Annotated in this window: 51 protein-coding genes and 3 riboswitches (2 of these 54 running past the window's edge); of the genes, 38 read left to right on the top strand and 13 right to left on the bottom strand. The window is 35.2% G+C overall.

The annotated features are described in order from the left end of the window. A protein-coding gene (locus DEX24_RS02720; RefSeq protein WP_109304859.1) for an NAD(P)-dependent oxidoreductase crosses the window boundary here: on the top strand, positions 1 to 190 show its end. It extends 428 nt beyond the left edge of the window; only the last 190 of its 618 coding nucleotides appear in the window; the start codon falls outside the window, past its left edge; its stop codon occupies positions 188 to 190. 20 nt (positions 191 to 210) lie between these two features. Continuing rightward, positions 211 to 870 carry an ankyrin repeat domain-containing protein gene (locus DEX24_RS02715; protein WP_109304858.1) on the top strand — a complete coding sequence of 220 codons (660 nt, stop codon included), beginning with the start codon at positions 211 to 213 and terminating at the stop codon, positions 868 to 870. Positions 871 to 1,321: 451 nt separating this feature from the next. Here DEX24_RS02715 and DEX24_RS02710 read toward each other — a convergent pair whose 3' ends face one another. Further along, positions 1,322 to 2,455 (bottom strand): FAD-dependent monooxygenase, encoded by a 1,134-nt coding sequence (locus tag DEX24_RS02710; RefSeq protein WP_170112815.1) that lies wholly within the window; start codon positions 2,453 to 2,455, stop codon positions 1,322 to 1,324. Positions 2,456 to 2,556: 101 nt separating this feature from the next. Here DEX24_RS02710 and DEX24_RS02705 point away from each other — a divergent pair, with 101 nt between their 5' ends. The 3 genes from DEX24_RS02705 to DEX24_RS02695 all read left to right on the top strand — a co-directional run bounded on the left by DEX24_RS02705 (position 2,557) and on the right by DEX24_RS02695 (position 5,864). Continuing rightward, positions 2,557 to 3,840, top strand: coding sequence for a hypothetical protein (locus tag DEX24_RS02705; RefSeq protein WP_109304856.1), 1,284 nt, complete (start codon positions 2,557 to 2,559; stop codon positions 3,838 to 3,840). A 444-nt stretch (positions 3,841 to 4,284) separates the two neighbouring features. After that, the gene (locus DEX24_RS02700) at positions 4,285 to 4,575 is read left to right on the top strand and encodes a DUF6509 family protein (protein ID WP_109304855.1); all 291 of its coding nucleotides are present in this window, start codon (positions 4,285 to 4,287) and stop codon (positions 4,573 to 4,575) included. Positions 4,576 to 4,715: 140 nt separating this feature from the next. Beyond that, the gene (locus DEX24_RS02695) at positions 4,716 to 5,864 is read left to right on the top strand and encodes a VanZ family protein (protein WP_109304854.1); all 1,149 of its coding nucleotides are present in this window, start codon (positions 4,716 to 4,718) and stop codon (positions 5,862 to 5,864) included. A 275-nt stretch (positions 5,865 to 6,139) separates the two neighbouring features. On the opposite strand, the gene DEX24_RS02690 is transcribed toward DEX24_RS02695, so the two are convergent. Then, positions 6,140 to 7,240: a helix-turn-helix transcriptional regulator gene (locus tag DEX24_RS02690; protein WP_109304853.1), complete on the bottom strand. Its 1,101-nt coding sequence runs from the start codon at positions 7,238 to 7,240 to the stop codon at positions 6,140 to 6,142. Between the two features lie 157 nt (positions 7,241 to 7,397). Here DEX24_RS02690 and DEX24_RS02685 point away from each other — a divergent pair, with 157 nt between their 5' ends. After that, complete coding sequence (locus tag DEX24_RS02685) at positions 7,398 to 8,141, top strand: SDR family NAD(P)-dependent oxidoreductase (protein ID WP_109304852.1); 744 nt, start codon at positions 7,398 to 7,400, stop codon at positions 8,139 to 8,141. 527 nt (positions 8,142 to 8,668) lie between these two features. Here the strand turns inward: DEX24_RS02685 and DEX24_RS02680 are convergent. Continuing rightward, the gene (locus DEX24_RS02680; RefSeq protein WP_109304851.1) at positions 8,669 to 9,154 is read right to left on the bottom strand and encodes a hypothetical protein; all 486 of its coding nucleotides are present in this window, start codon (positions 9,152 to 9,154) and stop codon (positions 8,669 to 8,671) included. Positions 9,155 to 9,374: 220 nt separating this feature from the next. Here DEX24_RS02680 and DEX24_RS02675 point away from each other — a divergent pair, with 220 nt between their 5' ends. From DEX24_RS02675 to DEX24_RS02655, 5 genes are all read left to right on the top strand, one after another. Further along, positions 9,375 to 10,517, top strand: coding sequence for a betaine/proline/choline family ABC transporter ATP-binding protein (locus DEX24_RS02675; RefSeq protein ID WP_109304888.1), 1,143 nt, complete (start codon positions 9,375 to 9,377; stop codon positions 10,515 to 10,517). A 33-nt stretch (positions 10,518 to 10,550) separates the two neighbouring features. Beyond that, positions 10,551 to 11,210, top strand: a complete 660-nt coding sequence (locus DEX24_RS02670) for an ABC transporter permease (RefSeq protein WP_109304850.1) — start codon at positions 10,551 to 10,553, stop codon at positions 11,208 to 11,210. Positions 11,211 to 11,223: 13 nt separating this feature from the next. Next, the gene (locus DEX24_RS02665; RefSeq protein WP_186819588.1) at positions 11,224 to 12,144 is read left to right on the top strand and encodes an osmoprotectant ABC transporter substrate-binding protein; all 921 of its coding nucleotides are present in this window, start codon (positions 11,224 to 11,226) and stop codon (positions 12,142 to 12,144) included. Positions 12,145 to 12,146: 2 nt separating this feature from the next. Then, positions 12,147 to 12,842 (top strand): ABC transporter permease, encoded by a 696-nt coding sequence (locus tag DEX24_RS02660; RefSeq protein WP_109304849.1) that lies wholly within the window; start codon positions 12,147 to 12,149, stop codon positions 12,840 to 12,842. A gap of 182 nt (positions 12,843 to 13,024) precedes the next feature. Then, positions 13,025 to 13,717, top strand: a complete 693-nt coding sequence (locus tag DEX24_RS02655; protein ID WP_109304848.1) for a dihydrolipoamide acetyltransferase family protein — start codon at positions 13,025 to 13,027, stop codon at positions 13,715 to 13,717. 87 nt (positions 13,718 to 13,804) lie between these two features. Here the strand turns inward: DEX24_RS02655 and DEX24_RS02650 are convergent, their stop codons facing one another. Further along, positions 13,805 to 14,992, bottom strand: a complete 1,188-nt coding sequence (locus DEX24_RS02650; RefSeq protein WP_109304847.1) for a class I SAM-dependent rRNA methyltransferase — start codon at positions 14,990 to 14,992, stop codon at positions 13,805 to 13,807. A gap of 259 nt (positions 14,993 to 15,251) precedes the next feature. On the opposite strand from DEX24_RS02650, the gene DEX24_RS02645 reads away from it, so the two are divergent. Further along, the gene (locus tag DEX24_RS02645) at positions 15,252 to 16,163 is read left to right on the top strand and encodes a C40 family peptidase (protein WP_246131352.1); all 912 of its coding nucleotides are present in this window, start codon (positions 15,252 to 15,254) and stop codon (positions 16,161 to 16,163) included. 59 nt (positions 16,164 to 16,222) lie between these two features. Here the strand turns inward: DEX24_RS02645 and DEX24_RS02640 are convergent, their stop codons facing one another. Continuing rightward, the gene (locus tag DEX24_RS02640; RefSeq protein WP_109304846.1) at positions 16,223 to 16,549 is read right to left on the bottom strand and encodes a heme oxygenase; all 327 of its coding nucleotides are present in this window, start codon (positions 16,547 to 16,549) and stop codon (positions 16,223 to 16,225) included. Between the two features lie 455 nt (positions 16,550 to 17,004). On the opposite strand from DEX24_RS02640, the gene DEX24_RS02635 reads away from it, so the two are divergent. The 6 genes from DEX24_RS02635 to DEX24_RS02610 all read left to right on the top strand — a co-directional run bounded on the left by DEX24_RS02635 (position 17,005) and on the right by DEX24_RS02610 (position 22,841). Then, the gene (locus DEX24_RS02635; protein ID WP_109304845.1) at positions 17,005 to 18,561 is read left to right on the top strand and encodes a sensor domain-containing diguanylate cyclase; all 1,557 of its coding nucleotides are present in this window, start codon (positions 17,005 to 17,007) and stop codon (positions 18,559 to 18,561) included. Positions 18,562 to 18,697: 136 nt separating this feature from the next. Further along, the gene (locus DEX24_RS02630) at positions 18,698 to 19,138 is read left to right on the top strand and encodes a helix-turn-helix transcriptional regulator (protein WP_109304844.1); all 441 of its coding nucleotides are present in this window, start codon (positions 18,698 to 18,700) and stop codon (positions 19,136 to 19,138) included. Between the two features lie 104 nt (positions 19,139 to 19,242). After that, positions 19,243 to 20,100 carry a hypothetical protein gene (locus tag DEX24_RS02625; RefSeq protein ID WP_109304843.1) on the top strand — a complete coding sequence of 286 codons (858 nt, stop codon included), beginning with the start codon at positions 19,243 to 19,245 and terminating at the stop codon, positions 20,098 to 20,100. 128 nt (positions 20,101 to 20,228) lie between these two features. Further along, the gene (locus DEX24_RS02620) at positions 20,229 to 20,714 is read left to right on the top strand and encodes a PCYCGC motif-containing (lipo)protein (RefSeq protein WP_109304885.1); all 486 of its coding nucleotides are present in this window, start codon (positions 20,229 to 20,231) and stop codon (positions 20,712 to 20,714) included. 146 nt (positions 20,715 to 20,860) lie between these two features. Beyond that, on the top strand, positions 20,861 to 21,556 hold the full coding sequence (locus DEX24_RS02615; RefSeq protein WP_109304842.1) for an ABC transporter ATP-binding protein: 696 nt from the start codon (positions 20,861 to 20,863) through the stop codon (positions 21,554 to 21,556). Beyond that, positions 21,546 to 22,841: an ABC transporter permease gene (locus DEX24_RS02610; RefSeq protein WP_109304841.1), complete on the top strand. Its 1,296-nt coding sequence runs from the start codon at positions 21,546 to 21,548 to the stop codon at positions 22,839 to 22,841. Before DEX24_RS02615 ends, DEX24_RS02610 begins: the two co-directional genes overlap by 11 nt. A gap of 135 nt (positions 22,842 to 22,976) precedes the next feature. On the opposite strand, the gene DEX24_RS02605 is transcribed toward DEX24_RS02610, so the two are convergent. Then, positions 22,977 to 24,470, bottom strand: coding sequence for a catalase (locus DEX24_RS02605; RefSeq protein WP_109304840.1), 1,494 nt, complete (start codon positions 24,468 to 24,470; stop codon positions 22,977 to 22,979). 500 nt (positions 24,471 to 24,970) lie between these two features. On the opposite strand from DEX24_RS02605, the gene DEX24_RS02600 reads away from it, so the two are divergent. After that, positions 24,971 to 26,065: a nitric oxide synthase oxygenase gene (locus DEX24_RS02600; protein ID WP_109304839.1), complete on the top strand. Its 1,095-nt coding sequence runs from the start codon at positions 24,971 to 24,973 to the stop codon at positions 26,063 to 26,065. Between the two features lie 325 nt (positions 26,066 to 26,390). Here DEX24_RS02600 and DEX24_RS02595 read toward each other — a convergent pair whose 3' ends face one another. Both DEX24_RS02595 and DEX24_RS02590 read right to left on the bottom strand, forming a co-directional pair. Then, positions 26,391 to 27,011: a LysE/ArgO family amino acid transporter gene (locus DEX24_RS02595; RefSeq protein WP_109304838.1), complete on the bottom strand. Its 621-nt coding sequence runs from the start codon at positions 27,009 to 27,011 to the stop codon at positions 26,391 to 26,393. A 33-nt stretch (positions 27,012 to 27,044) separates the two neighbouring features. Continuing rightward, entirely contained in the window at positions 27,045 to 28,256 is a 1,212-nt protein-coding gene (locus DEX24_RS02590; RefSeq protein WP_109304837.1) for a CynX/NimT family MFS transporter, read from the bottom strand. Between the two features lie 187 nt (positions 28,257 to 28,443). Beyond that, positions 28,444 to 28,624: riboswitch (Lysine riboswitch) on the top strand. A gap of 134 nt (positions 28,625 to 28,758) precedes the next feature. On the opposite strand from DEX24_RS02590, the gene DEX24_RS02585 reads away from it, so the two are divergent. From DEX24_RS02585 to DEX24_RS02560, 6 genes are all read left to right on the top strand, one after another. After that, positions 28,759 to 30,222 carry an amino acid permease gene (locus DEX24_RS02585; RefSeq protein ID WP_109304836.1) on the top strand — a complete coding sequence of 488 codons (1,464 nt, stop codon included), beginning with the start codon at positions 28,759 to 28,761 and terminating at the stop codon, positions 30,220 to 30,222. Positions 30,223 to 30,538: 316 nt separating this feature from the next. Next, positions 30,539 to 30,640, top strand: a riboswitch (purine riboswitch). A 115-nt stretch (positions 30,641 to 30,755) separates the two neighbouring features. After that, a complete protein-coding gene (locus DEX24_RS02580) occupies positions 30,756 to 31,352 on the top strand; it encodes a xanthine phosphoribosyltransferase (protein ID WP_373863544.1) in 597 nt (198 codons plus the stop codon). 15 nt (positions 31,353 to 31,367) lie between these two features. Then, a complete protein-coding gene (locus tag DEX24_RS02575) occupies positions 31,368 to 32,714 on the top strand; it encodes a nucleobase:cation symporter-2 family protein (RefSeq protein ID WP_109304834.1) in 1,347 nt (448 codons plus the stop codon). 118 nt (positions 32,715 to 32,832) lie between these two features. Further along, positions 32,833 to 33,690: a helix-turn-helix domain-containing protein gene (locus DEX24_RS02570; protein WP_109304833.1), complete on the top strand. Its 858-nt coding sequence runs from the start codon at positions 32,833 to 32,835 to the stop codon at positions 33,688 to 33,690. 306 nt (positions 33,691 to 33,996) lie between these two features. Continuing rightward, positions 33,997 to 34,971 (top strand): bile acid:sodium symporter family protein, encoded by a 975-nt coding sequence (locus DEX24_RS02565; RefSeq protein ID WP_109304832.1) that lies wholly within the window; start codon positions 33,997 to 33,999, stop codon positions 34,969 to 34,971. A gap of 168 nt (positions 34,972 to 35,139) precedes the next feature. Continuing rightward, positions 35,140 to 35,583 (top strand): PaaI family thioesterase, encoded by a 444-nt coding sequence (locus DEX24_RS02560; RefSeq protein ID WP_109304831.1) that lies wholly within the window; start codon positions 35,140 to 35,142, stop codon positions 35,581 to 35,583. A 76-nt stretch (positions 35,584 to 35,659) separates the two neighbouring features. On the opposite strand, the gene DEX24_RS17655 is transcribed toward DEX24_RS02560, so the two are convergent. Both DEX24_RS17655 and DEX24_RS02550 read right to left on the bottom strand, forming a co-directional pair. Next, on the bottom strand, positions 35,660 to 35,911 hold the full coding sequence (locus DEX24_RS17655; RefSeq protein WP_281288152.1) for a transposase: 252 nt from the start codon (positions 35,909 to 35,911) through the stop codon (positions 35,660 to 35,662). Between the two features lie 226 nt (positions 35,912 to 36,137). Then, positions 36,138 to 36,698: an SLOG family protein gene (locus DEX24_RS02550; protein ID WP_109304830.1), complete on the bottom strand. Its 561-nt coding sequence runs from the start codon at positions 36,696 to 36,698 to the stop codon at positions 36,138 to 36,140. A 444-nt stretch (positions 36,699 to 37,142) separates the two neighbouring features. On the opposite strand from DEX24_RS02550, the gene DEX24_RS02545 reads away from it, so the two are divergent. The 9 genes from DEX24_RS02545 (at position 37,143) to DEX24_RS02505 (ending at position 47,409) form a co-directional block, all read left to right on the top strand. Next, the gene (locus tag DEX24_RS02545) at positions 37,143 to 38,192 is read left to right on the top strand and encodes a 2,3-butanediol dehydrogenase (protein ID WP_109304829.1); all 1,050 of its coding nucleotides are present in this window, start codon (positions 37,143 to 37,145) and stop codon (positions 38,190 to 38,192) included. Between the two features lie 125 nt (positions 38,193 to 38,317). Next, on the top strand, positions 38,318 to 39,928 hold the full coding sequence (locus tag DEX24_RS02540) for a helix-turn-helix domain-containing protein (RefSeq protein WP_109304828.1): 1,611 nt from the start codon (positions 38,318 to 38,320) through the stop codon (positions 39,926 to 39,928). Between the two features lie 270 nt (positions 39,929 to 40,198). After that, on the top strand, positions 40,199 to 41,251 hold the full coding sequence (locus DEX24_RS02535; RefSeq protein ID WP_109304827.1) for a FecCD family ABC transporter permease: 1,053 nt from the start codon (positions 40,199 to 40,201) through the stop codon (positions 41,249 to 41,251). Beyond that, positions 41,251 to 42,282, top strand: a complete 1,032-nt coding sequence (locus tag DEX24_RS02530) for a FecCD family ABC transporter permease (RefSeq protein ID WP_109304826.1) — start codon at positions 41,251 to 41,253, stop codon at positions 42,280 to 42,282. Before DEX24_RS02535 ends, DEX24_RS02530 begins: the two co-directional genes overlap by 1 nt. A gap of 22 nt (positions 42,283 to 42,304) precedes the next feature. Continuing rightward, positions 42,305 to 44,020, top strand: coding sequence for an ABC transporter ATP-binding protein (locus tag DEX24_RS02525; protein ID WP_109304825.1), 1,716 nt, complete (start codon positions 42,305 to 42,307; stop codon positions 44,018 to 44,020). 12 nt (positions 44,021 to 44,032) lie between these two features. After that, positions 44,033 to 44,848, top strand: coding sequence for an ABC transporter ATP-binding protein (locus DEX24_RS02520; RefSeq protein ID WP_186819587.1), 816 nt, complete (start codon positions 44,033 to 44,035; stop codon positions 44,846 to 44,848). A gap of 151 nt (positions 44,849 to 44,999) precedes the next feature. Next, the gene (locus DEX24_RS02515; RefSeq protein WP_246131351.1) at positions 45,000 to 45,947 is read left to right on the top strand and encodes an ABC transporter substrate-binding protein; all 948 of its coding nucleotides are present in this window, start codon (positions 45,000 to 45,002) and stop codon (positions 45,945 to 45,947) included. A 12-nt stretch (positions 45,948 to 45,959) separates the two neighbouring features. Then, positions 45,960 to 47,006, top strand: coding sequence for an NAD(P)/FAD-dependent oxidoreductase (locus tag DEX24_RS02510; RefSeq protein WP_109304823.1), 1,047 nt, complete (start codon positions 45,960 to 45,962; stop codon positions 47,004 to 47,006). A gap of 133 nt (positions 47,007 to 47,139) precedes the next feature. Then, the gene (locus DEX24_RS02505) at positions 47,140 to 47,409 is read left to right on the top strand and encodes a hypothetical protein (RefSeq protein ID WP_109304822.1); all 270 of its coding nucleotides are present in this window, start codon (positions 47,140 to 47,142) and stop codon (positions 47,407 to 47,409) included. A 17-nt stretch (positions 47,410 to 47,426) separates the two neighbouring features. Here DEX24_RS02505 and mgtA read toward each other — a convergent pair whose 3' ends face one another. The 3 genes from mgtA to DEX24_RS02490 all read right to left on the bottom strand — a co-directional run bounded on the left by mgtA (position 47,427) and on the right by DEX24_RS02490 (position 53,158). After that, positions 47,427 to 50,090, bottom strand: coding sequence for a magnesium-translocating P-type ATPase (mgtA, locus tag DEX24_RS02500; RefSeq protein WP_211310108.1), 2,664 nt, complete (start codon positions 50,088 to 50,090; stop codon positions 47,427 to 47,429). A 301-nt stretch (positions 50,091 to 50,391) separates the two neighbouring features. Further along, positions 50,392 to 50,564, bottom strand: a riboswitch (M-box (ykoK) riboswitch). A 294-nt stretch (positions 50,565 to 50,858) separates the two neighbouring features. Further along, a complete protein-coding gene (locus DEX24_RS02495; protein WP_109304821.1) occupies positions 50,859 to 52,211 on the bottom strand; it encodes an MFS transporter in 1,353 nt (450 codons plus the stop codon). Between the two features lie 149 nt (positions 52,212 to 52,360). Continuing rightward, the gene (locus DEX24_RS02490; RefSeq protein ID WP_109304820.1) at positions 52,361 to 53,158 is read right to left on the bottom strand and encodes an IclR family transcriptional regulator; all 798 of its coding nucleotides are present in this window, start codon (positions 53,156 to 53,158) and stop codon (positions 52,361 to 52,363) included. A 123-nt stretch (positions 53,159 to 53,281) separates the two neighbouring features. Between DEX24_RS02490 and DEX24_RS02485 the strand changes: the two genes are divergently transcribed. The 4 genes in view from DEX24_RS02485 to DEX24_RS02470 are tightly spaced (at most 20 nt apart) and all read left to right on the top strand, a layout consistent with a single transcriptional unit that may run on beyond the window. Beyond that, entirely contained in the window at positions 53,282 to 54,577 is a 1,296-nt protein-coding gene (locus tag DEX24_RS02485) for a lyase family protein (protein WP_170112814.1), read from the top strand. Next, the gene (locus DEX24_RS02480) at positions 54,574 to 56,079 is read left to right on the top strand and encodes an aldehyde dehydrogenase family protein (protein WP_109304818.1); all 1,506 of its coding nucleotides are present in this window, start codon (positions 54,574 to 54,576) and stop codon (positions 56,077 to 56,079) included. Before DEX24_RS02485 ends, DEX24_RS02480 begins: the two co-directional genes overlap by 4 nt. A gap of 20 nt (positions 56,080 to 56,099) precedes the next feature. Continuing rightward, on the top strand, positions 56,100 to 57,215 hold the full coding sequence (locus DEX24_RS02475; RefSeq protein ID WP_246131350.1) for a Zn-dependent alcohol dehydrogenase: 1,116 nt from the start codon (positions 56,100 to 56,102) through the stop codon (positions 57,213 to 57,215). Positions 57,216 to 57,228: 13 nt separating this feature from the next. Continuing rightward, positions 57,229 to 57,671 carry the 5' end (the start) of a lyase family protein gene (locus tag DEX24_RS02470; RefSeq protein ID WP_109304817.1) on the top strand. Its footprint extends 919 nt past the window's final position, so the window shows 443 of its 1,362 coding nt (coding positions 1–443); it begins with the start codon at positions 57,229 to 57,231; the stop codon falls past the right edge of the window.

Raw genomic sequence — 57,671 nt, 5'->3', positions numbered from 1 at the left:
CTCTTTACAGTGGACAATTATTTGTCCAACGGCGCTGATCAACGGTAAAAAAACAGGTATATATCGCTACGAAAAAGATTATTTACCGACGAATGGTATGAAAATATCAGTATTAGACACTGCAGCTTTAGGATATGAAGCAGCGATACACAACTTATTTCTTTACCATAGAGTAGGTATCGCCTATTAAATTAGGAGTGTGAGGCATTGATGAGAAGGGGTATAATCACAAAGTTAACAAAAACTTTTGGGGATGCTTTTGGTAGCAAGTCATCAAAGAAAAAGCTAACAGTGAGTGAACAATGGTTTAAGCATATTATAAAAGGTGACAAAGCCGCATTAAAAAAACAACTGAAAAATGGCTTTCATATCAATACGAAAAATGAGCGTGGACGCAGTGCATTAATGATTGCTACCTATAATCGTGATGAGCAAATGGTCGCCTACTTAATCGCTGAGAAAGCAGATGTTAATTGCCAAGATGATCGGATGAACTCACCATTTTTATATGCAGCTGCGGAAGGTTATTTAGAAATGGTTAAGTTAATGTCACCAACGGCTGATGTAAAGCGCGTCAATCGTTACGGTGGTATTGGTATTATTCCAGCAAGTGAAAAGGCTTATTATGATACAGTGAAATGGTTACTTGAAGAAACAAAAAGTGATGTTAATCATGTCAATAACCTTGGATGGACAGCCTTGTTAGAAGCCGTTATATTAGGAGATGGCAGTGAAAAATATGAGCGGGTTATACGCCTTTTATTACTACATGGAGCAAGCAAAGATATAGCAGACCGCGATGGTATGACTGCTATAGAGCATGCTGAAAAACTAGGTTATGAACGTATTGTTAATGTATTAAACCAATAAGAAAGTATGTACAAAGGGAATGAACAGACCTTTTGTACATACTTTCTTTTTTGATAAACTTTCGGAGGAACACATCAAACACCTATTGACATGGAAATTGCTGAATGGATTGAAAGGCAAATTATCGCAACTAAATTACAAGCCAATGACAAAGTATATTTATAGTACCAATTGGCTGAATTATTTAATATAAACTCAGCGACAGCAGAGGAATCACGCTGTTATTGGATAAAGGATTACTCTATAAAAAAGGGGTTTGGGCGTATTCATTAGTTCATATGCCAAAAAAGATTCCCTTATCACGCCTTTTGTTGAAAGAGAATCAAACCTTCACGGAGCTAAAAAACATACTGGTACTACTAATTGAAGTACCAATACAGAACAAAAAGTATATTCAATAAGTAGGATGAATAAAAACAAGCGAACTCCTCAAATGGGAACCCGCTTGTTTTTATCGTTTATATAAAAATTTTAAGCGCTTTAATAAGAGAGAGGATGGAGTAAAGGGAAATAAAAAATCACGCGTCGCCGTTGCAATAGGATTCGTCCACTGTGCAGCTTGTCCTATTTGACGAGATAATCTTGTGACACGAGCCGTTTTACGTACACGCTGTTGATCATACTGTTGAGCAGCCTCGTCAAATGATGTAGACCGCTGAAGTAATTGTGCAAAACAAAGTGCGTCTTCAATCGCTTGACCAGCCCCTTGCCCCATATTAGGAGTCGTAGCATGTGCGGCGTCACCTAGTAAGAGAACACGCGTATAATGGAAAGTTTTTAAAGGTTTTAAGTCGTATAAATCATGGTGTAAAATCGTGTTAGGTGGTGTTGCTAAAATGATTTGTTTTACGACATTCGGGAATTGATGAAAGATAGAGGCAATTTGTTCTTTTTCTAAGCGTTTTAAAAATTCATCATGTGGTTGTGCATTGACACAGGCAAACCAATATATTTTATCATGAGATAAAGGAGCATAACCAAAACGACCACTTGCATGCCACAACTCAGTGGACGTATCAGGAGCGATAAAATCCTTGTTATCGGCAATACCTCTCCAACAAGTATATCCAGCATAACGTGTAATGCTGCTTGGTAGTAGCTGTTGGCGAATGGTCGAATGAATGCCATCAGCGGCAATAATATAGTCACTGATGGTATGGCTACCATCAGAAAAGTATAAAATACAACTATGTTCTAACTGTGTAATTTTCACACATTTTTTATTGAATTTAATACAGCCCACTGGTAATTTTTCAAAGAGAATACGATGTAAATCGGCACGCTGAATCGTAATATTCATTTGTCCATACAATGTTTGTAGTTTACTAAAATCAATAGTGTTAAGAATTTTGCCTGTAGCATCTTTAAAAATTTGTGTTTTTAATACCGTACCATTAGTGGTTAGTTGCGCTCCAACACCAAGTTCTACTAATGCTTGCATTGCATTTGAACCAATACCAATTCCTGCACCAATTGGTTTAAAGCTAGCTGCAGACTCAAAAACTGTTACATTAATATTTTGTTGTGCGAGAGCGACAGCAGTACATAAACCACCTATACCACCACCTACAATTGCAATATGCATGGAGAGCATCTCCTTTTTTATTTTCTATAGTTAGTATATGATAATAAGAAATATAAGAAAATAAAGAACGTTCGAAAAATAATTAAAGGAGGACTGACGATGTGATGAAATCTAATAGCGATAGCGAACAAACACTAGATCGTATGGCAATCCGTTATTTGCAAGCACCACAAGTGAAAAAAGTAAAAGAACGTTATGTTCAAGATGCAAAGGAAAGAATTCCACAGTATTTTTCACCTGAAAAAAGAATGCACGCACAGGCAATGACGATAGAAGACATCCAACAACAGGGCCTTCCAATAGAAATATTTTGGCGAATGGTTGAATATAATTTAAATGCTAAAGAAGGCATGTCAATTAATCGTCTTAGTAATATAGATGAGCATATAGATTATTTAGCATCTGAATATGTTGTTTACCATGAGCGGATCCATCGTGATTTTGACGGCGAAGATCAAAAGCAGCAATTGACACAATTAGATAATGTATTTACAAGAAGTTTTGACCGTATGGTAAATTATTATATTAATACGGTAGGTAAATTTTTTGAGCGCAATGATATCAAAGATGAGTCAGCGATTATGTTCCAATCAATCACAGAACTTTATTTACGAAAAATACATTTGTACGCTAATTTTATTCGTTTGGAACCGGATTATGCACAAGTTGCGCATACGGAAGATCAATGGTTACTACGAGATTCATATTTTATGGGGGATGTATTACGATTAATTATTTCAAAATTATATCCACAATGTATTTTGATGCCAACAACTATGTATACTGAAACCGAACTTAGCCTAGCGGGTATTATTTTTCAATCAGCAAATAAATGGTTAATTACCCAAAAATCAACGGCAGTTAGCGAAGAACAATTGGGAATTGAATTAGGCTTATTTGCAATGAAAATAAATTTAATTTTACAAAAAAATGATATTTCAAATGATTTACGTCATAAAATAACAACGGTTTATTCGTCATTTTACAATTATAAAATAGCCGATATTAATAAAAGACAACAGGAGGCGACTGAAAATATATATAAATTAGAAAATGATTTATATGCAGCCCTAGATGAAAATATTGTCAGTCATTGGACGAAAAAATTGAACCAGTATGTTCTAAATGAAGATATTGCTGGAGTATTTGTTGAGGGAATACCAAACGCTTTATCGATGTTTAAGCAAAAGGTTGAACATGGTAATGCGCTTGAAAGATATCAAATGAATAATGAGTGGTTTCAATTTTATAATGATTCAACGACAATTACGTATAATCATTCGAATCTATTCACCTATAAACTACGCTTAAACGACTGGAATGATTTCGTAGAAAAAGTGAATTTGGATTTAAAATGGCAATATTATTCACAACCTACTTTGTGAAAATAATTATTTCAATATATCTGTATGGCGGGTTTCAAAAACTACTTTCTGGGTATATATGTAGTATGCCTTGATAGAAAAATGCGAAAATTAAATAGCATTTGGCTTGTTCATTTACTTAAAGACGTTTAAGTAAATAAAAGCGAATGTCACTTAACCAAAATGCTTTTCTTCAAGGAAATCAGTGCTTTCCTAGTACCCCAATGCTATGTAAGCACATAAAGCTAGATAAGGCGTGTGAGTTTACTCATGCTTTCTAGTTGGTCCTGTTCAACCAACTATAGCTCACATGCCGTACATACCAAAATTGCTACTAACTGTTGATGTCCAAAATAATTTGGGCATCTTTTTTTATTGAATTACGTTTAATCGTATATAGAAACTTTACTAATCTAAAATTTGCGTTATCATTAATAGATGAAGAATTTTAAGGAGCGGATACGCATGACAATTGAATCATACCTAATGCAAGAAATTTTAGATCCAACGAATATTATTGAAGGTCAACGTTTTGAATTTACGTTAGATCTAATGATTGATGAAGACGATGAACTTTTCCAAGAAGGCGGGATCGAAGTGCGTGCGATTATTGGCGTAAAAGATCATGTCGTGTCATTAGTGAATTATTTTCTAATTGCGAAAGCAGACTTAAGTTATTTAGAATTTGCACTAGAAGAAGATGAAGAAAAAATGATAATCGACTTTTGTACAGAGAAAATAAAAGCTGAAAAATAACTAGTAAAAAAAGAGGTATTCGGCGATTGAAAAATCGCAACTGACGAATATCTTTTTCTATGTATGATTGAATGGCATTTATTTAAATGAAACGAGCATTGTGAAGAATAGTAAATTTCGGTAGAGGAGGAAGCGGGTATATGTCACAATACACAACACCAATAGTAACTGCAGGAATCATTTTTATTATACTCGTATTCTTTTTATGGATTCCTTGGTTAATTTATATGTATCGAAAATATGGTTTCTTACCATTATCAACAACACTCATATCATTTTCATTTATTTTTTATTTTTTATCTGCATTATTTTTAGTGATTTTACCTTTACCAACGACGCGAGATACATGCGCTATGCAAAATCCAAATACTGTCCATTACTCTCTCATCCCTTTTCAATTTGTAGAGGATATTCTTAAGGGCCAATGGTTGAATTTGAAAAATCCAGCTACATATATGTTGCTCTTTAAGCAATCGGCTTTTTATCAAGTATTTTTTAATTTCTTATTATTATTACCGTTGGGTGTCTTTTTACGCTATTATCTTGGGGATAAGAAAAAATGGTGGAAGGCAGCTATTCTCATATTCATTACCACTTTCTTTTTCGAAATTACACAATTAACAGGTATTTATGGCATTTATAATTGTGCTTATCGCCTGTTTGATGTCGATGATCTAATGACAAATACAATTGGTGGTATTATTGGATTTTTCATTGCCCCAGCAGTATTAGCTATTTTCCCATCGAAAAAAACGATAGAAGAGCGTGCGGAATACTTATTGGAAAAAGATGAAGTGAAGTCAATGGCTGTACTACTAGCGATTGCCATTGATCTATTTATAATGGATCTTATACGTCAATTAGTTTTAAGTACCACAAATCACAATGAAGTTACCAATTTTATTGTTACGACAGTTCTACTTATCTGTGGACAACTTCTATTACCGATTATTTGGAATGGTAGAACAATTGGTTCTGCGATTATGCGTTTTCGTTATTCAAGTAAACATTCAAAACGACTGACAATTACACGTTTAACGAAGAGATTTATTGCGTTATATGTCGCGTATTTTATTACGGTCATCGTGTCGACAATGAATAATATTACAGTCACAATGGATTCAGTTTACTATGAAGCATCTGTATTGTTATCTTTAGGGGCAAGCATCGCAGCATTAATTTTAACAATTGTTTTATTTATTCATATTATGCTTGTTGTGTTTGGTAAAGGAAAACGTCGCTTCTTCTTTGATGAATCAGCGGATTTATATACGACTAGAAAAAAATAATAGTAAAAATAAAAAGTCTCCCACCAATTGAAGGTAGAGGAGACTTTTTGTGTATAACTTTATCGAAATGAAAAAAGTAGTATCTGTGGATAACTAGAATATGTAGTGAATAATTAAACGATAGGTAAGAAAAATGGGTTTTAGGTCCATAAAAATATGTTCTATGTTTTAAAACGCGTAAAAAATTTTACCTATCGTAAAGTAAAAACATAATTATGGGAATAAATGGTGATGATGGTTATTTTTTATAGAGAGAATTGTGGATAACTACGTTTCTAGGTAATTAATGAGAGACGAAAAGCTGTGGATATCACTTGTGTCCTGTTTTTGGCATGGAGTTTGTGCATAAGTCGCTCAATATAATCACGTATTGTGTGAGGGCTCAAAAATAATAATTCAGCCATTTGTTTATTATTAAGACCATCCGCTAATAGTGTTAAAATTATTTTTTCTTTCTCAGTAAGTTGAACTGCTGTAGTAACGTTACTACTTGCTTTACGTCCAAGAAATTGTGCCAGTAAATTAGCTGCTTGTGCCAATACTTCTAAATCATCTTTTGTCATATCAAATTCTTCGGATAGTTGATCGAATGTCAGCCAACCGTAAAGTTGCTTGTTTTTATCGCATACCGGTGTAAAAACAATTGAAGAAAGCTGAAATAATTCGATGGCACTGGCAGGTAAGTAATGTGTAGGGTCTTTTAAAAAAATGGGTTTGCGTTCAGAGAAGACGGCTGTATGATCAGCTAATTTACCACGCATACTTTGAACTTTCATGAGCTCGGCACCATAGACACCATGATATTCGTTGAGCCATGGATTATAGGCATAAAAAACACAACGTTTAAATGAAAATATGGACTCTGCATCATGTAGTAATGCAGGAAGGCTAGACGTGGCATCAGTCGCAGCAATTAAACATGCGCTAAAAGCATTTAATGCTATGAGTTGCTGTGTTTTTTTATCATGGTGAGATGGGCTATGTTCTTGAGTAACTGTCTGGTGGAAATGGTTATAGCATGATGATAATCGTATAAATAAATCAGATAAGAAAAAAGTAAAAGCGCTAAATTCGGTATTTTTATTTTGAATGAGCAAAGCAAAAATAGATTGTTCAAATATATAACGAAATAATGATAATTCCTCAATTGTAAGAACATCTTTTTGTGACTGTAGCCAAATATTAATATCAGAATCATAGTTTTCTTGTAGTAAATCAACTTTTTGCTCGGAAAAAAGTTGTAAAAAAGACAATTCTATTGATAGTAGCTTTGGAGCATCATTAATTGAAATATAGGCATGAATATTTTCGCGTAAACCCTGTGCATGTACTTTACAAAAAAGAACGAATTGGGTATAAGTTATTTGATTGTTCATAAAATTTTCTCCTCCCTACAAATGGGGGTATATGATGCGTCAGAAATAGCTATAAATGACGGGTTTTTTAATAGCACGAAAGGCATACAATGGAATAGAGCTTCAAAGTTAATTAAAACGTATATTTTGGTTATACACAAATGGGAGGATGACAGATATGAAATTCAACAACAAAGTAGTGATTATTACAGGTGGTGCAAGTGGCATTGGTAAACAAACAGCAATTTCTTTTGCCAACGAAGGGGCTAAAGTAGTCATTGCAGATTTTTCAGATCAAGGGCAGCAAGTTGTAGAAGACTTAATAGCAGTTGGTAAAGAAGCTTTATTTGTTAAAACAGATGTGACAAATGAAGAGCAAGTGAAAAATATGATTACGGTAACGGTAGAAACATTTGGTGAACTAAATATTATGTTTGCAAATGCAGGTATTGCGAATGATGGTCCGGCAGCAGAACTATCATTTGAAAGTTGGAAGAGAACAATTGATATTAATTTATCAGGTGTCTTTTTATGTGATAAATACGCAGTTGAACAATTTAAAAAACAACAGACTGCGGGTGTAATCGTCAATACTGGATCTATTCACAGTTTTGTCAGCAGAGGTTCTACAACAGCTTATGCATCAGCAAAAGGTGGCGTGAAGTTATTAACACAAGCACTGTGCGTGCAATATGCTAAAGAAAATATTCGTGTGAATGCCGTATGCCCAGGTTATATTGAAACCCCATTATTAAAAATGGCTAGTGAGGCAGATAAAGCGGGGTTAGCGGCAATGCATCCACAGGGGAGATTAGGTACGCCAACAGAAGTGGCCAATGCCGTATTATTTTTAGCTAGTGATGATGCTAGTTTTATTAACGGAACAACTTTATTAGTTGATGGTGGTTACACAGCGCAATAATGATTATTTTTAAGCACGATAAGGGTGGGAAATCCTTTTTATCGTGCTTTTTTTGTGCAATTTTATTTTTTTTTGCTAATTTATTTATATAGTTAGAGAAAAACAGCTTAAAAATTGGAGTGAAAAAGAAAGATTTTCAAATAAAATCCTTTCTTAAAACGCATAATAACAGTCATTTGACTATGTTTAAGAAAGAAGTATAGCTTATAATAACAAATGATTTTTTTCGAAGAAATAGTTTAAAAAAGCAGTATTTTTTACGTGGAAAAGAGCTAAAAAACGTATGAAATATCAAGAAATTACGGTTTTTCATTTGACTAGGAAAATTTGTCATCTTATGATTAGTAGGACAAAAAGAAAACAAATAAGTGATGGATACGAGCAGTTTTTTGAAAATATCGCCGGAATGAATGAATAGTCAGTCATTAATATAGGCTGGTTACTGGTATTGTTAAGCTCGATAAAAATCGAGCTTTTTTTTTATAAAAATAGCCCCTACATAATTTGTAGGAGCTGTCATTTATTGGTTACTCTTCATCAGGAGTGGGCCCTGCAATTGAAGATGTTGTAAAAGTAGAAATGATGAGATAGAGAATAGCCATTGTAATGGATGCCCCTAACCAAGTTAAATCGATGCGATGGAATAGAGAGCCGTATACCAAGAAATAGACAATCGTGCTAATCGCAAATTGGAGCATTGTACTAAGAAGATTAATCATTGGTGAATAGTCTAAATTAAAGGAGGCCATTATAAATAAAGCCAACAAATCAATAATGAAAACCAAAGCTAAAATAAGAATTAATAGCCAGCCAAAATACAAGAAATTTTGATACCAATGGCTATAATAGTCTAGGTTTATTAAGTTGAATTTTTCCAAAAGCGTCGACAAACCTAGAAAACTAAAAAATGGGATTGTGACACCTAATAATATAATTAATAAGGCCAAAAAGCAGATAATGGCTACTCCAGAGCAGCCTGAAACTTGAATTTTTAAAGGACGTTTTTTAAACATAAATTCCCTTCTCTACCATGACGACGTATTCTACGTTATTTCAAGGTTTGCAAAAGATTTTAATACTTCATTCATTATAATGCACGAGGTCATACAATGCACACGAAGCGACGTATTGAGATGAAAAGGTGGTTGAAATTAGATAAAAAGGGAATGGGTGGTAGTTATTTTCCAGAAAAGGGTATAAGAATAGAAAGTCAGAGGAAGGAGTGAGTGGATGATGTTGAAGTTAGAACATTTAAGCAAAGTATATCGTGGTGGAAAAAAAGCTGTCGACGATTTGAATCTAGATATAAAAAAAGGGGAATTCATTGTTTTTATAGGAACGTCAGGCAGTGGTAAAACGACAGCATTGCGCATGATTAATCGTATGATTGAACCAACAAGTGGGAAAATTTTAATTAATGATGAGGACGTAACGAAAAAAAATCCAGTTACATTACGTAGGAGTATCGGTTATGTCATTCAACAAATTGGTTTAATGCCTCATATGACGATTCGAGATAATATCACACTCGTACCACGCTTATTGAAATGGGAGAAAGACAAGAAAAATAAGACAGCAGAAGATTTATTAAAACTCGTTAATTTACCAGAAAGCTACTTAGATATGTTTCCCTCACAATTGTCGGGTGGTCAGCAACAACGTATAGGTGTTTTACGTGCATTGGCGGCAAATCAAGATTTAATACTTATGGATGAACCTTTTGGTGCCTTAGATCCGATTACACGAGATACATTGCAAGATTTAATGAAAGACCTCCAACAACGCCTTGGTAAAACAGTCGTTTTCGTAACACATGATATGGATGAAGCCCTTAAATTGGCTGATCGTATTTGTATTATGCATGATGGCCAAGTAATCCAATGTGACACCCCAGATAACATATTATCTAATCCCGCAAATCAATTCGTGAAAGAATTCATCGGTTCACACAGACTTGTGCAAGAAAAACCGAGTGCAAAACTAGTAGACGAAGTAATGATTACGCCAGTAACAATCTCTCTTGAAAAAAGTTTAGATGAAGCAATTCGTACGATGGTCCAAAAACGTGTTGATACTTTATTTGTCGTTGATGGGCAAAATATTTTAAAAGGTTTTATCGATGTAGAGAGTATTACATCGGAAAGACATCGAACACAAAGTGTTGCAGATGCGATGGATAAAGATGTTTTTTATGTAAAAAATGAAACAAAGCTACAAGATACAGTTCGTCGAATTCTAAAAAGAAATTTAAAAAATATTCCCGTTGTCGATGCGGATCATAAATTAGTCGGACTCATTACGAGAGCACATATTGTCGATATGGTTTATGACACAATTTGGGGCGATGAAGATATCGAAGAACAATCTACTATCTAACAAAAAATGAAGCTTTGAGAAGGAAGTGAACATATGATCGAATCATTTTTTAAAGCTGCTAGTGATTTTCTTGTAGATAATAGAGCTGAAATTGTTTTGAAAACATGGGAACAATTTTATATTTCTATGCTAGCTTTATTGCTGGGAATCATCGTAGCAGTTCCATTAGGTATTGTGTTATCGAAAACAAAAAAAGTAGCCAAAATAGTAATGGCGATTACAAGCGTACTTCAAACTTTACCGTCATTAGCTATTTTAGCTTTGATGATTCCAATTTTAGGTGTCGGTAAATTACCGGCAATTGTGGCATTATTCATCTATACATTGCTACCGATTTTGAATAATACATTCATTGGTATGCAATCGGTCAACAAAGATTTGAAAAATGCAGGTACGAGTATGGGAATGACGAAATTTCAAAGCATATACTTAATTGAATTTCCTCTAGCTATTCCTGTAATTATGGCAGGTATTCGCCTGTCGGCAGTCTATGCAATCTCTTGGGCAACATTGGCTTCTTACATAGGAGCAGGCGGTCTAGGTGACTTTATATTCAATGGACTTAATTTATATCAACCAGAATTTATAATTGGCGGTGCTGTTTTAGTCACTATATTAGCACTTATTGTCGATGGTCTCTTATCAAAAGTAGAGAAATGGGCGACGCCAAAAGGCTTACGAATAGAAAGATAGGAGGGGACAGCAAATGCGTATGAAACTTAAGTTAATCATCGGTATTTGTAGTATTTTGTTCATCTTATCGGCCTGTTCATTTAGTAATAGTGCTTCAGATGACAATATTAAAGTAGCTACAATGACGACAACAGAAAGTGCAATTATGGGGAATATGGTCAAGTTAATGATTGAACATTATATGGATGAAGACGTAACACTCATCAATAATTTGGGTTCTAGTGTCGTAGCACATCAAGCCATGATCAATGGTGATGTTAATATTTCAGCGACACGTTATACGGGAACGGATTTAACAGGTGCGCTTGGAATGGATGCTATTAAAGATCCTAAAGAAGCGATGAAAGTAGTACAAAAGGCGTTTCAAGAAAAATATGACCAAACATTTTTTGATTCATATGGTTTTGCCAATACGTACGCTTTCATGGTCTCAAAAGAAAATGCTAAAAAATATAACTTGAAAAAAGTGAGTGATTTAAAAAAAATTGCGAGCAAAATGCAAGCTGGTGTGGACTCATCTTGGATGAATCGCCCGGGCGATGGTTATAAAGCATTTAAAAAAGAGTATGATTTTGACTTTGAAAAAGTATATCCAATGCAAATTGGTTTAGTCTATGATGCAGTTGAAGCTGGGAAAATGGATGTTGTCCTTGGTTATACAACGGATGGGCGTATAGCTAGCTATGACTTAGTTGTACTTGAGGATGATTTGCATTTCTTTCCACCATACGATGCGAGCCCGATGGCGACAAATAAACTGTTGAAAGCTAAACCAGAAGTGAAAAAAGTTTTACAAATGCTGGTTGGGAAAATATCGACGGACCAAATGCAAAAACTAAATTATGAGGCAGATAATGGCTTATTAGAGCCGGCAGTTGTCGCTAAAAATTTCCTCGACAAACATAATTATTTTGAAAAAGAGGGAGGGAAGTAGCTATGGAGAATATGAATACACTCGAACAATTTTTCTACTATTTTGGTGAAAATGGCAGCTATGTTTTCATGCAATTCATCCAGCATTTTCTCATCTCTATTTATGGTGTATTACTAGCATCAATTATCGGAATTCCCATTGGGATTCTCATTTCAAAATATGCTAAACTATCAAATATTATCATCACGATCGCGAATATTATTCAAACAATTCCTGCCCTTGCACTACTAGCGATATTGATGCTAGGCATGGGATTAGGTCAAAAAACAGTTGTTGTAGCAGTCTTTTTATACTCGCTATTACCGATTATAAAAAACACGTATACAGGCATTAATAATATTAATAAAGATTTAATTGATTCAGGTAAGGGCATGGGAATGACAAAGATACAGGTACTCTATTTAATCGAATTACCATTGTCGCTTTCTGTCATGATCGCAGGTATTCGCATTGCTTTGGTTGTTGCAATTGGTATTACAGCAATCGGTGCCTTTATCGGAGCAGGAGGGCTTGGGGATATAATTATTCGTGGGACAAATGCTACGAATGGAGCGGCGATTATTTTAGCTGGTGCCATTCCAACAGCATTGATGGCTGTTATGGCAGATTTAGTATTAGGTTGGATTGAACGTAAACTGGATCCAGTGAAACGTAATAAAAAAATAACGACTCCAAAAATTCGTTCATTAAACGAATAAGAATAAATCTTATGAGAGAGACTCTATTTGATTGACATGTAAAATGTTCATCTTATAGAGTTTTTTTCTATTCAAATGGAATCTTTCAGTCATTTATTATGATTCTTTTTCTCTATTTGACAGCAGGTAGAAAAGAACGGTAGCATATAGGAGTCAAATCTATTGAGTAGGTGAAATATTTCGTGGAAAAAAAAGAGCATCGTTTACCAATCAAAGGTATGCGAAAACAAATCTATAAAAATTTAGCAAAATCAGCTTTCACAATTCCACATGCGACAAGTATGGATGAAGTGCAAGTAGATGCGTTGATGGCTTATAAAGAGTTATTAAATAAACAAACAACTGTTAAAATTACATATTTGCCTATTTTCGTGAAATTATTACCGAAACTTTTAGCAAAGCATGAAATTTTTAATGCGACAATAGATGAAAAAGAAAAAGAAATAGTGATACGAACATTTTATAATATTGGTATTGCTGTTGCGACAGATGAAGGTTTAATCGTACCAGTTATCAAAAACGTTGATACAAAAACAATTGAAGAGATTGCCTTAGATATTCAAGAACTTACCATAAAAGCTCGTGAAGGAAAATTGACGATTCAAAATATTACAGGCGGTACATTTACATTGTCTAATACCGGCATACGTGGAGGTATATACGCTACGCCAATCATCAATTACCCACAAGCTGCCATATTGGGTGTGCATGCTATGAAGGAGCGCCCAGTCATTTTACCGAATCGTCAAATTGGTATTGGCACGATGATGGGCCTAAGTTTATCATTTGATCACCGTATTATCGATGGAGAATCAGTTGGCTACTTTATGGATGACCTCAAACAGTTTATCGAAAATCCTGAAACAATTGGATAGGAAAGTAGTCGAATAGCATGAAATTATTTTCAAAAAACAGCAGCCCAAACCATTTTGATGGTTTGGGCTGCTGTTTTTTTGGCTATATTATTTTAATTTTTGAATGAAGCAAACTTTTAAATAGTTGAACTCAGGGAAATCACGGTTTACTTTGAAATCTTTTGGTAAGCCGAATGTTTCAACAATTTTATATTTTGTATTTGTATCTTTGAACGCTTTGTCGATGAATGTTTTAAATTTCTTCATACCAAAGCTTGCATTGTTTGTTGAAGCGACAATAATCCCATTTTTTGCTGTTACTGAAATAGCTTCTTCAAGTAACATAGGGTAATCTTTCGCTGTTGAGAATGTTAATTTCTTAGAACGAGCAAAGCTTGGTGGATCTAATACAACTAAATCAAATTTCATATCATGTTTTTGAGCAAATTTGAAGTAATTGAAAACGTCCATTACTTTAATATCCTGTGCTTCATAGTCAATGCCATTCACACTGAACTGTTCAATTGTTTTTGCAAGACTACGTTTCGCTAAATCAACAGAAGTAGTTTCTCTTGCCCCACCAAGAACTGCAGCGACAGAAAATGCACCTGTATAAGAGAATGTATTTAATGTATTCGTATCTTTACCATACGTATCGTAAATTGCTTTACGTACGTCACGTTGGTCTAGGAAAATACCAGTCATTGCACCGTCATTTAGATCGACTGCAAACTTCATGCCGTTTTCACGAATGATGATTGGGAAGACACCGGGTGTACCTTTTACGAAATCATCTTGATCAACATATGTGCCTTGCTCATCAAAACGTTTTTTCTCATAAATGGCTTTGTAATTTGTCAAAATATCTAGTGAAGCAATAATTTGATCGCGGAATTGGTAGATTCCTTTGCTATACCAACTAATCATGAAGTACCCATCGAAATAATCGATGCTCAAACCACCGATGCCATCTCCTTCGCCATTAAAGACGCGGAATGCAGTTGTGTTTGAATCATTGAAAAATGAATCACGTTGTTTTAGTGCGTAAGCGATTTTTTTATTGAAGAACTCTTGATCAATAGCTTCTTCTTCATGTGTAGATAAAATCCAACCGATGCCTTTGTTTTGAATACCATAATATGCTTTGCCTAGGAAACGATTAAATTGATCGACAACTTCGAAAAGTTCGCCTTCAGTTTCTAGATAGTGTCTATTCGTAACAGCATCTTTGTGGATAAGTGAATATCCTCTTTTGATATCTGCCAAGAACTCAGGTTTTACGCGTAAAGTTTCCATATAATTTATAAATCATCCTTTTTAATAAGTAGTTTCTCTTATTATCGCATTTTTTCCATAGAAAAGCGAAATTGATTTATATTACAGCTCCGTAATATTCTTTAATGTAATTGTAAAAGAAATGTCGTTGAATGAACAGTGATTAATCTATAGACTAAAGTGTAGAAAGAGCAAAAAATTATTAATTAAAGCATTGAAATATCAAAAAAATAGAACGAAACAATACAAGAATATAGAAATGACGGGAGAAATAATAAAAATGAATAAGAAAATAATAACGGTACTAACAGCGGGAACGATTGCTTTATCAGCAAATTTTGTAGCAACACAACCAATGACAGCGTCGGCAGCTAGTTCAGTATCGGCAGCATCAAAAATCTCAGGTACATATGTTACGAAGACAGCCAAGAATGTCTATCACCGTGCAAATGTTACTAAAATTGGCAAAGTTTCTGCTAAAACAAAAATTAAACTGACACATAAACGTACGGTAAACGGCAAAACTTGGTATAAAATATCATATAATAGCGGAAAAAAAGGTTGGGTACTATCAACAAACCTTACAAAATTAACAGTTTCTTCAGCAAAAACATATAAAAAACAATTTAAAACAACGACAGCAAAGACAGCTTATAAACTAGCAGGTGGTCATAATGCTAAAGCAGGTGTTATTAAAAGAGGCGCAGTAGTTAAAACAAGCCATAAACGCGTAGTTAATGGCAAAAATTGGTATAAAGTGAAGAGCTCAACAGGTTTAACTGGCTGGGTCACTTCTTCAAACTTAAAATCATATGTTGCAAAAGTATCAAATAATGGTAGTGCATTGATTGCCGGTGGTGCGAAGTATTTAGGTGTACCATATGTTTGGGGCGGTACAACACCTTCTGGTTTTGACTGTTCTGGCTTTACAAGCTATGTCTATAAACAAGTTTTAGGTAAAACAATTCCAAGAACAAGCGGTGCTCAATATGCGGGTTCTAAAAAAATTAGTAAATCACAATTGAAAACTGGGGACTTAGTATTCTTCAGTGCTTCAGGTGGCAGTATTACTCATGTAGCAATGTATGCAGGTAATGGTAAACTTCTTCATGCAGCAGGTAACAAAGTGCATTATCAAAACCTTGCAGGTTATTGGGATCGTCTAGTGGTTGGTTACGGCACATACCAATAATCAACTATATAAAAAGGAGCAATCATTTAAAATATGATTGCTCCTTTTTCAATGGAAACTTATTTTTCAGTACTTGAGACAATTTCAGAGATGACGATTTTACTACCTAACATTGGAGACTCTTTAGGTGTCTCACCTTCTTTTGGTTCAGGGCGTTTATGTGCATTTTTGAAAGCATCACTATTTTTCCATTCATGAAAACCATCTAGAGATTCCCAGTACATATTGACACTCATTTCATCATATTCTTCGAAATCTTTTGAAATTGCGACCTCAGTTTTGACAAAACCAGTGAAGTTTTTTAAGGTTTCCCCTTTTGTAAAGTTTGGTGCTAGACGTTCAGCAAAACCTTTTTTCACTTTAATACGGTTAGTTACTACAAACATGTTTTATTCACTCCTATTCTTAAATTGTTGTCTACATATGAAGATTACTCTAATTGATTCAGTGAAATCAACTACAAACTATAAAAATATAAAAAAACAAGCCAACGAAAAAATGGCTTGTTTTTTTAAAGGAGAGTTCTATTTTTATGTGTAGCAATTACAAGGAAAGTAGCGATACTTTGGGGGATATCGCTTTGCTAAATGCTTAGAACAAACACATGTAAAAGAATGTAGGGGGACTAATTCCTAGCACTCTAATATGTATTGATTATAAAAGGTTCATAGGAGAAATTCAATATTATATTTCTAAAAAAAGTAAAAAAGGTTCAAAATAACAATATTGGTAGCATTTAAAACTATTTTTATATTGAAAATTGGAAATATTACGAATTTTGGATGTTTTATATAAACATATGTTACTATGAAAATAGGGCTATTTTCAAAGGGGGAATACGATGAAAACAAAGATAAAATTACAATATTTGATCATTGGAGTGGCTCTGTTAGCATTTGTATTAACGAGTATTACATCTATATGGAGTGGCTACAAAATGAATAAAACGAGCCTTGGCGATAGTGCGATGGAAACAAATCGTGTCTATGCACAAAAATTAGCATCTACTGCAAATGGTTATTTAGAAGAAACTTTAAAATTACTATCAGCAAATACACTAACTATTTCTGAAAACATACAGGATCAAAATTATTTACTCAAAAAAGCGGATTTAATCCGTAATCAAACAAGTGCATTTAATTCTGTGGCGATTGTAGATGCACAAGCGATTGTCTTAGCAACGTCACCTCAAACTTTGGACTTGAAAGGCGTCAAATTAACTTCGGCAGCAATGAAACAAGCAATAAAGAAAAAAACCCCATTAATTTCAGAGCCATATGAAAGTATTAGTGGGCGTCTCATTATTTTTATTTCAGTCCCAATTTATTCTAAAAATAATGATTATTTAGGTCTTATTGGTGGCACAATTTACTTGAAAGAAGATAATGTATTATCGGCATTGCTGGGAACACATCCATATGAAGATGGCTCGACAGTATATGTAGTCGATCATGATGGTACAGTAATTTATGATGTCAATTCCCAACGTATTGGAGAAGATTTTTCAACGATAGATGTTATTCAACAAGGTATTAAAAATGACCATACAAGTATAGCAAAAGGTGAAAATTTAAGTGGGCAACAGGCGTATATTGGATTTTCACATGTCAAATTGGCTAATTGGACTATATTTGCACAACGTCCGACAAATGTAGCAGAAGCACCCGCAGGTGATATGGTGAAAAAGATGATTTATGTTGCATTACCACTACTCGTATTTTCATTACTTGTTATTATTTTGGCATCATATAAAATCGCTAAACCATTACAACGTTTAGCGGAGTTAACAGAGAGTAGTAAATCACAAAATGAAGCGCAAAATTTTAAATCAGTACCAGCTTGGTATTATGAAGTGATTCAATTGAAAGAATCGCTTATTTTAAGTTTTGCATACTTGCATAATCAAGTACATCACTTAACAGATCAGTCCAAAACAGATCCACTAACGGGCTTGTTTAATCGTCGAACATTGACGGAGGTTATGGAAAGGTGGCAGATTGAAGATACAACCTATTCCATCATATTATTAGATGTGGATCATTTTAAAAAAGTGAATGATACTTACGGACATGATGTAGGAGATAATGTGCTAAAATATTTAGCTCAGACGCTGAAGAATTGTACACGTACCACAGATTTTTGTTGTCGCTATGGCGGCGAAGAATTCATCATTTTATTACCGAATACGACGAGTGATGAAGCGGCAGTCCTAGCTGAAAAAATTCGCCACACGTTAGAGAAAACGAAAAGTCCATCAGGAGAAATTATTACTATTTCAGCAGGTGTAGCAGAATATCCTAGCATGACCAATAATCCAATCGAATTACTTAAAAAAGCCGATGATGCGTTATATTATGCAAAAAAGCATGGTCGCAATCAAATAACAATATCAACGTAACGTAGGGCTATGTAAAAAGATATAGACGCACCGTAATTAGGGGCGTCTTTTTTAATGCCTAAGGTTGGACATTACTATTTTTGTGAGATAAAATTAACACTCAGCACAAGGTTCGTAACAGAAAAGGTGACGTAAAATGGATAGAACGGATATCACGGCAATTATTTCACAAAAATTAAAATTAGTACGTACAGAATATAATTATACGCAAGAGCAAATGGCTGAGGTTATTGGCGTTTCCAAAAAAACAGTAGTTCAAATTGAAAAACAAAGAATTGATTGTGGCTGGACAGTGGCTGTCACAATCTGTGCTTTGTTTCCAGCAAGTTCAATATTACAAAATGCGATGGGTGGAAATCCGATGGATTTAATCTACCTGGTGTCTAATGATGGTGTTTATTATAAAAATAATACACTCGTTAATGATGTGCTTTGGTGGAGAACAGAATCAGCAAACGATGATTGGATTTTACAACAAAATGTCATTCACTCATATTATCGTTTAGTAGATTCAAACGGATATATAAAATCGATGATGCATAGTAAAGAGCAAGCAATGAAAGAATTTACTAAATAGTATATTGCCATTAACCTAATAATAAATTATTAGGTTTTTTTTATGCACAATTTAGGTATTAAAGGGTATATAAATAAATAATGAGAAATTTGGAGGGGAAATCGATGAAACAACTTAATTTAATAGTAGTATGCCTCTTTGTGGTAATCACCTTAATTTCCTGCTCAAGCCCCTCGAAAAATGAAGTTACCCCTACTGCCAAAAGTAAAGTAATTACAGAAAAAAATAGTAAGGAATTTTTTAAAAACCCTACTGATTATATTGGGTATAAAATTGATGTAACAGCTGTTGTAGAAGATTCGGAATACGATCAGTCAAAAGGTGTATCTTCGCTTGTTCTATTATTTCCAGCTGATTACAGTGGTGCGATTTTAATAATTGATAAAAATGGTGAAGAAAAATTAGTGCAACAATCATCTATCGAATTTACAGGGGAAATCGTCAATATTATTGAACGAAAAAATAAGTTTGGAACGAAGGAAAAATTACCACAGGTAGTGGTAGATACAGTGAATCGTGTTGATAGCGCGGAAAAAAAAGAAAAAATAATAAAATCTGTACCTGTAAATCGTAGTAAGGAAAAGGAATCGGTATATGCAACCATTGAAAAGATTGTGATGTTAAAGGACAGTACAAGAATCTATGTTTTTCTCTACAATAAATCACAAAATCGTATTTATTTTAATGATAGTAAATTAACATTAGTTGCCGATCATATGATTATTCCATCAAAATATGAAATGGTCGATAAAGAACGGCGATTAGCACGGTCTTTAGAATCGAATCAAGGTTCGCACGGTATATTATCATTTAATAGCATACCAAAGGATGTCAATAAGATTCATTTAACACTCTATGTGAACCCAACCGATGAAAAGAGAGGTGTGGAGCTAGATTTCAAGGTGAAAATATTAGAAGATCAGGCGGTTAGTGAACAAACGGAGCATGTAAAAGAAGAATAATCGTAACGTATACAACAAGCTATCTCCTAGTAGATTTAATCTACTAGGAGATAGCTTGTTGTATGAAAAGTAATATTTTGGTAGTTGTTTTCGACAAGATTGTTTACAATAAGATAGGGGGTGGTCATGTGAAAAAGAAACTAAGTCTGCTAGTAGTAGTGTTAGTACTACTACTTGGCTGTGCGGATAAAAAAGACATGAGTGGGGAGTATGATAATCATCAACAGCAGCATGTAGCGAATGGAGACCTACAGGAAAAAACAAAATCAGTCACAATATTACCTAGTTTTTTACATAAGAAAGAAGAGTTGCAGCAAGTATATTTAGCTGTGGGACAATCACCAGAACTATTGGAGAATATACCCTGTTATTGTGGTTGTGGTGAAACTGCCAATCATAAAAGTAGTGTAAATTGTTTTATAAAAGAATATAAAATAGCAGATGCCATCGTCTGGGATGATCATGGAACACGCTGTGATGTCTGCGTTAACATTGCCGTTGAAGCAATCAATTTACAACAGGAAGGTAAAGCAGTAAAAGAGATTCGTACTATCATTGATGAAAAATATAAAGAAGGTTTTGCCGCACCAACACCGACAAAAAATCCAATATAGCGAACGAAAACCTACCTTTTATGAGTGATGTTACCTCAAATAGGTAGGTTTAGTAGATTCTTAAGAAAAACTTCATTATTTTATAGTGAATATATTAAGAATCACATTCTATACTAAAAAGAGTAGTCGAAAGGGGGAGTCGGAATATGATTAAATTAAAGAATATTAACCATACATTTTCGATTGGACGTAAAGGTCATGAACATTATGTACCTGTGTTACAAAATATCAATTTAAGTGTAGAAGCAGGAGAAATTGTGTCTATTGTTGGTAGAAGTGGTTCAGGGAAATCAACATTATTAAATGTTATTGCCGGATTTTTAAAACCAAAATCGGGACGTATTTATTTGAATAATAAAGATATTACAGACTTGTCTGAAACAGCACATGCTGATTTTCGTTTGAAAAATGTTGGCTTTATATTTCAGAATTTCCAATTGATGCCTGGCTTAAGTGCGTTTGAAAATATTGAATTACCATTGAAAATACGTGGAATGGGTAAAACAGCACGTAAGCAAACTGTTGAAAAAATAATGTTGAAGGTTGGTTTAGAAAAAGTCGGAGACCACTATCCAAATGAGTTGTCGGGAGGGCAACAGCAGCGTGTGTGTATTGCGAGAGCACTTGTAACCAATCCATCCATCATTTTAGCAGATGAACCAACAGGTAGCCTAGATTCCGAAACGGAGCAAGAGATACTAGCATTAATCCGTTCATTAAATGAAGTATTAGATCTTACATTTATCATCATTACACATGATGAAGAAGTGGCTAATATTACAACGAGTAAATACCGTATGCACGATGGTGAAATGATGGCGGTGGCAGCTCATGCAATTTAGAGATCAAATTGATTTTGTACGTCAACATGTTAAAAAGAATAGAATGCGAGTATTTACAACTATTTTAGCAACAACGATGGGCTGTGCTTTTTTAATCGTTTTAGCATCCATTGCATTTGGTTTACAAGGAACAGTAGAAAAAGAGATTATGACGGACGATTCATTAACAAAAATTGAAGTGTATGAAGGGAGTAAGGGTAAAATTAATCGTGAAAAAATAAAGGCGATTGATCAGGTAACAGCTGTTGTGAAAAAATCAAATATCGATGGTAATTTATTGATTAAAACGAATTATGATAAACGTTCAACAATGCCAGAAACGATGTTAATTGATTATAAAGAAGCAGAAAAAGCAAATATTAAATTATCTGAAGGAAGTTACCCGACAAATAACAATGAGGTCATCATTGGGTACCATTTAAATTCGATGATGTATTCTAAGGCTGATGAAAAAGCGATAGAAAATAATAAAGAAGACAAAAAATTGAATGTTGGCATGTCGGCTAGCTTACTCGGTAAAAAAATCAATCTTATTGTTTTGACCGGTGAAAAAAATGAAAAAGTAATGACGAAAAAAATGACTGTTGTTGGTATAAAAGAAAAACCCAAAAAAGAGTGGATGATGGACAGTTCCATATTGCTCAGTCAAAAATTTGCAGAAGAATTAATGCCAGCAATTATAAAAATTAATCCAGAAACAAAAAAAGAAGAAGTATTTTATTCTAGTTATGAAGTATATGCGAAAAATGTAGAGGCAGTAAAGGCTGTTAATACACAATTAAAAGACATGGATTTATCGACATATACAGTAACAGAACAATTGGATCAAATGAATTTATTGTTTTTGGCATTAAAAGCCGGCTTGATTTTTGTCGGGACAATCGCAGTATTAATTGCTTCTATTGGTATATTTAATACGATGTCTATGGCGGTAACTGAGCGTACACGTGAAATTGGCGTTATGAAAGCAATCGGAGCAAGCCCTAAACTCATTCAACGATTATTTATAATGGAAAGTGCTTATATTGGATTAATTGGTACAGCTATTGCTGTGGCAATCTCCTATATTATTAGTATGGCTGCTAACTTTTTCATTCCGAAAATTGTCACATTTGCGACAAAGGAAGATGGTTTTGAAAATAACGATATAATATTTTCGACGATTCCTTTTGAACTAGTCATAATAGCTTCAGCAATTAGTATTGGCGTCGCGATTTTATCTGGTTGGAGACCAGCGAGAAAAGCGACAAAAACAGATGTCATTCAAGCATTAAGACAAGATTAATAAAAAATCTCTTCAAAATAAGTAATTGGTTATATGATAAAAGCTTTCAAAAAACAAACAAAAAGGGAAATTGCTGTAGCAATTTCCCTTTTTGCATGAACTGAGCTAACGATATGTCTCAGCCTCTGTTTTATATTAGTGGTAAGAAATTTCTTGATTCAAGTCGATTGTTGAAATATCGATTCCAACAGCTTTTGCTACACCTTCACCATATGCTGGATCTGCTTTGTAGCAGTGAATAATATGACGAACTTTAATGAAGTCCTCTACACCAGTCATATTACGACCTGTGTTCTCAAATAAACGTTGTTTTGCAGCATCGTCCATTAGATTAAATAATTTACCTGGCTGTTCGAAGTAGTTATTATCATCTTCACGGAAATCATAAATATCTACCGGGCCAGCTGCTTCTGCAGGGTTTTTGTATGATGGTTGTTCTTTCCATTCACCGTAGCTGTTGGGCTCATAATGTTTTGTATTACCCAAATTACCATCTGTACGCATTAAACCATCACGATGGAATGTATGGACAGGGCACTTAGGTGCATTTACAGGGATTTGTGTATTGTTTACACCTAGACGATAACGTTGCGCATCTGAATAAGCGAATAAACGTGCTTGTAACATGCGATCTGGTGAGAAGCTAATACCAGGAATCACGTTATTAGGTGCAAATGCTGCTTGTTCAACATCCGCAAAGTAGTTTTCTGGATTACGGTTTAATTCGAATTCACCTACTGGAATTAGTGGGTATTCGCCTTTATACCAAACTTTTGTTAAATCGAAAGGATTATTCGGGTGATTTTGTGCTTGTTCATCAGTCATTACTTGAATAGACATTGTCCATTTTGGGAATTTGCCTGCTTCAATATCCCCAAATAATTCAGTTTGAGACGATTCGCGGTCTTTACCGACAACAACTTCTGCTTCTTGATCGGTGTAATTAACGATTCCTTGTTGAGACGTGAAGTGGAATTTCACGTAGACACGTTCATTGGCATCATTAATCATAGAATAGGTGTGCGAACCGAAACCATGCATATACTGGTAGCCCTTTGGAATACCACGATCCCCCATAATATAGGTAACTTGATGTAATGCTTCCGGAAGGTTTGTCCAGAAGTCCCAGTTATTATTGGCATCGCGTTTATTTGTTTTAGGGTCACGTTTTACAGCGTGATTTAAATCAGGGAAATGCATGCCATCACGGAAGAAAAATACAGGTGTATTATTACCAACTAAATCCCAGTTCCCTTCTTCTGTGTAGAACTTCAATGCAAAACCACGAATATCACGTTCGGCATCTGCAGCACCTCTTTCACCAGCAACAGTAGAGAAACGAGCGAACATTTCAGTCTCTTTGCCAATTTCAGAGAAAATTTTTGCTTTTGTGTATTGAGAAATATCATGTGTTACTTTAAATGTACCAAAAGCGCCAGAACCTTTTGCATGCATGCGGCGTTCAGGGATAACTTCACGGTTAAAGTTAGCTAATTTTTCAATCAACCAGACATCTTGTAGTAAAACAGGGCCGCGCTTACCAGCAGTCATTGAGTTTGTATTACTTACAACAGGTGCTCCTGCAGCAGTTGTTAATTTTTGATTGTTATTATTATTGTTAGTAGTCATTAAAAGTAAAGCCTCCTAGTTTTTAAGTAGTGGTCGATCGAAACCAAAATGATTAAAAAAGTATTGTAATACGCTTACTAACTTCACTTTACCATATCTTAATTAGAATATGAAGTAAATTATAATAATTATCGTTAAGTAATTCTTATATTTAACGATACCATAAAATGGGTAAGTATTTCATGGGAGTTGGCGTAGTATATAATATACTTTTCCCTTTTTCTAATGATTTTAAACACTTAATAATATCAATATATGTATATTTGCTCAATAAAATTGAAGAATGACAGGTACTTTTTTAACTACTAAGAAAAAAGTAGTCTTTTCATTTTTTCTATATAATATTTGGAAAATATATTATCAATTAAATGATAAAAATGTTCTAATTGAAAATATGAACAAATGTTTACAAGTATCTAAAGTACATCTTTGAATTTGAGTGTGTTTGCTGTTCCTTCTTTGAAATATCTTTTATGATGGGAGAAGTGAAATAAAAGGAAGTGGATTTTGTGTTTGACAAAGCAGAACGATTTATAATGCAATATTACAATGAAATGAAGCTACCTGAAGAACAAAAAAAACGTAGATTGGAACAAATTGCACAAGAAATTACTGAGCAAGGTTCTTATTTTTTATCAAAAGAGGAACTACAATATGGTGCGAAATTAGCATGGCGTAATAGTAATAAATGCATCGGTCGTTTATTTTGGAAATCGTTATATGTTAATGACCACCGTCATTTAGATAATGAGGAAGCTATATTTCAATCACTTTTAGAGCATATTCGCTATGCGACAAATGGTGGTAAAATCCGCCCAACTATATCGATTTATGCGCAAAATCGAGTGCATATTTGGAATGATCAACTCATACGTTATGCAGCTTATGAAGAAGATGGGGAAATTATTGGAGATCCGATTTCGCTAGAGCTAACCAAGCGTTGTCAACAATTGGGCTGGCAAGGAAGAGGTGGGCATTTTGATGTTTTACCTTTAGTGATTCAAATAGATGAACGTCCGCCACAACTATTTACTATTCCATCAGAAGACGTGTTGGAAGTAGCATTGCACCATGCAGAGTATGATTGGTTTAAAGAATTACACTTGAAGTGGTATGCAGTACCCATCATTTCTAATATGGGGTTTGAAATTGGTGGCATGCAATTTAATGCAGCGCCTTTTAATGGTTGGTATATGGGAACGGAAATCGGTGCACGTAATTTAGCAGATACAGACCGCTACAATATGCTACCAATTATTGCTGAAAAAATGGGGCTTAATACGAAAAAAGCCAGCACGCTATGGCAAGATCGTGCATTGCTCGAATTGAATCAAGCAGTATTGGATTCATATAAGGATCAAGGTGTAAGCATTGTTGATCATCATACAGCAGCACAGCAATTCCATCTATTTGAAGAGCAGGAAAATGTAGAAAATCGAACGATAACAGGTAATTGGACATGGCTTATTCCACCACTAGCACCAGCTACAACACATGTTTTTCATCAACGCTATGATAATACAAAAAAATCACCAAATTTTGTCTATCAACCAAATCTGTATCGGCCTTTAATAATTGATACAATCGAAATTTGATGATAAATGATTTTTAAAAATACTGAAACTATGTAGTATATTGATTTTCTAAATTAGTAGAATCGGCGTGTGAATATTCTTTTTTGCACATTATTTTCTGGTAATGCAATGTGATTCAACGCACTTAACCGAAAGAGAAATAGGTAATTAAAGAAAAAAAGCCTGAGACAGAAGAAAAATAGTATGTCTCCAATACGAATCATCAAATCCATTGAACGTGCGGAAAGCGTTCAGTAGATCGAAATGAAAAATCCCGTATGATTTCGAAAAATCATACGGGATTTTCTCTGTTGAAAATACATTTGTCTCAGGCTCTTTTTATGTTTTAAAAAGTCTCTATAGCAAACTGTATTAATTGATAAGAAAGCCAAAGCATGAGACACCCAATACCAAAGTCTAAGATTTTCCAAGCTTTAGGCTTTTTGAAAATGGGAATAAGCCATCTTGAGCCGTACCCTAGACCGAAAAACCAAACAAACGATACGATAAGTGCCCCGATCAAAAAATTAACTTTTTGATCAAAACTTAATGTTCCAGCAATTCCGCCAACTACAACAATTGTATCTAAATATACATGTGGATTCAAAAGAGTGATGGCTAACGTCACTAGAATCGTTTTATGGATAGGAATTATTTTAGAGTCGGCAGAAAGGTCGATGGCACTTGATGAAGACCAAGCACTACGAAAAGATTTGAGCCCATAAAAAAGCAAGAACAAGCCGCCAAAGATTGCAAGTCCAGCAGTGGCAAAAGTACTATTATTAATTATTGTACCAACACCCAAAACACCAATAAACATGAGTAAAACATCACATAAAAAACAGATGAATGATACCCAGAAAATATTGTTCTTTAGCAAACCCTGTTTGAGGACAAAGGCATTTTGAGCACCAATCGCGACAATCAAAGTCCCAGCAGTTAATGCACCCCTTAGAATTTCATTCATACAAAATAACTCCTTCTATTGATTTGATCAGAATTAACCTGTGACATAGCGATTTTTAGCTGCGATGAAACTGGCAGTAACAGAGATGATTACGACAATGATATACATAAAATTTGCGGTATCAAAACTATCGTATTTATCGTGTATATAACCGTATAAGACTGGACCTATTGCAGCACATAAATAGCCAAGTGATTGGGCAAAACCAGATAAATCTGCGGATTCAAAGGCATCTTTGGCCCGCAATGAGAAAAACATCATACATGTACTAAATGATGCACCACCAGCTAGGCCGATACAAATCATCCACAGTGCAGAATAATCGGTTAAACCGATTAGTAAACCGCCGAAGCCAATTATATAGAGAATGCCGAAGAAAACTACAATTGGTCGCTGATCTTTTAGTTTGCTCGCAATAATTGGTGTAATGAAAGTCATCGGGATTTGGGCAATTTGTAAAATAGAGAACATGGCACCTGCTTGACCAGCACTTAAACCCTGTGCTTTAAACATTTCAGGAATCCATGCGGCAGTTGTATAAAAAAGCATCGATTGAAAACCCATTGCTAGCATAATAATCCAAGCAAGTGGATAGCGCCACATCGGTTTTTTCTCATGTTGTTCAGCTAATGTAGGAGGCTTTTCTAGCTGTACATTTTTTGTCTGTGGCATCCAAATAATAATGGCTAAGATCGCAAAAATAATCCAAATACCAAGCGTTCCTTGCCAGCCATAACGTAGTGTAGAAATTGGGTAGCTAACACCAGCAGCTAAGCTAGCCGAAGAATTCATTGCAACAGTGTAGATGGCTGTCATAATACCAACTTTTAATGGGAATTTTAATTTGATTAAACTAGGTAGCAAAACATTCCCAAAAGAAATACCAATCCCGATTAATGCGGTGCCGATAAAGAGCATCGAGATACTGCCACTGGAACGAAGTGCAATACCAATGGCCAAAATAATAGTCGCAAATAGTAAAGACTTTTCGACCGTTATTTTACGTGCGATTTTTGGAACAATTGGCGACACAATCGCAAATGCCAATAGTGGAATGGTTGTTATAAAACCTGCAGCAACATTAGAAATATGTAAGGCCTTGCGAATTTCATCAATAATAGGCCCAACCGATGTTAGAGGAGAGCGCAATGTTAATGCAATAAAAACAATACCTAAAATAAGCAACCAAGCGGAGGCACTCAATTTATTTTTTGTTGAATATGTTTTGTTATCAGATGATTGCATGAGTTTCCTCCTATTTAAAAGTTTCATTTAGCCTACCATTTAAGTAAGCTTTCATCAATAGTGATTTTTCGCATTACGAAACACTTATATTTACCATAAAAATACATCAATTTAAGTCTTGAAAACAAAGTTGAATTGTATTAGAATAGTGTAATAGAAAAATAAATATTGCAATGCCTCATCCAATAGATGAGGTAGAGGTCGCAATAATCAACAGTAGTCCACAAGAGATGTTAGAGCATCGCTGACGGTGGATGAAAGGGTTTATTGCCGAAGTTTAAATATGCTCAATCATATTTAGGCTGGGGCTGTCGCTTAATAGGTGCAGAACTGTCACATTCGTGAGAATGTGTTGAGCTATCTTTTCAAGGTTGATGGGTAATTGTTTACAAAAAGCCATCCAAGACTTCTTGAGATGGTTTTTATTATTTCCTAGGAAATAATAACAATTTTCAGCTCATCCTTACAAGTTCCCTGCAATGATATGGAAAGAGGAGAATAAATGAGTCGCTTAGAAAATGGTCAAAGTGAAGAAATTGGCCTTAAAAGAGCATTAAAAAGTCGTCATATTACGATGATTTCTTTAGGTGGTACAATCGGAACAGGACTTTTATTAGCAAGTGGTAATTCAATTGCTGAAGCAGGTCCAGGTGGTGCACTAGTCGCTTATGGCATCATTGGTATTATGGTATTTTTCCTTATGACAAGCTTAGGTGAAATGGCTGCCTATATGCCTGTATCCGGTTCATTTAGTACGTATGCAACAAAATTTATCGATCCAGCGCTTGGTTTTGCACTCGGATGGAACTACTGGTATAACTGGGCTGTTACAATTGCCGCTGAAATTGCCGCTGTAACAATTGTTATGGCTTATTGGTTTCCAGATGCACCATCTTGGGTTTGGAGCTTAACGTTTTTACTTGTTATATTCGGTTTAAATTATTTATCTGTTAAAGCATTTGGTGAAAGTGAGTACTGGTTTGCATTAATTAAAGTGGTGACGATTATTATTTTCTTAATAATTAGCTGTTTAATGATTTTCGGAATTTTAGGAGGCAATGCGCCAGTAGGATTCACGAATTTCTTATCAGGTGATGGACCATTTCATGGAGGCTTTTTCGCAACGCTGGGTATTTTCTTAGCAGCAGGTTTTTCATTCCAAGGTACGGAGTTATTAGGTGTAACAGCTGGTGAAACAAAAAATCCTGAAAAATCAATTCCTAAAGCAATTAAATCAGTTTTTTGGCGTATCTTACTTTTTTATATTTTAGCCATTTTAGCAATTGGTTTATTGATTCCATATACGGATAGCAATTTAATTAATAATGGTGAAAATGTTACAACAAGTCCATTCACATTAGTATTTGAAAATGCAGGAATTGCATTTGCAGCTTCGATTATGAATGCAGTTGTATTAACGGCCATTTTATCAGCCGGTAATTCAGGTTTATATGCATCATCACGTATGTTGTGGAATTTAGCGATGGAAGGTAAAGCGCCTAAAGTTTTCAAAAAATTAAATCGTCGTGGTATTCCAACGGCAGCAATGATTGCAACATTAATTGTTGCATCGTTATCATTTTTAACATCTATTTTTGGTACGCAAGTATATACTTGGCTGTTAAGTGCATCTGGAATGTGTGGTTTTATCGCATGGTTAGGTATAGCAGCTAGTCATTATCGTTTCCGTAAAGCATTAGCAGCTCAACAAATCGATTTAGATACAGCGTTACCATATAAATCTAAATTTTTCCCATTTGGTCCTATCTTTGCTTTCTTGTTATGTGGTTTTATTGTAGTAGGTCAAAGTTATTTTGCCTTTGAAGGAGGTAAAGTAGATTGGTATGAAATCGCAGTATCCTATATCGGACTGCCGATTTTCGCAGCACTTTGGATTGGGTATAAAATCAAACATAAGACTAAAGTAGTGAAACTTACTGAAGCGGATATCACACCTCATAAATAAAAAATAAAAGGACATCAAATACATACTATTTGATGTCCTTTTGTCTATTATTTCCAATGGGAAATAATTAGATATGTAAAACAACGCATGAAAAGATGATTTGTCTTATCCGTATTTTTTTTATATTATATCTATTTTTTTCTCTAAAAGACTTCCATTCACGAACGATTTCGTATAATATAAAGGTAACGTTTGTATTGCGGCTTGAAAATAGCTGTATTACGATAATTCACTTAATTGCTGACTGAATATTTTTAATTTAAACATTCATCTTGTAATTATTATTTCCCGTGATATAATTTGTACATTCTAATCAAAACATAAATAAGCATTCACTCATATAATAGTGGGAATATGGCCTACGAGTATCTACCGATTCACCGTAAATGAATTGACTATGGGAAGCATCACTCATACTGTTTTTTAAGTGTATTTACGTATACATAAAATCAAACTCAAAGAGTACTTGCCCCTATCTACATGAACTGGCGCAAGTATACTTTGAGTTTTTTTATTTAAAACAACGACATGCAATGAATCAACGGAGGGAGTTCCTTATTGTGAAAGCATTACAGGACAAAATTATTAAAGACGGTAAAGTTTTATCAGCAGATGTACTAAAAGTAGATTCATTTTTAAATCATCAAATTGATCCACAATTAATGCAAGCTATTGGTCAAGAATTTGCAGATTTATATAAAGATGCAGGTCTGACAAAAATTGTTACGATTGAGTCGTCAGGTATTGCACCTTCTGTTATGGCAGGATTAATTTTAGGGATTCCAGTTATTTTTGCACGTAAACGTAAATCTGTTACATTAACAGATAATTTTTATTCAGCTCCTGTTTATTCATTTACGAAAAAAGAATCAAACGACATTTCAGTTTCTAAAGACTTTTTAAATAAAGAAGATGTAGTGCTAGTAATCGATGATTTCTTAGCAAATGGCGAAGCAGCAAAAGGTTTATTGTCAATCGTTGAACAAGCTGGTGCAATAACTAGCGGCATCGGCATTGTCATTGAAAAAGGTTTCCAACCTGGAGGCAAAGCACTTCGTGATGCGGGTCATCGTGTAGATTCATTAGCTATTATTTCTTCATTAGAAAACGGGAAAGTACAATTTGCTTAGGAGGCATTTTTTCAGATGAACAAGCTTAAACTAACGACTCTTGGACTGCAACATTTGCTGGCAATGTATGCTGGCGCGATTCTAGTACCAATGATTATTGGTAATGCATTAGGGTTTAACGCAAAACAATTAACGTATTTAGTGTCAATTGATATTATGATGTGTGGTGTTGCAACATTACTACAAGTAATGCGTGGTAAAGCTTTTGGTATCGGACTTCCGCTCGTTTTAGGTTGTACATTTACAGCCGTTATGCCGATTATTAGTATCGGTACAGATTATGGTTTAGGTTCAATTTATGGTGCGATTATCGCTTCAGGTGTAATCGTAGTATTAATCGGTGGTGTCTTTGGTTTACTTGTTAAATTATTCCCACCAATCGTAACAGGTTCGGTCGTAACGATTATCGGTATTACATTAATTCCAGTAGCATTTAACAATGCAGCAGGTGGTAATGCAGATGCTGCTGATTACGGCTCGGCTGAAAATGTCTTATTAGCATTAGGAACACTGTTGTTGATTGTTTTGTTTTACCGCTTTACAAAAGGTTTCTTCCGCTCGATTGCTATATTAGTTGGTTTGATTGTAGGAACATTCGTTGCTTCAATGCTTGGAAAAGTAAGTTTCCAAAATGTAGCAGATGCAGATTGGTTACATATGGTTCAACCGTTCTACTTTGGAACACCTGAATTTCATGCAGTGCCGATTATTACAATGACAATTGTCGCAATCGTTTCGTTAGTCGAATCAACGGGTTCCTATTTTGCACTTAGTGAAATGACGAAAACACCAATCAATAAAAAGTCATTAGCTCGAGGCTATCGCTCTGAAGGATTAGCATCAATTATTGGTGGTATTTTCAATGCATTCCCTTACACAGCATTTTCTCAAAATGTTGGTTTAATGCAATTAACAGGCGTGAAAAATCGTTCTGTTATCGTGATTATGAGTATTATGCTGATCATTCTTGGTTTCCTACCAAAAGTAGCGGCATTGGTAACCATCATTCCAACACCAGTACTTGGTGGTGCTATGATTGCGATGTTTGGTATGGTTATTTCACAAGGTGTTAAAATGCTTGGTCGTGCTGTTTCTGAATCTGAAGGAAATACGATGGTCATTGCTTGTTCATTAGCGATGGGTCTTGGCATTACTGTTCAACCTACTATTTTCAATTTCCTACCTGAAAAAGTAAGTATTTTGACGAGTAATGGTATTGTCGCAGGTTCTTTAACAGCAATCATCATGAATATTATTTTTAATATGATTCCTTGGCGTCGAGATGTCAAAGAAGTCGATGAAATGGCAACGCTTGAAACACCAGAGTTAATAGAAAAACAAGCAGTATCAATTGAAAAATAGCTTTTTAGAATAATCCCTTAGAGTTTTTATTATCTAAGGGTATTTTTTTTGAAAATTTAGAGGATTCACGCTATATTTTATAGAAGTAATAAAAGTGTAGAAAATAGAGGTGAAATAAATGGAGTTTGGTACTATATTAAAAGAAATTCGTTTAAATCGTGGGTATAGTCAACTAAATGTATCACACAAAATTATTTCACAAGGTGCTTATTCTAAAATAGAAGCAGGAACACGTGATTTAGCAGCTGTTGATTTTATAAAAATTGCCAAAAGATTAAATTTAACACCAGATGAAATCGAATTTATAAGCAATGGTTATGAACATAATACGAAAAGACAACTTATAAAATCATTTTTCAAGTTAAACTATAATGATCCAGAAAAACTCAATCAAATAAAAGAACAAGCAATGAATTATTTGAAGATTGCAGATGACGTGGAAATACGAGAAGTCTATTTGTTATGTGAAGCACAAATCATTATTTCAGATACAGAGGATTTTGACAAAGCGCGTAAGCTAATTGAACCGATTTGGTTGAGATTAAAAACGTATGACCAATGGTATTTACACGATATGCGTTTAATTAATATGATGTTAATTTTATATCCATTAGATATCGCCATTGCTTTTACACAGCGTGTATTGACTCGTTTGGAAGATTATAAAGCGCATGATGATGTAGAACAATATCGTGATTTATACAATATAAATCTGGCATTATTATTCATTAAAGCTGGGCGCTATCATGAGGCACTTCAGTTAATCGAAAATCGTTTGAAAAATCGCAAACATATGACATATACGATGTTAGCCCTCAATCTATCCAGGCGAGCAATTTGTAAAAAAAAATTAAATTTTACAGATAGCTACAAGGATCATCAACAAGCTAAAAATGTGCTACAAGCCTATGAAGCAACTGATTTATTATTGCGTATTGAAGAAGAATATAACAAGTATACCTCTACTAATCTGTAGAGGTATTTTTGACATTCTAGGCTATTTGTTAGGTACTTCAAACAATACGATATATACTCAACGCCTTCAGTGGGCTTTACTTCAATTAAATGCCGCTTTATATGTTGGAAATTGGATGGCTAGGATAAAGAACTAGGGGTGTATTCGTCCGAACCAATAGAAAAATAGTGTGATATGAAGGAAGCAAATCATGTCAACATAATAGGTGACGTCGGACTATTTTTTTTATAGCAAAATAATATTGGAATTTTCAGAATATTTAATGTAATATAGTGTGTAATCAGATTATTTAGGAGGAACAGATAGATGAAAAGTGTTCAATCACTCGGTAAATTCTTAGGTAGCACGTTTGCCATCTGGGTTGTTATTGCAGCAGCAGTTGCGATGGTTTGGCCATCACAATTTACAGGAATCGCACCATATGTTTCGATTTTACTTGGCATTATTATGTTTGGTATGGGTATGACATTAACATTAAAAGATTTTAAATTGGTCTTATCACATCCAAAATCGATTTTAGTAGGTGTATTTGCACAATATTTAATCATGCCTGGTTTGGCATTCTTATTAGCAAAAGCGATGAATTTACCTCCTGAAATTGCTGTAGGTGTTATTTTAATAGGTGCATGTCCAGGAGGTACTGCATCAAATGTTATGACATTTTTAGCGAAAGGCAATACAGCACTATCAGTAACCATCACCTCGATCACAACATTGTTGGCTCCAATTTTAACACCAGCCATTGTTTATTTAATGGCATCACAGTGGATTTCAGTATCAGCATCAGCCATGTTTATTTCTGTTTTCAAAATCGTTTTAGTACCCATTATTTTAGGGGTAATTGTGAAAATAATTTTAAAGGAACGTTCAGAAGCAGCAACAGATATTATGCCGATTATTTCAATAATTGGGATCGTAATTATTGTAGCATCTGTCGTATCCAATAGTCGTGAACAAATTATTTCAAATGGTATTTTTATTTTCATCGTTGTTATTCTACATAATGGCTTAGGTTTATTATTAGGCTTCTTAACAGCGCGTATGTTCAAATTAAGTTATCGTGATCAAAAGGCTATTTCAATAGAAGTAGGTATGCAAAATTCAGCTTTAGGTGCTACGCTTGCCATGTTACATTTTGGCCCAATGGTCGCCGTTCCAAGTGCGATAGCAAGTGTTTGGCATAATATTTCTGGTCCAATTATTGCCGCATATTGGAGTAAAAAGGCGGATAAGATAAATACAGAAGAAGCATTTATAGTGACTAAAGAACTGAAGGAATAAAAATAGCAGGGTTTTAGCATAATATTTATCATATGCTGAAGCCTTTTGTTTTGATTTTTCTCCTATATTTGGGTAATGTCATGTAAAGGTACTTACATCATTAAGAAGTATACATAGATTTGACCTCATTGCATTGTCTTCGCGAAATGATAAATGGAGGTATTAACAATGAAAACATTGTATGAACTTCAAGAAAAAGTGGCTTCTGGGCATACAGTTGCACCAATCGCTGATTTATTGGGCGTTGATATTGTAGCAGTTGAAGTTGGAAAAGTGACAGTGGCAATTGATATTAAGCCGGAGCATTACAATCCTATGGGGACTTTACATGGCGGGGTAATTTGTGATATCGCTGATATGGCAATGGGACTCACATTATTTAGTGTGTTAGAAGAAGGCGAGCTATTTACGACGATTGAGCTCAAATTAAATTTTTTAAAACCAATTTGGTCTGGTAGATTGACTGCAGAAGGACGTATTATCAAAAAAGGAAAAAAAATCGCACTCTTAGAAAGTACAGTTGTAGATGAAGTGGGGAGTATCGTAGCCCACTCGACGAGTTCGTTGATGATTATTGTAGGCGATGAAGAAGGAAGGCGTACAAAAATATAAAAGTATAAAAAAACCGCTCTGTGTCAAATGTTGGGGTGAATGAAATTGGATTTTCAATTTCATTCACCTTTTTCATTTAGCCCAGATGTAAACCAACTTCTTTATACTTTAATGTTAGTAAGATCTTCGCTCTAAATCGTTCAAATCGTTTAAAACCATATGCATTTCGTTTCATTACTTTCGTTTTGTTATTAATACCTTTTAAAAAGCCATTCGATTTTTTGGCCCAATCAAACCATTTTAAATGATTCATTTTTTGTATGCGATCATCATGTACTTTCGCAGTAATGGACTGACAAGCTGGACAAATATGTGAACGCTTCGGCATTTCTATAAAAAGAGCATACTTGCCCTCAATTTCTTCAACTTTTGTGATTAAAAGAAATGGCGAGGACTCCTGCCGAAAAACAAGTAGTAAGCAATCCTTTATTTGTCGGCGGAAAGCTCTCGCTATTTCTAATTGTCTAAAACATGAGTTGTTTTAATACCCCAACATATATAATAGAACCAAAAAAGCCGCTAAATTAGCTCTAAATAGAAGCCAGTTTAGCGGTTTATTCCTGCCATTCTTCTTGTTGGATTTCATCGGCAATCGACTGTAAATCATAGGCATCAATTGTGTAAATGGGGTACTCATTTGTCTCAGAAAATTTTTCTGCCAATTGTTTTATATAGATGGGTGAACCTTCATTCTCTTCATCATAAACGATTAATAATGCATCAGAATGCGTGATGAAAAATTTATTTTTTTCTACGAATTGCCATGGCGCTTCATAGGGTCTATTGGTGAGACTAGTAACAAAATCAGCTGCTTGTATGATCGCATTATATTTTTCTTTTTTCGAATCATTCCAATTTTTTTCTTGTTCTAAGAAGGGTGTCATAACAGCATATTTGAGCTGTGGATAATCATCTTTTAAGGCCCATATTATTTCTGCTGTCCAGGCTTCAACTCCCAGTTGCCCGCTGATAAGCACCCATTCGAGACCATCTTCTAACAAGGTGATTAATCGTTCTGTTAACGCATGTTTAATAACAGGAATGCCGGCATGATCATCATTGAAAATGCCTAATTCATGTGCTTTGTAGCCCGTAATGGTTATTTTTTTAATCATAATTAACCCCCTAAATTACTTGAATAAAGTCATCGTTAAAGTGAAAATAAGATAACCAAATGATAGTGCTATAAGTAGTATATTAAAGTTTGTCTGTTGATTTTTTCTTGTATTTCTACTATAAAAAAATAAATTTATGAATAGAATAATTAAAAATAGCGGTATGAAATAATAACCTAATAAAGATAAATTCAATAAAACATCCTCCAAAATTGATAAATTAGTGACCATATACAAACAGGATAAATCAAAAAAATAAGTTTTCGTATAAGTATATGCTACTCATTTACTCATTTTTAATATGAGAAAAACGGTATAGTAGTTGTAAAAAGAAAAAATTACCCTTACTATGTAGGTGTATCAAAATCTATTCTTCTCATGATTTCCACTATGTAATACAAAGTGAAGTTCTAAGAAGATTATACACTATTGGAGGAATTGACAATGAAAGCAGCAGTGTGGCATGGCCTAAAAGATATTCGTATTGAAGAGCGTGAACTCAAGGAATTGAGAGATGATGAAGTAACTGTTCGCGTAGCTTGGGCAGGAATTTGCGGTTCGGATTTACATGAATATCAAGAAGGACCCGTTTTCGTACCAGTTGATGCTCCAGATGCTTTAACCGGTGAAGTAGCACCATTAATAATGGGACATGAATTTGCAGGTGTAGTTGAAAAAATAGGTAGAGATGTAACAGCGTATAAGGTGGGCGATCGTGTAGTTGTAAATCCAACGATTACGCATCGTGAAAAACCAGAAGATGTAGATTGTTATGATGGATTTAGCTTCATTGGTTTGCATGGAGACGGTGGTTTCACAAAATTTGCAAATGCACCGCAACATAATATATATAAATTACCGGAATCATTAACTTTACAAGATGGGGCACTAGTTGAACCGACTGCAGTAGCCGTTCAAGCGATTAAAGAAGGTAAAATGCAATTCGGTGACACCGTGGCGGTTTTTGGAGCTGGTCCGATTGGATTACTAACAATAATCGCAGCAAAAGCAGCAGGTGCTAGTAAAATTATTGTTTTTGATTTAGCAGAATTCCGTTTAGAAAAGGCACTTGAATTAGGTGCTACTCATATTTTCAACTCAAGTAAAGTAAATCCAGTAGAAGCGGTGAAAAGTGTCGTACCAGCGGGCGTTGATGTAACATTTGAAGTCGCTGGTGTAGGGCCAACATTTAAATCATCAATTGATGTAACACGTCCTAGAGGAACAGTCGTCATCGTATCCATTTTTGCTCGTCCAATCGAATGGAATCCGATGATGTTGACGAATACAGGTGTCAAAGTAACATCAACAATAGCATATACACCAACTTCATTCCAACAAACGATTGATTTAATGGGGACAGGCCAATTAAAACCGCAGGGAATCATTACTTCTCAAATTACTTTAGACACTATTGTAGAAAAAGGTTTTGAAGCCCTAACAAATGATAAAACACAAGCAAAAATCTTAGTAGAATTAAGCGGTGAAATGTAAGTAATTCGATGATTTATAGTAACCAACTTTTTATAGCAATAGCTATAAAAAGTTGGTTATTTTTATTATTAACAATTTATCAAAACTTTATATTGTATTTAATAGGTAATACAAGTAGAATTTAAATGAGAATCATAATCAATTGGGTAGGTGACGAGATGTCGATTGTGCAAAATATATTTCGTTTTGAAAAAATAGAAGAACGAGTCCTCTTGCCATATGATAGTATGCAACTAATAAAATCATCTAATAGCTTATTGACAGTTGTATCGGGTATGGCGGAACTAAATGGTACGATTACTTTAGGTCTTACTTCGGTGTATATTAGTAATATGGGTGTAGTTATGGAGTTGAGAAATAATGGAGAAAAACCATTTGTTTTTCGAGTATCAAGTTTTACATCATTTATTTTAAGGCAAGATGATCGACAGCAATTATGCTATGAATTAATGCGAGAGTATGTTAATTATGAGGGGTTATTTTATCATAAGGCCTCCAATAAAGTACGTAAAGTAAGTGAAGCATTATTTAAAGAACAACAAATACCTCAACAAGCTCATTTATTGTATAAATTAATACATACAATTGAAGAGGAATATAAACTGCAAAAAAATCATGTAGTAGAAATTTCTTTTCAAAGCGTTTTAGCATATATTTCTAAACATTCACATGAAGCATTGAAAAGAGATGAGATTGCAAATTATTTTGGTTATCATCCAAATTATTTTTCTAAAAGAATAAAAAAAGAAACAGGTTGGAGTTTTTCAGATTATTTAGCACATATACGCTTGGATAAGGCAAAAGTATTACTACTAAATCGCAATTTAACAATTGCTGATATTGCTCGTAAAGTAGGTTATCAAGATGGTTTATATTTGAGTAGAAAGTTTCGTAAACTAACTGGTATTACTCCGTCAGAATTTCGTGCATTCAAAAATTATAAGCGGATTTTCACTTTTCAATTTACGGGTTCATTATTGGCAGCAGGAATAACACCTGTTGGCACACTTAGTTGGGCAGGCAATTTACCACCATATATCGTACAACAATTAGATACGACGCAACTAATCAAAAATGGGGATTTCCCTTCTTTTGAGCAATTGAGAAACATGTCTTTGGATTTAATTATTGGACCATCCTATTTGTATGCACATCCACAGTTGATTGAAGAATTGGAAAAAATAGCACCGGTATTCATTCTCGAATGGGATCAAATCGATCGTATTGTAGAAGTTGAGACGATTGCAGCGATGATGGGGACAGAAAATAGTGCTGAAGAATGGCGAGAAAATTATTTAGCAGAAGTTGAAATGGGCAAAAGTCTATTACAACCCTTAATTGAGAGCGGAGAAACTGTCGGTGTTTTTGAGTTGCGTGAAGACGAACAAGTAGGCATTTGGCGATCTTCAGCAAGAGGTGCGTACAATATTTATGAACAGCTTAAATTAGTGCCGCCTCCATCAATTCAAGATGAAGTATTAACACCAAATAGGCACTTAATAATTGATGAATATCGCATATCCTCTTATGCAGCGGATCATATGCTTGTTATCGTACATTCGGAGGAGCAAGGAAGGCGGCTATTGGAGTCTGATTATTGGTGTTCAGTACGCCAACGTTATAATAGTAAAGTATATATATTACAGTTAGAAGATTTTTGGGCAAGTGAGGGAGTTTTTTTATCTCATCAATTGGCCATTCAAATAAACAAACTTGTAAACGGAGATTTTATATAATTAAAGGCTATGGTCGATATGTAGTAATCGACCATAGCCTTTTTATATGGATTTTTGTGCATAAAATGATGTAATAGTACAAAAATCCATCCATAATATATTACAAAATACTATATTTATTATAGAAAACGATTGCTACAATTGAAAATAGTTATCAATTAGATAGCTAGAACAAGTAAGAAAGAAAATAAATAGAATTAGAAATGATTTTCTTTTTTTTATCTCTAAATGAGAATCATTATTAATTACAGATGGTAGGGCGGCAATAGGATGACGAAACAAGCGATACATATGGATGACTTGATTGAAAAAGATAAGGATACAACTGCGAGACCTGTAGTAGCCATATTCGTCATGTTGTTTGGCTTATTAATACTTATTCTCAGCATGTTAGTCGCACTGCTTTATGGTGCTGCAGATGTTGGTATTACAGCGATTTTTGATGCGATTTTTCATTATGATAAAACGAATAGTAATCATCAAGTCATTCGCGATCTGCGCCTACCGAGAATTATTGGAGCAGCCTTAGTAGGTGCAAGTTTTGCAGTAGCTGGTGCGATTATGCAAGGAATGACAAGAAACCCGTTAGCTGATTCGGGGTTGCTTGGTATAAATGCTGGAGCAGTACTTGTCATGGCGATTAGCTTTGCATTTTTCCCAGGTCTACCTTATTACTATTTAATACTCTTTTCATTTATTGGAGCAGCGGTGAGTGCCAGTCTTGTATTTGGCGTTGGCTCACTAGCACAAGGCGGTTTAACGCCATTACGTCTAGTATTGGCTGGTACGGCAGTAAGCGCTCTGTTTAGTGCATTAAGTGAGGGTATTGCTTTGAATTTTAGGGTTGGACAAGATTTAGCTTTTTGGTATGCCGGTGGTGTAGCAGGAACGACATGGTTACAACTTCAAGTAATGCTACCTGTCGTTTTAATTATGATTATTGGAGCCGTTATTATTTCCAAGTCTGTAACGCTACTAAGCTTAGGGGAGGATATTGCAGCAGGTTTGGGCATGAATACGCGAGTGGTTAAAATTGCTGGAACATTAATCGTGTTAGTACTTGCAGGTACAGCGGTATCCGTTGTTGGTGCCGTAGGTTTTGTCGGGTTAATTGTCCCACATGTAACACGCTATATTGTTGGCGTAGACTATCGTTTTATCATTCCTTGTGCCGCAATTATTGGTGCTATTCTTCTTGTGTTAGCAGATTTAATTGCGCGTACAATCAATGCACCATATGAAACACCAATTGGTGCGTTAATTGCTTTAATTGGTGTGCCTTTCTTCCTTTACTTAGCTAGAAAAGAAAGGAGAGAGCTATAATGACCACTGTTGATTTTACAAAGAGTTATAGAGCACGTAAAAAGCGAGCAATGATTGTATTAAGTATTTTTGCACTGCTTATTCTTCTTACATTTATCGTGAGTATGAATACCGGTTTCATTAAATTAACACCCTATGAGCTACTAAAAACAATAATGGGGCATGGTACGGCACAGCAAGAGCTTATTTTATTTGAATTTCGTCTCCCTCGCATCGTGATATCAATTATTGTAGGAGCATCATTAGCTGTTTCTGGCTGCGTGATGCAGGGATTTTCAAGAAATGCATTGGCGGATCCAGGTATTTTGGGTATCAATGCGGGAGCTGGGTTGGCTGTTATTGTATATATTTCATTTATCCCAATTGAATCGACATCATCGGTTATGTTATTACCGGTTTTAGCTTGGCTTGGAGCGGGTGCAACGGCAGCAATTATTTATGCACTAGCCTATAAACGTAATGATGGGTTGTCACCTACACGCCTATTATTGACAGGTATTGCGATTGCAGCAGCTATTAGTGCTGCAATGATTGTTCTCACTTTAAAATTGTCACCAGAGCAGTATAATTTTGTCGCAAAATGGATGGCAGGTAGTATTTGGGGTTCGAATTGGAAATACGTAGCATCTATACTGCCATTCTTCATCGTGTTATTACCCTATGTTATCTATAAATCTCATATTTTAAATATATTAAATATGGGAGATCAACTATCAACTGGTTTAGGTGTCGACGTCGAAAAGCAACGTCGCATGCTTTTAGCAGCTGCAGTGGGACTTGCTGGTTCTGCAGTATCCATAAGTGGTGGTATTGGCTTTGTTGGACTGATTGCGCCCCATTTAGTGCGTCGCTTAATTGGACCACAGCACCAATTTTTACTACCGGGTTCTGCTTTAGCAGGTGGTTTACTTGTGTTAGTAGCCGATACACTTGGGCGTTGGATGATTCAGCCATCTGAAATTCCCGCAGGTATTATTGTGGCTTGTATAGGTGCCCCTTACTTCCTTTATTTATTGGCAAAATCAAAATAATTTACTTTGGAAGGAATGTATTATGTTAAAAAAATTCTTTTCTTTTTATAAACCGTATAAGTGGCTTTTTATTGTGGATTTTTCATGTGCTATTTTAGCTGCCGCTCTAGAACTAAGCTTCCCTTTAGCGGTCAATCGTGTCATTGATATCTATTTACCAGAAGGAAACTGGAATACGATTCTATTTGCTTGTACAGGTTTATTAGGTATTTTCTTATTGAGTTCCTTTTTTCATTATATCGTGACCTATTGGGGGCATATGCTCGGTATTAATATTGAATCTGATATGCGAAGTCAGGCTTTTAATCAAGTACAAAAACTATCATTTGGTTTTTTTGACAATAATAAAACCGGTCATCTTGTATCAAGAATGACAAATGATTTAATGGATATCGGTGAAATAGCCCATCATGGACCAGAAGATTTGTTCATCGCCTTTATGACACTAATTGGAGCCTTTAGTTTAATGATGATGATCAATCCACAACTAGCAATCCTTACTTTTATTGTTATCCCATTTTTAATTGTTTTATCCATTTTTTTCAGTCGAAAAATGGCAAAAACATTCGATCGTTTTTTCAAAGATATTGCTGATTTTAATGCGCGTGTTGCCAATAATGTTAGCGGTATTCGTGTTGTTAAAGCATTTTCAAATGAAAATCATGAAATAGCTCAATTTAGTGTCAACAATGAACGTTTTCGTACGACGAAGCTTGTCGCATACAAAGTGATGGCATGGAACGCTGCGATTAGTCATTTCTTAATCAAAGCTGTATCCATTTTTGTTTTGGCATGTGGTACATGGTTTGTCATTGAGGGGAAGATGACTTTTGGTGAATTTATGGCATTCATTTTATTATCTGCCATTTTTGTTGGGCCAATTAATCAAATAAATGCGGTTATTGAAACGTATCCAAAAGGGATTGCTGGTTTTAAGCGTTTTATAAATTTACTTGAAACAGCACAAGATGTCCCAGATGCCAAAGATGCACGTGAAGTTGAGACACTTCATGGTGATATTGCTTACAATAATGTGACTTTTGGTTATACAGATGACAAAAATATTTTGACTGAGTGTAGCTTTGCTATTAAACAAGGTCAATCTGTAGCTTTTGTTGGTCCTTCAGGAGGAGGGAAAACGACAATTTGTAGTTTATTGCCACGTTTTTATGATGTAACAGAAGGTTCTATTACAATTGATGGCATTGATATACGGGACATGACACAGCAATCTTTGCGACAGCAAATCGGTATCGTACAACAAGATGTGTTTTTGTTTGATGGGTCAATTCAGGAAAATATTGCATATGGCAAATTGGATGCAACACGCGATGAAATTTGGCAAGCAGCACGTCAAGCACAGCTCGAAGAACTAATTTTAGCACAGCCAAATGGTATGGATACGCTGATTGGTGAGCGAGGTGTCAAATTATCTGGTGGCCAAAAACAACGTTTATCGATCGCACGTATGTTTTTGAAAAATCCTCCTATTTTAATTTTAGATGAAGCTACATCTGCACTTGATACAGAAACAGAGGCGGCAATTCAGCTTGCTCTGAGTAAATTATCACATGGTCGCACTACTTTAATCATCGCACATCGTCTCGCAACGATTCGTCATGTTGATCGTATCATTGTTGTGACAAAAAATGGCATAGAACAACAGGGGACACACGATGAATTATTGCGCTTAGGTGGTGATTATAGTCGTCTTCACGAAGCACAATTTCAACTTTAGGAGGTATCAATTATGACAAATCGCTTAAAAACAATGGATCTCACCATTGGTTATGAAAATCATATAATCGTTCATGACTTAAATATTACGATTCCACATGGCAAGATAACAGCGCTTGTTGGTGCAAATGGCTCAGGTAAATCGACAATCTTAAAAACGATGGCGCGCCTCATGAAACCAACATCAGGAGGCGTAACATTAGACGGTCAATTAATCCATAAAAAATCGACGAAAGAAGTAGCGAAAGATTTAGCGATACTACCTCAAAATCCTTCTGCTCCAGATGGTTTAACTGTTTATGAACTAATCAGTTATGGACGTTTTCCACATCATAAAGGAATGGGAACTTTAACGAAGGAAGATCGAAAAATTATTCATTGGGCGATTGAAGTAACAGGCATGTCTGTTTTTTATAATCGCAGTGTTGACCAACTATCTGGCGGTCAACGTCAAAGAGCGTGGATTGCAATGGCATTGGCTCAGCAAACAGATATTTTATTTTTGGATGAGCCGACAACATTTTTAGACATGGCACATCAGTTAGAGGTTTTGCAGTTACTAAAGCAATTGAATGAACAAGAAGGACGTACGATTATAATGGTCGTTCATGATTTAAATCATGCTACAAAATACGCACATCATGTTATTGCTATAAAGGAGGGAACAGTGGTCAGCAGTGGGGAATCCAATGAAGTGGTAACACAAGACGTATTGCGTAAAGTATTTGGTATCGAGGCGGATATTATAACAGATCCTCGGACAGGCAAACCAATCTGTTTGCCCTATGAACTAGCGCACCAACAAGGTAAGGAGTCAGTAACGGTATGATACGGATCCATCACATTAGGATGATTGCTGAGCGTGTATGTATTTGTACTAAATGAAACGAAGACATATTTTAGCAAGTCACTATCAGTAGGCCAATAATTAGAGGGATGTATAAGATACCTAAAACATTGAAATATGGAGGAGAATGATGATGAAAAAATTAGTTTCGATACTACTTATGGTGCTGTTAGTTGTCGTTTTAGCGGCATGTACAAGCGATGACAAGAGCAAGGATGACAAAGCTTCGGCAAATAAAGAAAATGCGACAAGGGATGTCGATACAGTGATGGGTAAAGTGACTGTACCAGCAAATCCGCAGCGTGTTGTTGTCGACTGGAATTTAGGTGAAGTGATGGCAGTTGGTATTGAGCCAATTGGCACGTCAAAAACCATTTTAGATTATGGTGCATTATTAACGCCTTTTGTGACAGAAAAAACACAGGATATTGGTGCTGATGGTCTAGTATCCATTGAAAAGATACTAGCACTAAAACCGGATCTAATCATTACATATGATACAGAAGCGGTTGAAAAATTCAGCAAAATCGCACCGACTGTAGTATATGACACATCAAAATACAAAACAGTACAAGAAAAAGTAATAGCGATGGGTGAGCTGTTAAATCGTCAAAAAGAAGCGCAGGAGTTTAATGATAATTTAGAGAAAAAAGTGGCAGCAGCTAAAGCGAGAATTGATCAAGTTATTCCAAAAGATGCTACAATTTCAATCATTGATGTAGGTACAACGAAGTCAACAATTGTTGTTGGAGAAACAGGTGAACGTGGTGGTGACCCTTTATATCAATTATTAAAAATGAATCCACCTGAAAATGTTCAAAAAGATATTATCGATAAAAATGAACCGCGAATCGATGTTTCTTGGGAAAAAATTGCTGATTATGCAGGGGATTATATTATTAAAATTTCAAATCCAGCAATAAAACAAAAAAGCTTACCAGCAATTTGGAATACATTAGATGCAGTGAAAAATGATCGTGTTATTGAAGTAGATGTTCGCTCATATTTTATGAGTGACGCGTATGCTTCCATGTTACAAGTAGAAGATTTGGCCGATAAAATTGAAAAACTAAAAAAATAATGAGGTGTGCAAATGACTTTAGAATTATTTGATGTGACGATTGTTGGTGGTGGTCCAGCTGGCCTTTATGCTGCTTTTTATAGTGGGATGCGTGATTTGAAAACAAAATTGATTGATTCTGGAGATGAACTGGGCGGCCGCATGCGTATTTATAAAGAAAAAATGATTTGGGATGTTGGTGGAGTAACACCTACTATGGGTGGTCATTTAATCGAACAACTTATTGCGCAAGCAAAAACGTTCGACCCAACCATTATTTTAAATGCACAGGTAACAGACTTCGAAAAAAATGGAGAGGGTCAATTCATTATTACGACGGAAGATGGTCAGCAACATTTATCGAAAACACTTATTTTAGCAGTCGGCTATGGTATGCTCTCTCTACAAAAATTAGAAGTGGAGGGTGCCGATCGCTTTGAAGTGACAAATTTACATTATACAGTACAAGAATTGGAACAATTCAGAGGGAAAAATATTGTTATATCTGGAGGTGGAGATTCAGCAGTAGATTGGGCAAATGAACTCGAAAAAATTGCCTCCCAAGTAACTGTCATTCATCGGCGTTATGACTTTGGTGGTCATGAACGCAATGTCAGAACGATGAAAAATTCGACTGTGAAAATAGTAACACCCTATGAGATAAAAAGTTTACAGAGTTCCGACGGTAGATGTATTGAGAAAGTTATTGTGGCAAATTGTGAGACACAGGAAGAACAGACAGTATGCGCGGATGCCGTCATAATTAACCATGGTTTTAAATATGACTACGGTAAATTAGAACAGTGGGGACTGAAGCTTTCTGACGGTTGTGCACATGTTGATGGAAAATGTTCTACAAATATTGCTGGCATCTACGGAGCCGGCGATTTTACAGACTACGATTCAAAAGTTCGTCTCATTACAGGTGCATTTTCCGACGCTGTACTTGCTGTGAATAGTGCAAACCATTTCATCAATCCACAAGCTCGTCAAGTTGCGATGGTCTCTTCGCATAATGCTATTTTTAAAGAAAAAAACAAACAATTAGGTTTGGACGATACAGATTATTACGATAACTAATAGAAAAGGTATAACTAATCCTATAAATCAGATTAGTTATACCTTTTACTATTATTTTTGGAAAAAATGTGTATTTAATGAAGAAAAGTGGTATAGAATAGTAATTTGTATGAAGGTGAGGAACAAAACAACTATGACACAAAACACATGGCCAGAAATGCCAGCTACTTTTACCGAACAAGAAATCATTACAATTAAAAAGCTTATGAAAAAAAAGTTAGTCACAACATCCGAAGAAACTACACGACGACAACAAACACCAATATCCACACAATACGAAATTAAAAGGGTCATCGATACATTAGATCAATATTGTAAAGACCAAAAAATTGAAAATGAATATGCTGTCGAAGCAGCGGTGACAAAATTCATTACAAAATATGAAAATCGCCCTGTCATGTGACAAGGCGATAGCTGCAGTTAAATAAGTTCCCCAAAACGTCGGATATAAACTTTTTTCATCACAGTTGCTAACACTAAATAAGAAGCAATAGTTAATGCTAGCCAAGCAAAGAACTGAAGTGGTAGAGCTGTCATACCAAGTGCATGACCCAATTCAGTAGAAGGTAAAATTGTACCGATTGCTATGCCAAGTGCGGTGATTGTTGTGACAATAAAGGAAGCACGACTTTGTAAAAAAGGGATTTTTGGTGTGCGTAGAGCATGGATTACGAGTGTTTGAGACCAAAGCGATTCGACGAACCAGCCTGCATGGAATAGGGCGATAAAGACCGTCTGCTGTTCAATCGATAATTCAGCATAGGAACCACCTAGAGCTGCAGGACAAATGACAAAGAATAATAAAATATACGTCGTAATATCAAACACCGAACTTGTAGGACCAATCCAACGCATGAATGAACCAACGGAAGAAGCGGACCATTTTTTGGGCTTTTCTACATACTCTTGATCAATATTATCCCAAGGTAATGAAACACAGGAAATATCATAAATTAAATTTAAAAATAAAATCTGGATAGGTAACATTGGTAAAAAAGGTAGAAAAATACTAGCAACAACAACGGAAAACATATTACCGAAATTGGAACTAGCTGTCATCTTGATGTATTTCATAATATTACCGAATGTTTTTCTGCCAGCAATAATTCCGCGTTCTAACACCATTAAATCTTTTTCTAGTAAAATAACATCCGCTGATTCTTTGGCAATATCGACAGCTGTATCAACTGAAATACCTACGTCCGATTCTTTCATAGCAGAAGCATCATTAATTCCATCACCCATAAAACCAACAACCTTGCCACTCTCTCTGAGCAAACGCACAATACGTGTCTTCTGTTGTGGTGATAATTTCACGAAAATATTGATGGTTTTTAATTTGATTGTTAATACATCATCTGACATGGCAGCAATAGCTGGTCCAGTGAGCATTTTTTCATTTTCTAAACCAACTTGATTACAAATGGTACGCGTAACAAGTGCATTATCACCTGTTAATACTTTAACGCCAATACCATGTTTTTTTAATGCTTGAAGGGCAGGGCGAGTCGTTTCTTTTGGTGGATCCAAAAAGGCTAGGTAACCGATTAACACCATATCGCATTCATCATCGACAGCGAATTCACCAATGACACTTGGGTTTGTTTTTTGTGATACACCAAGAACACGTAAACCGTCGCTATTTAAGTCATCGACACGGGAAAAAATTTCCTTGCGTAATCCCTCTGTCAGTGGCACGATCTCGCCGCGTACATCGACATGGGAAGATACTTCTAACATTTCTTCTATAGCACCTTTGGTAATCATCTGCGTTTTATTATTGTGATCTCGAATCACAACACTCATGCGGCGTCTCTCAAAATCAAAGGGAACTTCATCAATTTTTTCAAATGCATCACTAGTAAGCGCCAGTTCTTTATTGGCAGCATCCACAATGGCATTGTCCATAACATTGCGCAAACCAGTTTGATAAAAGCTATTTAAATAAGCATGTTTTAATACACGATCATCTTCTTTACCATCGATACTTAAATGATACGCTAGCACAATTTTATCTTGTGTGAGCGTACCCGTTTTATCAGTGCATAGGACATCGATGGCACCAAAATTTTGAATGGAGTTGAGATTTTTAATAATCGTGCCACGCTTCGCCATACCTGTAGCACCTTTTACTAGGTTTGTTGTGACAATCATTGGCAGCATTTCAGGCGTTAACCCAACAGCTACAGAAAGACCAAAAAGTGAAGCTTCAATCCAATCACCTTTCGTCAAACCGTTGATTAATAATACGGTTGGTGCCATCACAAACATAAAGCGAATTAATAGCCAAGATACAGAACTGATGCCCATTTCAAAGCTTGTCACACCGCGTTTTTTTGTAATATCTTTAGCAATACCTCCGAAAAGTGTGTTGTTACCAACACGCACAACAATGCCCTTAGCACTTCCGCTGACAACATTACTCCCCATATAAACCATATTTAAGAAATCAGTCATTTCAAGACCAGTATCTTTATTGATCGCAACCATTTTTTCGATAGGTTGGCTTTCACCGGTCATCGTTGACTGACTAATGAATAAATCTTTTGCTTCAAATAGGCGGATATCTGCCGGAATCATGTCACCGGCAGCCAAATTAATAATATCACCACAGACAATTTCTTCAATTGGTATTTCTTGATCCCTTAATCCCTGCCGCGTAATATTCGTTGTTACTCGTACCATTTTCGTCAATTTTTCAGCAGCATTTGTTGAACGAATTGATTGAAATAATGTCATACTGCCACTGACAATCACCATTGTAGAAATGATTAACACAGCAGCTAAATCTTTGTCACCGGTAGGGGCCAATACATAATCTGTCATGAAAGAAATAATAGCTAAAGTAATTAAAATAGAGGTGAATGGCGTAATATAAGATGTAATAATTTTTTTCACAAGTGAATCTTCTTTATCATGTGAAATCGTATTTGACCCATATTGTAAGCGTGATTTCTCGATATTTTCTATTGATAGGCCATTGTAAGATGTATTAAATTGTTCCATCACTTGAGGAATATCACTGGATGTGGAAAATGCATAAATTTCATAATCTTTGTTTTTAGTTGTCATCGTTTCGCGCATAATTAACACTCCTTTTTACTTATTTTTAAACATGAAGCAAAAGGAGGGAAATCGATGCATATTGCGTGCACCAATAATAGCAGGTTTATTTGCAAAATAACTTCAAATTAGTAGTTGAAGGTCGGCATATTAGTGGCCACCAGACAAAATAGCATAAAAAACCCGTCCATTTTTGCTGAATGATGTCACTCGATAAAGGGTCATCCATTTATGACCACTCCTTTCTATTGGTTAGTTAGCAAACAAAAAAACCTTACACTATACTCAGCGTAAGGTTCAGAAGCATGTCTAAAAAACATGCTACATGATCTCATCGTTGAGTTTTGGCACTATACAACGTAAAAAGTATAAATACTTTTAGCTACTTTAAGAGATGCCTTATATCGACAAATCCTGTTCTACCCATTGGCGTCTTTCGACGTTTTTGTGCAGTAGCCTATGTTTGTATAGGAGCCTCACCTAACAGATCTTTTGCGTTTCCTAACTTCTTCCAACAATATAACAAGTCATTTTTTGAAAGTCAACAGCTCATTATTCTACTATTAGCCAGTGTATGCTGGAAATAGAATGTCTAAATAATGGTTCTATTATTGAAGAATTATATAAAGAAGATAATATTTTTAAAAAGAAGATTTAATGAGATATAATGCTGTAATTAGATGGGATATAAAGAATAATGAGTACAAGAAAAAATATAGCTCTATATAATTTAATTATGTAAGAAAAAATAAAAAAACACGGGAAAATTTTATTTTCCCGTGTTTTTTATTAATCTTTACTCGCTCTATTTAAAGTTAGATTTTTTGTTTCTGGTGCCCAAAGCACAGAAACGACTAAACCAACTAATAATACAGCTACAAGAATGAGCATACTTGATTGTATACCTAAATTTGCTATGCTAAGCGGCAGTAAGAATGTACCTGCTGCTGAACCAAATCGACTGACTGAAGTTGCTAAACCAACACCCGATGACCGAATTTCTGTCGGGAAACTTTCTGCTGGGAATACGCCTACTAAATTACTGACTGCTGACATGATTAGCGTGAAGACACCAAACACTGCAACTAATAATAGTGTCATTGTTGAAGGTAATAATGCGAGCATGCCTAACATTGCTGCTAAGACAACAAATGACCAAATTAAGAATCCTCTTCTTGAGAATTTTGCAGTAAAATAAATACCTAAGAAAGCACCAACTAATAAAATAATATTCAGTAAAAAATCAGTTGAATGATTTGAACTCATACCGAAGCTTTCTAAAATGAGCGGTAAAAATGTATAAATTGCGAAATACGGAATAACGAGTGTTACCCAGAAAATACAGTTGAATACTGTACGCTTAATATATTTACGTGAGAATAGTAATTTAAAACCAGCATCACTAGCAATTTCTTGGCGATCTAAGACGATATTTTCGCCTAAATGTTTTGAAACAATCGCCTGTCCTTCTTCTATGCGGCCTTTACTTTCAAGCCATCTTGGGGATTCAGGTGTCCCAATACGCAGCAGTAAAATGATAATAGCTGGAATCGTTGAAGAGGCTAGTAACCATTTCCAAATATCTGGATTTGTAGAATCTGCAAAATAAATACCAATAATATTTGCACAAACATAACCAACAGTCCAAATCACACTAAAAGAACCTAATAATACGCCACGTTGTTTTCTAGGAGCAATTTCTGCCAACATCGTATGGCCAACACTATAATCGCCACCTAAACCGATACCTAATAAAATACGGAGTAATACTAACTCAATAGCTGAATCTGCGAAAAATTGTAAAAATGAAGCAACTGTTATTAAAATAAAACTAAATACGAATATTTTTTGTCGACCTATATGGTCAGAAATCCACCCCAAAACTAAACTACCTATAAAAAGTCCAATTAATGCTGAGGCACCAATCAGTCCAGTCCATAAAGCATTTAGCCCCATTTGTGGTGTTAAAATTGTAAGCGCAAAACCTATAATTCCTAAAATATAGCCATCTGTAAAGTGAGCACCGAATGTTAATCCAGCAATTTTAATATGAAACTTACTCAGTGGAGCATCGTCCAATAAAACTTTGGGTTTGACACTTGCCGTGTTTAAAACACTTTTATCAACAGTATTGTTATTCATAGAATTCCCCCTATTTAGTAAAACGCTTACATTTAGGGTTCTTAATTCGAACATTTAATTCATAATGTGAACTTCTATTCAAATAGTATAATCAATAACAATAAAAGTCAATAAAAACTCTTAATAAATTTATTAAGAGTTTTTCTATGTTACATATACTTTTGAAGCGTTAAATCATTTTTTAGCTGTAAAATACATTTTTTAAGATGGGGACGCATCGCTTCCATTTTTTCATCATCGAAGCGAAAAGTAGGTCCACCAACTGTTAAGAAACAAATGATTTTCTGATCTTCTCCGATTAACACGGAAGAAATAGCATTTTCACTTTCATTATATTCCCCACGACAGTAGCCGAATTGACTTCGTTTCACTTCATCTAGTTCTGTACGAAGAACTTTTTCGTCAGTAATCGTCAATTCCGTAAACTTCTCCAAGGAGTGTTGCATGTAATTTTTTAAGTTTAGGGCATCCATATAGGCAAGTAGCAGCTTGCCATTCGATGTGCAATGTAATGGCGCAACAGAATTTGTATAATCGACTAAACGAATACTGTAATCTGTATTTACTTGGTTAATCGCTAAAACACCAGAGTAAGTTGGAACACTCAAAATAGCCGTTTCTCCACTTAATTTTTTTAATTGTTCTAAATGAGGACGTGCATGACGAATTAAAATATCAAATATTTTATTTTGAGGTATAATCTCAGCAATTCCATAACTTAATTGAAAACCCTTCGTTTGATAATCCTTTTCTATAAAACCATTTTCTTCTAGGCTCGAAACTAACCTCCATACAGTAGTTCGATTTAGACCGGTGATTTCCGATAGTTCTAGAACGGACATTTCTCTTGAAGAATTTGCGATTATTTTCAATAAATTTAGAGCGCGGTCAACAGACTGAACTGTAGTTACTTCTTTACCTTTTGGTATATTTTCATTATTTTTCATAAAAATAGTATAGCAAATTTTGTTAGAAATTGTTGCAAAAAAATCTAAAGCCCATTATACTTCAATCATGTTCTTAAAATGAAACCATTTGTTCATAATGTGAACGGGCGATTGGGGGATTTTATGAACTACCGTTATGAAAAGGATGTTATTGGTGAGGAACAGATTGAAAGAGACTCACTATTAGGTATTCATTCCGCTAGAAATATCAGAATTTTCAAGCTAGGAGGCTGGCGATTACATCGTTATGCCACCTATATAAAAATGCTGCTTTTCATTAAAAAAGCAGCAGCAATTGCCAATAGGGCAGCAGGTGATTTAAATGAAAAAAAAGCTCAAACGATCATTGAAACCTGCGATTTATTATTATTGACGAAGCACAATGATCAATTTGCAGTAGAAACCTTGCAAGGTGGAGGGAATATTGCAGTTAACTTGAATATCAATGAGGTTATTGCGAATTTTGCCAATAAAGAGCATTCAAAAAAGGATTTAATTGATGCTATTAACGATGTGAATTTATCACAGTCAACAGCAGATGTTTGCCGAACTGCCGGTAATATGGCGGTCTATGAAGAACTTACAAAATTCCAGCAGCAATTTGCAAAATTAGTAGAATCATTTCAACAAAAAGAAAAAGAGTTTACTGGAATCGCGTCAATATCAAGAACCTGTCTTCAAGATGGGAGTAAAAATGATATGGGCGAATTTTTCTCCGGTTACACAGCGGTTTTACAAAGACGCTATCATCGTCTTGAAAGCGTTTACGCTCAACTCTTAGCTATTAATATTGGTGGAACAGTCATTGGAGATGGTGAGGGAGCTTCGAAGAATTATCAAGCGCTCATCGTAGAAAGTTTAATAACAGTAAGTAATATGCCATTAACATCTACAACCAATAAATTTGATATGGCACAAAATATTGATGTTCATGTTGAAGTATCAGATCAACTAAATATCGTTGCAGAAGCACTCATTAAAATAGCAAAAGATTTACGATTATTATCATCTGGACCTGAAACAGGTTTTAATGAACTGCGTTTACCACAGATTGTTAAGGGATCCTCATTTTTCCCAGGTAAAATCAACCCAGTTATTCCTGAAACAGTGATGCAATGTTGTTTTGAGGTAGGTGGCTTAAATTATTCAATCCACCGTTCATCAGAAAATGGTGAACTGAACCTCAATGTATTTGAAGGGTATGCCGTCTTTAAATTATTAGATAGCATTCAACTCTTAACAAGAGCGATTACGCTATTAAATGATTATTGTATCCAAGGTATTTCAGTAAATAGTGAGCAATGTAAGCAGTATTCGGAAAGTTTAATACCAAGCATTGTGAGCGTGAAGGAGCAATTTGGTTATCACGCAGCAGAAGAATACTACAAAAATATATTGAAAAAGAGGGATTTAAAATGACAAATTTTGAAACGATTGAACAACCAAAACTACAATGGGCAGCACAGTGGTTAAAAGATATAAAAGGTAGTTATATTAACGGGGAATGGCTGACTACAGGTCCAGCAACTATCTCGTCTATTAACCCTGCAAATGGTTCGGTAGTTGGGGCATATTATGAAGCAACAACAAATGATGTGGATACAGCAATTGTATCTGCACGCCAAGCACTTACAAACTCTGACTGGAAGACTATTTCGAAAAAACAACGCGCAAAAATTATGCATCAAATTGCAGGGTTAATCTATGAGCATCAAGCAGAACTAGCAACTTTAGAAGCGCTTGATAACGGTAAGTTATATTCGGAAGCATACAATGATGATGTGCAAGAATGTGCAGAGTTATTTGAATACTATGCAGGTTGGACAGATAAGTATTATGCAGAAAATAACCCTGTAAATGGCGATTTTTTAAGCGTCACAACAGTGGACCCAATTGGTGTATGTGCTCAAATTGTACCGTTCAATTTCCCATTGCAAATGGCATGTCTAAAAATGGCACCAGCCTTATCGATGGGGAATACACTATTATTAAAACCTTCAAATAAGACATCATTCTCTGCAATTCGTTTATTTGAAATTATTGCAGAAGCAAATATTTTACCAGCGGGAACGATTAATTTAATTTTAGGAAAATCAAAATTAGGTTCGCATATGAGTACGCACGCAGGTGTAGACAAATTATCATTCACAGGTAGTACAAATGTGGGGAAACAATTAGTACGTGACTCTGCCGACAGTAATTTAAAGCCGGTAACACTTGAATTAGGTGGTAAATCACCTAATATTTTATTTGCAGATTATGCAAAACGAGATGAAGCAATTGAAAAATCATTCTATGCACTATTTACACATAAAGCAGAAAAATGTTCATCTCCAACTCGCTTATTCGTTGAGAAATCAATTTATAACGAAGTAGTAGAGAAAATGGCTGCATTTGCAGATGCTTATAAATTAGGGGATCCCTTCGACCCTTCTTCTGATCAAGGTGCACAAATCTCTACCGAGCATATGGAATCAATTTTAGGCTATATCGAGAGTGGTATTGAACAAGGTGCTCGAGTAGCAGCAGGTGGATATCGTGATATAGAAGGCGAAAATGTCCATGGCTGTTTCGTACGCCCAACAATTATGGCAGATGTTACAAATGATATGAAAATCGCTCAAGAAGAAATTTTTGGCCCTGTACTATGTGTAATTCCTTTTGAAACGGAAGAGGAAGTTATTGCCCAAGCAAATGATACAATTTATGGTCTTGGTGCAGGTCTATGGACAGCTGATATGTCGCGTGCACATCGTGTTGCAAATCAACTCGAAGCAGGCATGGTTTTTGTAAATAAATATGGCTGCTATGATTTTGCAAGCCCATTTGGCGGCGTAAAACAAAGTGGTTGGGGCAAAGAATACGCAATCCACTCGCTAGCAGCATTCACTAAAAAACGTGCAATTTGGTTCGCATACTAATAACAAGGGAGTCTTTACTAATGATGAAAATTAAAGCAGCAGTGATGAGAACAACAGGTGGGAAATTATCAATCGAGGACATCAATTTAAGCGAACCAAAACATGATGAAGTATTAGTACAAATAAAAGCAACTGGCGTGTGTCACAGTGATTTAAATTCTTTAGAAGATGCGACAACACCACTTCCAACAGTACTTGGACATGAAGGTGCAGGAATTGTGCATTCAGTTGGTAGTAGTATAAAACATGTGAAGCCGGGTGATCGTGTCGTTCTTAGCTGGGCTCCATATTGTGGCCAGTGTGCTTACTGTGCGGAAGGTAAAGTTCATCTTTGTGAAGATGCATTTGGCCCAATGTTTGCAGGTACATTATTAGATGGAACAACACGTTTATCAGATGAAAACGGTAAAATTTATCACAGTTCATTGCTGTCAACATTCGCAGAATATGCAGTAGTTCCAGCAATGTCTTGTATTAAAATTCCAGATGAAATGCCATTCGCTCAAGCATCATTAATCGGTTGTGGTGTCTCAACAGGCTACAGTGCAGCAGTAAATGCAGCAGGCGTAACAGCAGGTTCTACAGTTGCAGTATTTGGTATTGGTGGCGTAGGGATTAATGCTATTCAAGGTGCTAAAATTGCCGGTGCTTCAAAAATAATTGCTTGTGATATTAAAGATGAAAATTTAGAGATTGCTAAAAAATTCGGTGCTACACATGTTGTTAATTGCAGTGCACCAGATACAGTTGAGCAAATTCAAGCAATCACTGATGATGCCGGTGTTCACTTTGCAATCGACTGCTCTGGTAACACTTTTGCAGCTCAAACAGCATGGTTGTCAGCACGTAAAGGTGCAACTGTAGTCGTAGTAGGAGCATTCAATCCAACAAAAGAATTAAGTCTTCCCGCTGGTGGCTTCCATCGTTTGGGTAAAGTATTGCGTGGTAGTTTTTATGGGGATGCATCACCATTTAGAGATTTCCCACGAATTGCGCAGATGTATTTAGATCACAAATTCATGCTGGATGAATTAGTAATTAAAACGATTTCAATTGATGAAATTAACGAAGCATTTGATGCTTTCCACGATCATAATTGCTCAAATGTTGGTAGAACAGTTATTACTTTCGATTAATTGAGGTGAAAAAATGCGCCTAGAAAAAGATTTTATAGGTGAAATAGAGTTAGAAGATCATATTGAATACGGTATTCAAACTTTTCGTGCGTTACAAAATTTTTCAATTAGTCATCAAAAACTAAATGATTATCCGATTCTTATAATGAATATGGTACAGATAAAAAAAGCTGCAGCAACCGCAAATTATTTAGCAGGTTCATTAACTAGCAATGATTGTCAGGCGATTGTGACGGCTTGTGATGAACTTTTAACACAGCAAACCTACGATCAATTTCCAATTGATCTATATAACGCCGGTGGCGGTGTATCCGTTAATATGAATATAAATGAAGTGTTAAGTTATCGAGCGAATCGACAATCATTACACGAGAAAATTCATCCAAACACCCATATTAATATGTCACAATCAACAAATGATGTGTTTCCAAGTGCCATTCATTTGAGTATTCACAC

Origin of the sequence: Kurthia sibirica, from assembly GCF_003143975.1 — a bacterium.
GTDB lineage: Bacteria > Bacillota > Bacilli > Bacillales_A > Planococcaceae > Kurthia > Kurthia sibirica.
Note: the sequence above shows the minus strand (reverse complement) of the source record. Positions and strands in the feature narration are given on the sequence as shown.

Coding starts and splice junctions, on each gene's coding strand:
- DEX24_RS02715 (WP_109304858.1), top strand. CDS start 211: ATGAGAAGGGGTATAATCACAAAGTTAACAAAAACTTTTGGGGATGCT.
- DEX24_RS02710 (WP_170112815.1), bottom strand. CDS start 2,455: ATGCATATTGCAATTGTAGGTGGTGGTATAGGTGGTTTATGTACTGCT.
- DEX24_RS02700 (WP_109304855.1), top strand. CDS start 4,285: ATGACAATTGAATCATACCTAATGCAAGAAATTTTAGATCCAACGAAT.
- DEX24_RS02695 (WP_109304854.1), top strand. CDS start 4,716: ATGTCACAATACACAACACCAATAGTAACTGCAGGAATCATTTTTATT.
- DEX24_RS02690 (WP_109304853.1), bottom strand. CDS start 7,240: ATGAACAATCAAATAACTTATACCCAATTCGTTCTTTTTTGTAAAGTA.
- DEX24_RS02685 (WP_109304852.1), top strand. CDS start 7,398: ATGAAATTCAACAACAAAGTAGTGATTATTACAGGTGGTGCAAGTGGC.
- DEX24_RS02680 (WP_109304851.1), bottom strand. CDS start 9,154: ATGTTTAAAAAACGTCCTTTAAAAATTCAAGTTTCAGGCTGCTCTGGA.
- DEX24_RS02675 (WP_109304888.1), top strand. CDS start 9,375: ATGTTGAAGTTAGAACATTTAAGCAAAGTATATCGTGGTGGAAAAAAA.
- DEX24_RS02670 (WP_109304850.1), top strand. CDS start 10,551: ATGATCGAATCATTTTTTAAAGCTGCTAGTGATTTTCTTGTAGATAAT.
- DEX24_RS02665 (WP_186819588.1), top strand. CDS start 11,224: ATGCGTATGAAACTTAAGTTAATCATCGGTATTTGTAGTATTTTGTTC.
- DEX24_RS02660 (WP_109304849.1), top strand. CDS start 12,147: ATGGAGAATATGAATACACTCGAACAATTTTTCTACTATTTTGGTGAA.
- DEX24_RS02650 (WP_109304847.1), bottom strand. CDS start 14,992: ATGGAAACTTTACGCGTAAAACCTGAGTTCTTGGCAGATATCAAAAGA.
- DEX24_RS02645 (WP_246131352.1), top strand. CDS start 15,252: ATGAATAAGAAAATAATAACGGTACTAACAGCGGGAACGATTGCTTTA.
- DEX24_RS02640 (WP_109304846.1), bottom strand. CDS start 16,549: ATGTTTGTAGTAACTAACCGTATTAAAGTGAAAAAAGGTTTTGCTGAA.
- DEX24_RS02635 (WP_109304845.1), top strand. CDS start 17,005: ATGAAAACAAAGATAAAATTACAATATTTGATCATTGGAGTGGCTCTG.
- DEX24_RS02630 (WP_109304844.1), top strand. CDS start 18,698: ATGGATAGAACGGATATCACGGCAATTATTTCACAAAAATTAAAATTA.
- DEX24_RS02625 (WP_109304843.1), top strand. CDS start 19,243: ATGAAACAACTTAATTTAATAGTAGTATGCCTCTTTGTGGTAATCACC.
- DEX24_RS02615 (WP_109304842.1), top strand. CDS start 20,861: ATGATTAAATTAAAGAATATTAACCATACATTTTCGATTGGACGTAAA.
- DEX24_RS02610 (WP_109304841.1), top strand. CDS start 21,546: ATGCAATTTAGAGATCAAATTGATTTTGTACGTCAACATGTTAAAAAG.
- DEX24_RS02605 (WP_109304840.1), bottom strand. CDS start 24,470: ATGACTACTAACAATAATAATAACAATCAAAAATTAACAACTGCTGCA.
- DEX24_RS02595 (WP_109304838.1), bottom strand. CDS start 27,011: ATGAATGAAATTCTAAGGGGTGCATTAACTGCTGGGACTTTGATTGTC.
- DEX24_RS02590 (WP_109304837.1), bottom strand. CDS start 28,256: ATGCAATCATCTGATAACAAAACATATTCAACAAAAAATAAATTGAGT.
- DEX24_RS02585 (WP_109304836.1), top strand. CDS start 28,759: ATGAGTCGCTTAGAAAATGGTCAAAGTGAAGAAATTGGCCTTAAAAGA.
- DEX24_RS02580 (WP_373863544.1), top strand. CDS start 30,756: ATGAATCAACGGAGGGAGTTCCTTATTGTGAAAGCATTACAGGACAAA.
- DEX24_RS02575 (WP_109304834.1), top strand. CDS start 31,368: ATGAACAAGCTTAAACTAACGACTCTTGGACTGCAACATTTGCTGGCA.
- DEX24_RS02570 (WP_109304833.1), top strand. CDS start 32,833: ATGGAGTTTGGTACTATATTAAAAGAAATTCGTTTAAATCGTGGGTAT.
- DEX24_RS02565 (WP_109304832.1), top strand. CDS start 33,997: ATGAAAAGTGTTCAATCACTCGGTAAATTCTTAGGTAGCACGTTTGCC.
- DEX24_RS02560 (WP_109304831.1), top strand. CDS start 35,140: ATGAAAACATTGTATGAACTTCAAGAAAAAGTGGCTTCTGGGCATACA.
- DEX24_RS17655 (WP_281288152.1), bottom strand. CDS start 35,911: ATGCCGAAGCGTTCACATATTTGTCCAGCTTGTCAGTCCATTACTGCG.
- DEX24_RS02550 (WP_109304830.1), bottom strand. CDS start 36,698: ATGATTAAAAAAATAACCATTACGGGCTACAAAGCACATGAATTAGGC.
- DEX24_RS02545 (WP_109304829.1), top strand. CDS start 37,143: ATGAAAGCAGCAGTGTGGCATGGCCTAAAAGATATTCGTATTGAAGAG.
- DEX24_RS02540 (WP_109304828.1), top strand. CDS start 38,318: ATGAGAATCATAATCAATTGGGTAGGTGACGAGATGTCGATTGTGCAA.
- DEX24_RS02535 (WP_109304827.1), top strand. CDS start 40,199: ATGACGAAACAAGCGATACATATGGATGACTTGATTGAAAAAGATAAG.
- DEX24_RS02530 (WP_109304826.1), top strand. CDS start 41,251: ATGACCACTGTTGATTTTACAAAGAGTTATAGAGCACGTAAAAAGCGA.
- DEX24_RS02525 (WP_109304825.1), top strand. CDS start 42,305: ATGTTAAAAAAATTCTTTTCTTTTTATAAACCGTATAAGTGGCTTTTT.
- DEX24_RS02520 (WP_186819587.1), top strand. CDS start 44,033: ATGACAAATCGCTTAAAAACAATGGATCTCACCATTGGTTATGAAAAT.
- DEX24_RS02515 (WP_246131351.1), top strand. CDS start 45,000: ATGAAAAAATTAGTTTCGATACTACTTATGGTGCTGTTAGTTGTCGTT.
- DEX24_RS02510 (WP_109304823.1), top strand. CDS start 45,960: ATGACTTTAGAATTATTTGATGTGACGATTGTTGGTGGTGGTCCAGCT.
- DEX24_RS02505 (WP_109304822.1), top strand. CDS start 47,140: ATGACACAAAACACATGGCCAGAAATGCCAGCTACTTTTACCGAACAA.
- mgtA (WP_211310108.1), bottom strand. CDS start 50,090: ATGCGCGAAACGATGACAACTAAAAACAAAGATTATGAAATTTATGCA.
- DEX24_RS02495 (WP_109304821.1), bottom strand. CDS start 52,211: ATGAATAACAATACTGTTGATAAAAGTGTTTTAAACACGGCAAGTGTC.
- DEX24_RS02490 (WP_109304820.1), bottom strand. CDS start 53,158: ATGAAAAATAATGAAAATATACCAAAAGGTAAAGAAGTAACTACAGTT.
- DEX24_RS02485 (WP_170112814.1), top strand. CDS start 53,282: ATGAACTACCGTTATGAAAAGGATGTTATTGGTGAGGAACAGATTGAA.
- DEX24_RS02480 (WP_109304818.1), top strand. CDS start 54,574: ATGACAAATTTTGAAACGATTGAACAACCAAAACTACAATGGGCAGCA.
- DEX24_RS02475 (WP_246131350.1), top strand. CDS start 56,100: ATGATGAAAATTAAAGCAGCAGTGATGAGAACAACAGGTGGGAAATTA.